Origin of the sequence: Pseudomonas sp. 34 E 7 (assembly GCF_900005715.1) — a bacterium.
Taxonomy (GTDB): Bacteria; Pseudomonadota; Gammaproteobacteria; order Pseudomonadales; family Pseudomonadaceae; genus Aquipseudomonas; species Aquipseudomonas orientalis_A.
In genome coordinates this window covers 120,696-177,570 of sequence record NZ_CVTX01000149.1, presented here as the reverse complement: position 1 = coordinate 177,570, position 56,875 = coordinate 120,696, and the positions used below count along the sequence as shown (strand labels likewise).

Genomic DNA, 56,875 nt, shown 5'->3' with positions numbered 1-56,875 from the left:
CGGGCGTGTCCGTGGGCGGCGCCGGCACCCGCTCGGGCAACGCGGGCTATAACATTCGCGGTATCGACGGCGACCGCATTCTGACCCAGGTCGATGGCGTGGAAGTGCCGGACAGCTTCTTCAACGGCCCTTACGCCAAGACCCGGCGCAACTACGTCGACCCGGAAATCGTCAAGCGCGTGGAGATCCTGCGCGGCCCGGCGTCGGCCCTGTACGGCAGCAGCGCCATCGGTGGCGCAGTGAGTTATTTCACCCTCGACGCGGATGACATCATCAAGCCCGGCCAGGACGTCGGCGCGCGCCTGAAAACCGGCTACAGCTCCGCCGACGAAAGTTGGCTGACCTCCGCCACCGTCGCCGGCCGCGTGCAGGATGTCGACGGCTTGCTGCACCTGAGCCAGCGTAACGGCCACGAAACCGAATCCTATGATGGCAACAACGCCACCGGCCTCGCCCGCACCGGCGCCAACCCGGAAGACGCGCGCACCACCAACGTGCTGGCCAAACTGGGCTGGAATTATGGCGACGACAACCGTCTGGGCCTGACCTACGAAAAATACAAGGATGATCGCGACGTCAACCTCAAGAATGCGGTAGGCGGCCCGTTCATTGGTGGCCGTGGTTTCAACCTGTACCGTGACCGTCGCGGCAACGACACCATTACCCGCGAACGCTTCGGCCTGGAAAACAGCTTTGCCCTTGAGTCGCCGGTCGCCGACCGCATCAAGACCAGCCTCAATTACCAGATCGCCAAGACCGACCAGACGACCGCCGAAATCTATCAGTCCGGCCGCCGTGTCTTGCGCACCCGCGACACGCTGTACGAAGAAAAGCAGTGGGTCTTCGATGCACAGCTGGACAAGGCCTTCAGCCTCGGCGACACCGATCACCAGGTGACCTACGGCACCACCCTCAAGCAGCAGAAAGTCACAGGCTCCCGTGAAGGCGGCGCCACCTGCCTGGCGGTCGGCAGCGGCTGCACCGCCATCGGCGCGCCGAGTCCTTCGGCCAGCGACAGCGTGAAGAAAGCCAGCGACTTCCCCGACCCGACCATCAACACCTATTCGCTGTTCGCCCAGGACCAGATCACCTGGGACAATTGGACCTTCCTGCCCGCCGTGCGCTACGACTACACCCGGCTCAAACCCAAGCTGACCGAAGAATTCCTCAGCACCGTGAACCCCACCGGAGCGGACACAGTCGACGGCAAGGACAAAACCTGGCACCGCGTCACGCCCAAGTTCGGCCTGACCTATGCCCTGACCGATCAGTACACCTGGTTCGGCCAGTACGCCGAGGGTTTCCGCACCCCGTCCGCCAAAGCGCTGTATGGCCGCTTCGAAAACCTCAACCTGGGCTACACCGTGCAGCCCAACCCCGACCTCAAGCCGGAAACCAGCAAGGGCATCGAGACCGGGCTGCGCGGCAAGTTCGACGAAGGCTCGTTCGAGATCGCCGTGTTCTACAACAAGTACCGCGACTTCATCGACGAAGACAACGCAGTGGTCGGCGGTACCGTCGAACAGTTCAAGGCCGTGAATATCAAACGCGCCACCGTCAAGGGCGCCGAAGCCAAGGGCCGCCTGAACCTGGATGCATTCGGCGCGCCGCAAGGCCTGTACACCCAAGGCGCGATCTCCTACGCCCATGGCCGCAACAACGACAACGGCGAGCCGCTCAACAGCGTCAACCCGCTCAAGGGCGTCTTCGGCCTGGGCTACGACCAGGACAACTACGGCGGCCTGGTGAGCTGGACCCTGGTCAAGAAACAGGATCGCGTCGACAGCAGCACCTTCCACGCCCCCGACGGTGACACCAGCGGCCCGTTCAAGACGCCGGGCTTCGGCATTCTTGATCTGACCGCCTACTACAAGGTCACCAACGACGTGACCGTCAACGGCGGCATCTACAACCTCACCGACAAGAAGTACTGGAACTGGGATGACGTGCGCAGCTACGACAGCGTCGGCGAAGCCGCAGTGACCGGCCCGGCCAACCTTGATCGGCTGACCCAGCCGGGACGCAACTTTGCGATCAACCTGATCTGGGACATCTGACGAAACCTGCCGCACCTCGCCGCAATGATCGTGCGGCGAGGTGAGGATTTTTTACTGTGCCGCGTCTCCCTGTTCGTCTAGTTGATAACCGCTCTCTTTAGAGCCACAAGGCGCTACCCCCCTCAAGGATTTTTTCATGACCGCATCTCCTACCGCAGAACGTCCAGCCCTGCGCTCCCAGCGCCTGAACCAGATCACCCATGAGCCGCACGCCAAGCTCGACGCACTGGTCAAGGCGCACGCCCCGTTTGAGACCCAGGCCAACTTCGCCCGCTTCGTGGTGGCGCAGTACCTGTTCCAATCGGAGCTGGTCGCGCTGTACAACGATGCCGAATTGAACCGGATCATCCCGGACCTGGCCGAGCGCTGCCGCGCCGAAGCGGCCAGGCTTGATCTGGGCGACCTCGACACCGACGTACCGGCGCCGGTTGCCGGTGCCGTGAACAACCCGGACAAGGCCCAAGCCCTGGGCTGGCTGTTCGTCTCCGAGGGCTCCAAACTGGGCGCCGCGTTCCTGATCAAACGGGCCGTGGGCCTGGGCCTGAGCGAGACCTTCGGCGCCCGCCACCTGGGCGAACCGGCGGGCGGTCGCGCCGAGGGCTGGAAACGCTTCACTCGCATCCTCGACGGCCTGCAGTTCAGCGCCGAAGAAGAAGCCGCGGTAGAAAAAGGCGCCATCGATGCGTTTGTACGCTTCACCGTATTGCTGGAACAGGCGTACGCTACGGCCCCTGAACTGGCCTGACCTACTGATTGAAGTGCAATCAACTGTGGGAGGGGGCTTGCCCCCGATGCGCTGTGTCAGCAAAGAATTGATTGACTGATACACCGCTATCGGGGGCAAGCCCCCTCCCACAGTTGGAACGCATTTCACATTGTTTTTCTGTGATAACCCTACCTATGACCGGCAAAACCCAATCCACCTCCAGGATCGCGCAGATACTCTACGGCCTGCTGGCCTACGTCAGCCTGGGGATCGGCCTGGTGGCGATTGTCATACCGGGTTTGCCCACCACCGAATTCATCCTGCTGGCCGCCTGGGCCGCGACCAAAAGCTCACCGCGCCTGAGCGCCTGGCTGGAAAACCACCGTCTGTTCGGGCCGATCCTGTTCAACTGGCGCAATGGCAAGATCATCGCGCGCCGGGCCAAAGTCAGCGCCACCGTGAGCATGCTGCTGTGCGCCGTCCTGATGCTGGTGATGCTCGACCATGGCTGGCCAATCTATCTGGCGATTGCCGGGATGAGCCTGGGCAATCTGTGGATCTGGTCGCGCCCCGAACGCTTGGCCTCCACGCCCCCGTAAACGCCACCGCTCTTCGATTTATCTCATGAATACCCCACCTGTGCCGATAGTGCAGGTAGCGTCAAATGGACTTGGCCATACGAGTGAGTAATCGGCTCTGCTTGTCCGCTTGCATTCTAATAAGTAAAAATGCGAGTAAACGCCATGTTCAACGCAGTCTCCATCCGATTGAAAATCGTGCTGTTGTCCGGTCTTTGCCTATTGGGCGTAATTGCGCTGATAGTCGGTATCAACCTCTACGAAACCAACCAGAACCACAAACTGATCAGCGCGTCGAGCTCGCGGACGCTCACTGCCAGCGTGCAGGACCTGCTGCAGACCAAGGCCGCCGAACAGGCCGCGTACGTGCAAAAAACCTTCAGCGAAAGCCTGATGGCCGTCACCGCCCTCGCCGACCAGGTCAAGGACCTGCACACCATGGGCACCCGGCACTCGATCGACGCAGCGACCTTGCGCGAAGCGCTCAACCAGAGCACCAAGACCACCTTCGAACGCAATACCAAGGTCCTGGGCGTGTGGCTATCCTTCGACCCCAACGCCCTGGACGGCAAGGACAGCGACTTCATCAACGACACCGCCCGCGGGTCCAACGACGCCGGACGCTTCTCCATTTACTGGACCCGCACCGGCGGTGCAGGCGCGAACTCGGTGATGGCGGAAGCGGACCTGGTCAAGACCTCTACCACCCTCAGCGGTACAGCCGGCGACATCTGCCAGCGGGAAAGACGAGGCACCTGCCTGCTGGACCCGTATGAAGACAACGTGGCGGGCAAACCCATGTTGATGACCAGCATTTCCCTGCCCTTACTGATAGACGGCAAGGTGCTCGGCATTGTCGGTATCGATATTGCGCTCAACGCCCTGCAAGCCTCGGCCGACGCCGCCCAGCACGAGCTGTTCGACGGCGCGGGGCACCTGGCTTGCTGGCAGCCTATAGCGGCCAGCCGGACAAGATCGGCAAGAACATCGGCGATGTGTTGAGCGTCGAGGGTAAGGAGGTCATGCAACTGTTGGCCAGTGGCCGCCGTGAGATTCTTCAACAGGATGATGTGATCCGGGCCGTCTACCCGGTCAAGCCGATTGCCGAGGCCGCAACGTGGGGTGTGGTCATCGACCTGCCCAAAAAGGTGCTGCTTGCCGACTCGATCAAGCTGCAGGACTTTCTCGATAAGGCCCAGGCCAGCGGCACCCTCAAGGCCCTGCTCGTCGGAGCCGCCGCCGCGCTGTTCGGTTTGCTGCTGATCTGGCTGACCGCCACCGGCGTGACCCGGCCCATCAATGGGGTGGCGGCCATGCTCAAGGACATCGCCAGTGGTGACGGCGACCTGACACAGCGCCTGACCTACACGAAGAAAGATGAACTGGGCGAACTGGTCAGTTGGTTCAACCGCTTCCTCGACAAGCTGCAACCGACCATCGCCCAGATCAAGCAAAGCATCACCGAAGCGCGGGTCACGGCCGATCAGTCTTAGGCGATCGCCCGTCAGACCAGTGAAGGCATGCAGGTGCAGTTCCGCGAAATCGATCAGGTGGCCACCGCGTCCAATGAAATGAGCGCCACCGCCCATGAGGTGGCCAACAGCGCATCCAGCGCCGCCAACGCGGCACGCGAGGCGGACCAGGCAGCCCGTGAAGGCACGTCGATCATTGAGCAAAGCACCCACGACATCACCACCCTCGCCGAAGAAGTCAGCAAGGCCGTGGCGGAAGTGGAAGCCCTGGCGGTGAACAGCGAGCAGATCGGCTCCGTGCTGGAAGTGATCCGCAGCATTGCCGAGCAGACCAATCTGCTGGCCTTGAACGCCGCGATTGAAGCCGCACGCGCAGGGGAAAGCGGGCGAGGCTTTGCAGTCGTGGCCGACGAGGTGCGCAACCTGGCCAAACGTACCCAGGATTCGGTGGAACAGATTCGCCTGGTGATCGAGCGCATTCAGACCGGCACCCGCGGCGTGGTGGCGACCATGCATTCCAGCCAGCATCAGGCCCAGAGCAATGCCGGGCAGATCCATCAAGCCGTGCAGGCACTGGGCAAGATCAGTGACGCCGTGACCGTGATCAGCGACATGAACCTGCAGATCGCCAGTGCCGCCGAAGAGCAGAGCGCGGTGGCCGAAGAGGTCAATCGCAACGTCTCGGCGATCCGCACCGTGACCGAAACCCTCACCGGCCAGGCCACCGAATCGGCGGCCATCAGCAGCCAGCTCAACGCCCTGGCCAGCCAGCAGATGAAGTTGATGGATCAGTTCAGGGTATAAGAAACAGGGCAGGTCCAATGTGGGAGGGGGCTTGCCCCCGATAGCGGTGTATCAGTCAATAAATGGGTGGCTGACACACCGCATCGGGGGCAAGCCCCCTCCCACATGTTGACCGCGCGCCGCTTAAAGACCGGTCCAGGCCTGGACGAACGCCGCAGCATCCTCCTTCGGTGCCGTGCGCGGCGGGTTTTGCGGCGTGCCCAGGTACAGGAAGCCGATCACTTCTTCATCTGCGCTCAGCCCCAGCCCTTTGGCCACATGGGCCGAATAGGACAACTCACCGGTGCGCCACACCGCGCCAATCCCCTGGGCATACGCCGCCAGCAGAATGCCGTGAGCGGCGCAGGCGGCTGCCAGCAATTGTTCGGACTTCGGCACTTTGAAATGCTCCTGCAGGCGCGCAATCACCACCACCACCAGCGGCGCTCGCAACGGGCCGTTCTGAGCCTTGTCGATAGCGGCTTGCGGGGCTTCGGCATCCTGCAACCGCGCGGCTTCGGCCAGCAACGTGCCCATGCGCTCACGGGCCGGGCCTTCCACGGTGAGGAAACGCCACGGGCGCAACTGGCCGTGGTCGGGCGCGCGCATGGCGGCGGCGAACAGCACATCGCGCTGCTCCTGGGTCGGTGCCGGTTCCAGCAAACGCGGCACGGAAACACGGTTGAGCAAAGCGTCGAGAGCCTGCATTGGCCACCTCCAGAAAAAAATGTACGGTCATTCTAGCGGAATGCATCGGGCCGCCACCAAACGATAATTGCTCTTATTCAAACTGCCCTGCCCTGTTAGACTTTGCCACCGGATTTTTCGCCTTCGTTCAGGAAACTCGATGTTCCGTTCGCTACTACGCCTGTGCGCAGCATTGATGGCCCTGGGCCTGACTGCCTGCGACGACGCCCCAAGGTTCACCCAGGCTGAGCCGGGTGAAGCACGGGCCGGCGGCGCGGCGACCGTGAACAAGCGCGACCAGAACGCGTTCTCCCTGCCCTCGGCCAACCTGGCGCCTACCCGCCGCCTGGACTTCAGCGTCGGCAACAGTTTCTTTCGCAGCCCTTGGGTGATCGCGCCCTCGACCACCACTGCGCGTGACGGCCTGGGCCCGCTGTTCAATACCAACGCCTGCCAGAACTGTCATATCAAGGACGGCCGGGGCCACCCACCGCTGGCCGATGCGCCCAATGCCGTGTCGATGCTGGTGCGCCTGTCCATCTCCCCGCCTGCTACAGAGCTGGCGCCTTACGCCAAACTCATCGAACAGCTTGGCGTGGTGCCCGAGCCGGTCTACGGCGGCCAACTGCAGGACATGGCCGTGCCGGGTGTGGCGCCGGAGGGCAAGGTGCGCGTCGATTACACACCGGTCAACGTCAGATTCAAGGACGGCACGGTGGTCGAGCTGCGCAAGCCCGAGCTGCAGATCACCCAGCTTGGCTACGGCCCGATGCACCCCGACACGCGCTTTTCTGCGCGCATCGCGCCGCCGATGATTGGCCTGGGTTTGCTCGAAGCCATCAGCGACGCCGACATCCTGCGCAACACCAACCCGAAAACCGCCGACCGTGAAGCCATCGTCGGCCGGGCGAATCAGGTGTGGGATGACGCCGAGCAAAAGACCGTTTTAGGGCGCTTTGGCTGGAAAGCCGGGCAACCCAACCTCAATCAACAAAATGTTCACGCATTTTCCGGTGATATGGGCCTCACCACGTCCCTGAGACCCTTCGATGACTGCACCGGCGCCCAGGTGGCCTGCAAACAGGCACCCAACGGCAACGGCCCCGAGGGCGAGCCGGAAGTCAGCGACAACATTCTGCGCCTGGTGCTGTTCTATACGCGTAACCTCGCCGTGCCGCTGCGCCGCGACGTCGATGCGCCGCAGGTGCTGGCCGGCAAGAACCTGTTCTTCCAGGCCGGCTGCCAGGGCTGTCACAAGCCGACGTTCACAACGGCGGCCAACGCCTCCGAACCCGAACTGGCCAATCAGCTGATCCGCCCCTACAGCGACTTGCTGCTGCACGACATGGGCGAAGGCCTCGCCGATAACCGTACCGAATTCAAGGCCGGTGGCCGCGACTGGCGTACCCCGCCGTTGTGGGGCATCGGCCTGACGCAAACCGTGAGTGGTCACACCCAGTTTCTGCATGACGGCCGCGCCCGCAACCTGCTTGAAGCCGTGCTCTGGCATGGCGGCGAGGCGCAAGCGGCGCAGCAGCATGTGTTGTCATTCAACGCCGAGCAGCGCGCCGCGTTGCTGGCGTTCCTGAATTCTCTATAAGCTTTGCCCCAATTACAGAAGGGAGCTCGACATGTTCCGTCCCAAGTTGTTGTTCACCAGCCTGGCCGCCCTTGCCCTCGGCGCCTGCTCGCCCCAGGACCCGCAAGCGGTAACCTCGGCAGCCATCGCCAAGCAAGTCATCCTGCCGACTTACAGCCGTTGGGTTGAAGCCGACCGCCAACTGGCGGTCAGCGCCCTGGCCTATTGCCAGGATCAAGAGAGCCTGGACACCGCCCGCGCCGACTTCCTCCACGCGCAAAAAGCCTGGGCCGAGTTGCAACCGCTGCTGATCGGCCCGCTGGCCGAAGGCAACCGCGCCTGGCAGATCCAGTTCTGGCCGGACAAGAAGAACCTGGTGGGTCGCCAGGTCGAGCAACTGGTCAGCGCCCAGCCGCAGATCGATGCGGCCGCCCTCGCCAAATCCAGCGTGGTGGTGCAAGGCCTGTCGGCCTATGAATATATCCTCTACGACGCCAAGCCCGACGTCGCCGACCCGGCCCAGAAAGCCCGCTATTGCCCGCTGCTGATGGCCATCGGCGAACGCCAGAAAGCCCTGGCCGAAGAAATCCTGGCCAGCTGGAACAGCACCGACGGCATGCTTGCGCAGATGACCAAGTTCCCCAACCAGCGCTACGCCGATTCCCACGAAGCCATCGCGGATCTGCTGCGCGTGCAAGTCACCGCCCTGGATACCCTGAAGAAAAAACTCGGCACGCCGATGGGCCGCCAGACCAAGGGCATCCCGCAACCGTTCCAGGCCGATGCATGGCGCAGCCAATCGTCCCTGCAGAGCCTGGAAGCCAGCCTCGCGGCGGCCCAGACCGTCTGGGTGGGCGTCGACAACAAAGGCCTGCGCGGGCTGTTGCCGGCCGATCAGAAAGCCCTCGCCGACAAGATCGACGCCGCCTATGCCGCGTCCCTCAAACTGTTCGCCAGCAACCAGCGCACCCTCAACGAACTGTTGAACGACGACGCCGGGCGCCAGCAGCTCAACGACCTCTACGACAGCCTCAACGTGGTCCATCGCCTGCACGAAGGCGAGCTGGCCAAGGCGCTGGGCATCCAACTGGGCTTCAACGCCAACGACGGTGACTGATGATGCTCAGGCGACAGGCTTTGGCGGTTGGCAGCGTACTGCTCAGCGCCCTCACCTTGGGCGGCTGGACGCTGTTCAAGCACAAGGACAAGCGCCCGCTGCTGCTGTCGGCGCGCGATGATGCGGACGGCAGGCACTACGCCGTCGGTTATCGCCTGGACGGCAAGCAGGTGTTCGCCACCCAGGTCGGCCAGCGCTGCCACGACATCATCAACCACCCGACGCTGCCGATTGCGTTGTTTGTCGCCCGCCGTCCGGGCACCGAGAGTTACCTGATCGACCTGCGTGACGGCGCGCTGTTGCAAACCATCACCTCGAACGCCAATCGCCACTTCTATGGCCACGCGGTGATCCACAAGAGCGGCGACTGGCTGTATGCCACCGAAAACGACACCTCCGACCCCGGCCGTGGCCTGTTGGGTGTGTACAAGTTCGAAGGCGAGCGGCTGGTGCACAGCGGCGAGATCTCCACCCACGGCATCGGCCCGCACCAGGTGTCCTGGATGCCCGATGGCGAAACCCTGGTGGTGGCCAACGGCGGCATCCGCACCGAAGCCGAAAGCCGCGTAGAGATGAACCTCAACGCCATGGAGCCGAGCCTGGTACTGATGCACCGCGACGGCGGCCTGGTCAGCAAGGAAACCCTGGGCCAGCAGATGAACAGCGTGCGCCATATGGGGATCGCCAGCGATGGCACCATCCTTACCGGGCAACAGTTCATGGGACCGTCCCAGGAGCGTTCCGAATTACTCGCGATCAAGCGCCCGGGGCAGCCGTTCATGGCGTTCCCGGTGGATGATGCGCAGTGGCAGGCCATGGGGCACTACACCGCCAGCGTCGCGGTGCACAGCGAGCTGCGCCTGGTAGCGCTGACGGCGCCACGCGGTAATCGCTTCTTTATCTGGGACATGGACAGCGGCGAGTTGCGCCTGGACGGGCCATTGCCGGACTGTGCCGGCGTGGGTGCGGTGGCGGACGGCTTTGTCGTGACCTCGGGCCAGGGGCGCTGCCGCTTCTACGATTGCCGTCAGAAACAGCCGGTGGCGACCCCGCTGACCCTGCCGGCAGGGTTGTGGGACAACCACCTGCATCTCATGACGTAACCCCCCATCTTGATCGCAACGCTCCTGCGCTGACGCCCGGGAGCCCATCCGCCGACAGCCGTTTGGCACTTCTCCTACGCAACCTGTGGAACTGTCTCTCACCCGGCGAACAGTGTTCTCACAATAACTTGCGAAACCACTCCTTATCCCCGTCCCCGTCCTGATCAAGACTGCGGCGCTCAGTGCAGCGCCGCCTGCTCTTGCGTGCTCGCGCTTCGTTCAACCTGCACAGGTTTCACAAGGACCCCCACTATGACCATGCCGGGCCGCCGGATGATTATCATGCTCAGCCTCGTTCTGTCCGTCGTCCTGATGCTCGCCGGCTACAAGGCGCATTGGATTTATCAACAGTTGCAGCTTTTGCATGGGCCAAAGCCACCGGTCAGCGTGGCGACGTCCAATGCCTTTGAAATACCCTGGCAGCGCCAGATGCCGGCGGCGGGCACGCTCAAGGCATTGCAAGGTATCGATCTGAGGGTTGAGGTGCCCGGTGTTGTGACACAGCTGCACTTTGAGTCAGGGCAAAGGGTCGAGGCCGGGCAGCCCCTGCTGCAGCTTGAGTACCAGACCGAGCAGGCCGAATTGGACGTGGCAAAGGCCGACCAGCGCCTGGCCCTTCAGAACTTTGAGCGCGGCCGCAAACTGGTGGAAATCAGCGCCATCTCCAAAGGCGAGTTCGACCGGCTCGGCGCTGAACTCAATCGCAACACCGCCGTCGTGGCACAGCGTACTGCGGCGCTGGAAAAAAAGCGCATCGTCGCGCCCTTCACCGGCACCATTGGCATTGGCCAGGTCAATGCGGGCGATTACCTGCAAAGTACCCAGGTTATCGCCAGTCTGCAGGACACACGCCAGCTTTACGTTGACTTTTATGTGCCCGAGCAAGCCGTTCAACTGATCAGGAAGGGGCAGTCGGTTCAGGTTGAAATCTCGGCACGCCCCGGCATCTTCAGCCTCGCCAAGGTGAGTGCCATCAACCCGCTCGTCGATGACAGCACGCGAAACGTGTTGGTGCGCGCGACGCTGCCCAACCCGCGCGATGAGCTGTTACCGGGAATGTTCGCCCATCTGCGGGTGCTGCTGGACGAACCGACTGCACACACTGTGATCCAGGAAAGTGCGATCGCCTTCAGTCCTTATGGCCAGTACATTTTCGTAATAACACCCAGTAACCACGGCGAGCCGCACGCCTCCGATGCCGGCGATACGCCGCAACTGATCGCCGAGCAGCGCCTGGTCGAAACAGGCGAACGGCGCAATGGCCTGGTGGTGGTTTCCAAGGGGCTGCACAAGGGCGAACAGGTGGTCACTGCCGGCCAGCTCAAACTCAAACACGGCACTCCTGTGCGTATCAGTATCGACCGAAGCCAGCCGGAGGGGACGCTGCCGATGCCTCATCAGGAGGGTGCGCAATGACCTTCACCGACCTGTTCATTCGTCGCCCGGTGCTGGCCGTGGTCGTCAGCCTGCTGATCGTGCTGCTTGGATGCCAGGCCTACGAAAAACTGCAACTGCGCCAGTTTCCACAGATGGAAAACGCACTGGTTACGGTCACCACGGTCGCACCGGGACTGAGTGCGCAAACCATCCAGAGTTACGTCACCCAGCCCCTGCAACAAAGCCTGGCCAGCGCACAAGGCATCGACTATATGACCTCGTCCAGCCGTCAGAATATTTCGTTCATCTCCATCTACAGTCGGGTCGGCGCCGACAGCGACCGCCTGTTCACCGAACTGCTGGCCAAGTCCAATGAAGTCAGGAACCAGTTGCCCAGCGGCATCGAAGATCCGGTATTGAGCAAAGTTGCAGTGGACAGTACCGCGCTGATGTACCTGAGCTTTTCCAGCAAAACCATGAACAACGCGCAGATCACCGACTATCTGCAGCGGGTGGTCCAGCCTCGGTTGGTGACACTGCCGGGCATGGCGCAAGCGCAGATTATCGGCAGCCAGAGCTTCGCCATGCGCCTGTGGCTCGACCCGATAAAACTCGCCGGGTTTGGTCTGGGTGCCAGTGACATAACCCAGGCAATCAAACGCTACAACGTACAACCTGTCGCGGGGGACCTTACCGGCGAATATGTCGTCACCAGCGCGACCACCCACACCGAACTCCAATCGGTCGAGGGGTTCAGTGCCATTCCAGTGAAAACCGAGGGCGACAACCAGGTGCGCCTGGGGGACGTGGCGCGCGTTGAGCTGGGCTCGCAAAACTACGACAGTTTCAGCACCTTCAATGGCACCCCGGCGGTCTATATCAGCATTCAAGCCACACCCGATGCCAACCCCCTGGAGTTGGGCAAGCGTGTTCGCGAACTGATGCCCCAATTGCAGGCGCAGGCGCCACCTGACCTGCACTCGGATATCGCCTACGATTCGACGCTGTATATCAACGCCTCGATCGAACAGGTGCTGTCCAGCCTGACGGAAGCCTTGCTGATTGTGGTGTTGGTGGTGTTTTTGTTCCTGGGTTCGTTGCGCTCAGTGATCATTCCCGTCATCACCATTCCACTGTCGCTGCTTGGCACTTTGTTCCTCATGCAACTGCTGGGCTATTCCATCAACGTGCTGACGCTGCTGGCCATGGTCCTGGCTATCGGCCTGGTGGTCGACGACGCCATCGTGATGATGGAAAACATCCACCGGCACATCGAAAAAGGCAAATCGCCACTTGAGGCCGCCATCAAGGGGGCAAGAGAGGTATGCGTTCCGGTGGTGTCCATGACCATCACGCTGGCTGCGGTTTTTACGCCTATCGGCTTCATGCAGGGTTTGACCGGGGCGCTGTTCAAGGAGTTTGCCCTGACCCTGGCCGGCGCTGTGGTGATTTCCGGGATCGTGGCGTTGACGCTGTCACCGATGATGTGCGCCATTTTACTGCGGCCTGAAGAACAGCCAACGGGCCTGTCGCTGGCTCTGGAGCGTTTTTTCAATGCCCTGAAAAAACGCTATCGACGGCGCCTGCGCCAGATCATGCGAGCGCGGTCGGTGGTATTGGTTTTCGCCGCGCTCGTGCTCTGCCTGATACCCGCCATGCTCACGTTCACCCTCTCGGAATTGGCGCCCGACGAGGACAAAGGCCTGATTTTCATCCTGTCCAGCGCGCCCCAGGCAACGAACCTGGCCTACCTGAATCGCTACACCCAGGACTTTATCGAACCGTTCAATACCGTGCCCGAATATCATTCATCCTTCCAGATCAACGGCCTGGACGGGTTACATTCAGGCGTCGGCGGCTTCCTGCTCAAACCCTGGGAGGAACGTGAGCGCACACAAATGCAAGTCCTGACAGACGTACGCGAAAAACTCGACAGCAACCCCGGCCTGCAAGTCTTCGCATTCAATTTGCCCTCCCTGCCGGGGACCGGTGAAGGGCTGCCCTTCGGCTTTGTCATCAATTCCCAGCAGGACCACAGTTCGATGATGAACGTGGCCGAGCGCATCAAGCAACGAGCGATCGACTCGGGGAAGTTTGCCTATGTGGATATCGACCTGGCCTTCGACCGCCCGGAAGTCATGGTCGACATTGACCGGACCAAGGCCGCCCAGATGGGCGTGTCCATGGAGGACCTGGACCTGACCCTCACCACTCTTCTGGCTGAGGCGCAAATCAACCGGTTCAGTATCGACGGGCATCTCTACAAAGTGATAGCCCAGGTCGAGCGCAACTACCGGGACAACCCCCAATGGCTGAGCCAGTACGCGGTAAAGAACGCCAAGGGCCAATTGCTGCCCTTGTCGACGCTGATCACCGTCTCCAGCCCACAGGTTCGTCCCCAGCGGTTGAATCAGTTCCAGCAACTCAATTCGGTCACCGTGTCGGCCTTTCCGATTGTCGGCATGAGCGACGCATTGCAGACCTTGCAAACCATTGCCCAGGACGAGGCGCCAGCGGATTACAGCTTCGATTACAGCAACGCTACGCGCCAGTTCGTGCAGGAGGGCAATGCGCTATGGGGCACGTTCGGCCTGGCACTGGCCATCATCGGCCTGGTGCTGGCGGCGCAGTTTGAAAGCCTGCGTGATTCACTGGTAATACTGCTGACCGTGCCGCTGTCGGTGTGCGGCGCATTGATCGCGCTGTTTCTGGGTTGGTCCACCCTGAATATCTACACGCAGATCGGCCTGGTCACGTTAATCGGCCTGATCAGCAAACACGGCATCCTGATCGTCGAGTTCGCCAATCAACTGCGCAAGCAACAAGGCCTGTCCGCGCGGGCTGCGGTCGAACAAGCTGCCGCGACCCGTCTGCGGCCGATTCTGATGACCACGCTGGCCACCGTAATGGGCGTCGTACCGCTGATTTTCTCCAGCGGCGCGGGCTCGGTCAGTCGGTTCGATATCGGCATGGTGATCGCCACCGGCATGTCGATCGGCACCCTGTTTACCCTATTCGTCCTGCCCACGGTGTATACGACGCTGACCAAAGCGGACAACACAGCCAGGGCACTGACCCGATAGCGCTGCCTAGTCCTGAAACAGGGCACCACATGATCGTTCCCACGCTCTGCGTGGGAATGCCGCCCTGGACGCTCCGCGTTTTGCTTTCAGCACAAAATCCGGCACTTTCGTAATGGTGACTCGGAGCGTCACGGGATGCATTCCCACGCGGAGCGAGGGAACGATCATCTGACCCGATAGCGCACAAAAAAAGGCCTCGCACTGCGAGGCCTTTTGCGGGTTTTAATCGTTTCAACTCTGCGGCCTCATCGCTTGAGACATCCCGAACATGAATAACAGCAACTCATGATCGGGTTTGGCCGCCACACTGACCTTGGCCACACGTGGCAGCAGGCATTGCCCGCCGCCTTGCGTCGCACTGAGTACCTGTGTGCGAGGCTGTTCCCATGCCGCCAGGGCCAGGGCCGTAACCGCCAACGCCCCGACCAGGAACAAACCTCGTGCTATTTCTAGCTTCATCTGGTTAAACCCTTGATAGCGCTGCCAAACGCCGTCTCGTAAAAGTAGCTGAGTTTTTTCCAGTCGGTATCGTTCCACGACGAATGGCGGCGCAATTGCAGCATGTCATGGGAGGCGGCCCGATAAGCGGTCAAACGCTGGCGGCATTTTTCAAAGTCCAGCAGCGCCACTTCAACCTTCACCCCATCGCCCTCGCCGGTTACCCGAACGAAGATGTGCTTGATATACAGGCAACCGTGCTGCCAGCGGCCTTTGTGCATGCGCGCCAGGGTACCAGCCAATTCCTCGAGCAAGCGCTCGTGGACCGCCTCGCCGTATTGCTCACGGCCACCGGCGGCGTACCAGTTTTCGATCTCGTCGAAACCGTCCAGCGACGCGGTGACCAGCAACGCTTTCCACTGATGCTGCGGGTCGCGTCGCGCCTCGCAGAACACCAACTCCGGCACGCGTACATCCAGCAGGCGCAGGCCCTTGAGGGCATCACGCTCGCGCAGTACGGTCGGACGTCCAAACGGATGCAACCAACTGCGGTAGATATGGCCAGTCTGGCGTTTGCAATAGAGCAATCGCCCATTGGGACTGATCACCCGCTGTACGCCACTTTCACCGCCACGCCGACGATTGGGTTCTTCCACCCACTCGCCCTGCTGACGCCAGAAAAAATCAAATCGTTCTTCGGGAGCTATATGACTGCCGACTACGCACTCAACTGCCATCCTGTTACCTCTTGCGCAATACATAGACTCGCCACATGGCGTAGAGCGGCATGAAGTCCAGGGATTCCTGAACCCGGAAACCGGCCTGCTCGAATTCTGCCTCGACAGTAGCAGCCGGTAACACAAACCGGTTTTGGTAACCTTCCTGCTCACCTTTCTTACGACGCCGTACCTCGGCGCGCCTGCGTTTCCAGGCCTTGAAATTGCCATCGACCCACAGCGAGATAATCACGCTGTCACGGCTAACCCGCTGAAACTCCCGAAGTATTGTCATCCTGTGCGCCGGGTCACCGATGTGGTGCATCAAGCGCATGCAGAAAATACTGTCGACCGAGTTATCTGGCAAATCGATATCAAAGGCAGATGTCTGCAAAGGGCGTACCCGTTTGACGACTTCCGCCGGTTGGGCCACCGTGGCGACCTTCAACATCGACGCCGAATTGTCGGCCCCGATGATCACACGATTGGGTTTCTCGGCCAGCAATGGCCAAAAGCGCCCGGCACCACACGGCAGGTCCAGCACCAGGCCCGGTTCACCGGCCATGGCCAGCGCACCGCGCGCCAGTTGCTCATCGCGCTTGTGGGACAACCGGCGAGCCAGATTGTCCTGGTGCTTGAGCAAATATTGCCGCGCGTGTTGATCGTCGTACTTTTCTGAGAATTCCAACTTGATCGGGGAAGGCATCTTACGTCTCCGGTAACTGATGCCTACACCCTAAGCAGCGAACTGTGATCAACAGGTCAACTCGTTGTGAAAAACTTGTCCTGTCCAATCCCATACATTTCAAGACTTTACAGAAACATTCAGTAGCATGGGGCCATCTTCGCCGAAAAGCAGGCGTCGTGCAGCAGCAAAATGACAGACTGTTCGGTCAGGTTTTGACTTGACCCAGTTCGACATGAAAACGGCAGCCGTTGGGCTCCATGGTGCTCAGGGTCACGCTCCAGCCCTGGCTCTCACAGATACGCTGCACCAGCGACAAGCCCAGCCCCAGACCCTCGCCGCGCTTCTCGCTGCCACGCACGAACGGCTCGAACATCGCTTCACGCTTGTCTTCCGGGATGCCCACACCCGTGTCCTCCACCACAAAGCCGCTCGGTTCCAGGGTCAGGCGGATAAACCCTTGCTCGGTGTAATGCAGTGCATTGCGCAACAGATTGCCCATCACCGCATGCAGGAACGTCGTGTTGTAGCGTGTCTCCAGCGGGTCGCCCGGGCAGTAGATCAACTCAAGGCCCTTTTGCTCGATGGGCCCGCGCCAGATGCCGAGCAGGTCCTCGGCAACCTGGGTCAGATTCACCTGGGCCGACATGGCGGCATCGTCATGCTTGGCGCGGGCCAGCATCAGGAAGGTCTGCACCAGTTCGCGCATCTCTTCACAGGCCCGGGCGATGCGCTGGACCTGGTTGCGCCCGCGTTGATCGATGGCCGGATTCTCCAGCAGCAATTCGCAGGAACTGGCCAACACCATCAAGGGTGTACGCAATTCATGGCTGACATCGCTGGTAAACAACTGTTCGCGAGACAGCGCCTGGCGCAAGCGGCCCAGGGTGGCGTCGAACGCCACGGCCAATTCGCCCACTTCATCGGCCGCGTAGTCCGGCGCCAACGGTGGCGCAAGCCCCAGCAACTGGTCGCGATGGCGCACCTGGCGGGCCAGGCGCACCACCGGCGCCATCACCTTGCGCGCCAGCACCCAACCCAGGAACACCGCCAGTGCCAGGCTGAGCACGAAACCCACCAGCACCACGGCAAACAGCACCCGCTCGCGTTCTTCGAAATCGCTTTGGTCCTGCAGCAGCACGTAACGTCGGCCGTCGATCACTTCGACCATGGCGTGGTAGGACAGCGACTCGCGAAATACTTCATGAAAGCCCGGGTCCAGATGCCGCAAATCCTTGGGCAACTCGAAATCGCCGGGGCCGCCGCTGAAATAGAACAACTGGTCAGGCTCGGGCCGATGTCGCCAGTCTTCCATGCTGTCCATCAACAGCAGACGTTGCAAGTCGCCGCCCAGGCCCGCTGAAATCAACTTCTCTTCCACCAGGTGCACGGTCGCGACAATGCCCATGGCGAAGGCCCCCGCGACCAACGCGCTCATCAAGGCAAAGGCGATGATGATCCGTTGGGCAAGGCTTTGCTTAAACTCCATCACGGCCCTCGGCCAGGCGATAACCTACACCGTGTACCGTTTGCAGCAACGGCTTGGCGAAGGGTTTGTCGATCACTTGACGCAATTGGTGGACGTGGCTGCGCAGGCTGTCGCTGTCCGGGCAATCATCGCCCCACAAGGCTTCTTCGAGGATTTCCCGACGCAATACGTGGGGGCTTTTCTGCATCAACACCGCCAGCAACTTCAGGCCGACCGGGTTGAGTTTGAGCAGGCGCCCTTCGCGGGTCACCTCCAGCGTATCCAGGTCATAATTGAGGTCGCCCACTTGCAGGGCACGACGCCCACCCCCCTGGGCACGGCGCAGCACCGCTTCGATGCGAGCGGCCAACTCCGACAAGGCGAACGGCTTGAGCAGGTAGTCATCGGCGCCGGACTTGAAGCCCTGCAGCCGGTCGTCCAACTGGTCACGGGCGGTCAACATGATCACCGGTGTGTCGCGGCGTGCATCTTCGCGCAGGCGTTTGCACAGGGTGTAGCCATCGATGCCCGGCAGCATGATGTCGAGCACGATCAAGTCGTAATGCTCGGTAGCCGCCAGGTGCAGGCCCGACAGGCCGTCCTGGGCACAATCCACTGTGTAGCCTTTGAGCCCCAGGTAATCGGCCAGATTGGCCAGAATATCGCGGTTGTCTTCAACCAATAAAATTCGCATGGGCAGTGCTCCGTACGCGGTAACAGCCGTGTTGGCTCGCGCAGCTTAAGGCCAAGTGCAGTTCAGGGATAGGCCTGCCGGGCCGGTCGATAAAGGTTTTCAACTGATTAGCCAGCTGAACGAGTTTTTCACTATCGCTTCACACACTGACGACAGCGTCAGCGTGAACATCGCGCCCATCGATAAAAGGAAGTTGCACATGGGATTCCCCAAAACAGCGCCTATGCGCTATCTGTTGTTGGTAACCGGTACCTGGCTGGTTATTTTCCTGCTCACCCGCAGCGTGCTGCTGGTGACTCACCTGGATGAAGTCGGCGGCAACCTGCTGCCGGTATTTGGCGTGGGTTTGCTCTACGACCTGGGGTTCCTGACTTATGCGGCATTGCCGCTGGGGCTGTACGTGTTGCTGTGCCCACCCGCGCTGTGGCGTCGCCGTGGGCATCGCTGGTTCCTGCAAGTGCTCTTCAGCGCAAGCCTGTTTGCGATGCTGTTCACTGCGGTGGCTGAATGGCTGTTCTGGGATGAGTTCGGCGTGCGCTTCAACTTCATCGCCGTTGATTACCTGGTGTACTCCGACGAGGTCTTGAACAACCTGCTGGAGTCCTACCCGATCGGTAAGCTGCTCAGTCTGCTGGCAATGCTCGCACTGATCCTGAGCGTGGTCCTGCGCAGGCCCTTCAACGCCGCGATGGCCGCGCCTTTACCGGCGCTGCGTGGCCGCCTGGTCAATGCCTTGGCCTTGCTGGTAGTCGCAGGCATCAGCCTGCAATTGATCAGCCAGGACCACCCGCGCACCCAGGGCGGCAACGCCTACAACAACGAACTGGCCAGCAATGGTCCCTATCAGTTCTTTGCCGCATTTCGTAACAACGAACTGGACTACACCCAGTTCTACAAAAGCCTGCCAACTGAGGTTGTCGCCAAGCAATTGCGCGCCGAACTCAGTGAACCCAACGCCCGCTTCATCGGCCAGGACCCACTCGACATCCGTCGCGCTATCACCCACCCCGGCACGCTGCGCAAACCCAATATCGTGCTGGTCACCATCGAAAGCTTCAGTGCCAAATACATGGGCAGCAACGGTGACGAGCGCAATCTCACGCCCAACCTCGATGCGCTGCGCCAACAGAGCCTGTACTTCAATAACTTCTACGCCACCGGCACCCGTACCGACCGTGGCCTGGAGGCCATTACCCTGGCGATTCCACCTACGCCCGGGCGCTCTATCGTCAAGCGCATCGGCCGCGAAAGCGGTTTCGCCAGCCTGGGGCAGCAGCTCGGCGCCGTTGGCTACGACAGCGTGTTTGTCTACGGCGGACGCGGTTACTTCGACAACATGAACGCGTTTTTCAGTGGCAACGGTTATCGCGTGGTGGACCAGAGCAGCGTGCCCGAGTCGCAAATTTCGTTTAAAAACGCCTGGGGCATGGCCGACGAAGATCTCTACCGACAAACCCTGAACTTGGCCGATGCCGATTACGCCCGCCAGCAGCCGTTCCTGTTGCAGTTGATGACCACCTCCAACCATCGCCCCTACACCTACCCGGACGGGCGTATCGATATCAAATCCGGCAACGGCCGCGACGGCGCTGTGAAGTACACCGATTACGCCATCGGTCAATTCCTCGACGCTGCGCGCCAGAAGCCCTGGTTCGATAACACCATCTTCGTGTTCGTCGCCGACCACACGGCCGGCAGCGCAGGCAAGGAAGACCTGCCCATCGCCAACTACCAGATCCCCCTGTTTATCTATGCGCCGAAGCTGATCGAGGCCCGGGAAACTGCGCAACTGGCCAGCCAGATCGACCTGGCGCCCACACTGCTGGGATTGATCAACCTGAGCTACGAATCGACCTTCTTCGGCCGCAATCTGTTGCAGGACAACCCGCTGCCACCGCGCGTAGTGCTCGGCAATTACCAACACCTGGGTCTGTTTGACGGCACCAACCTCGCCATCCTCAGCCCACGCAAGGGCCTGCGTCGCCATGACCAGGCGCTGGGCGAGAGCCAGGAACTGCGCGTCGGCAGCGACGACCCGTTGATCCAACGGGCGATCACCTACTACCAAGCGGCCAGTTATGGGTACAAGCAGCAACTGCTGAGCTGGAAAGCGCCCAAGGACACGACACCGACCATCAGCACACGCTGACGGCCCTACGCAGCCCTTGCCTGACGCCAGGCAAGGGCGTAACACTTGCGTCCTTTCCTGCAACGACGCCCGCTCATGTCCGACACTCTCCTGTTGATCGAAGATGATCGCCCATTGGCCGCATTGACGGCGGAGTTCCTGCGTGCGGAAGGTTTTAACGTTGCGGTGGAACACCGTGGTGACCGCGCGGCGCAACGCATTGTCGACGAGCAGCCCGCATTATTGATTCTGGACGTGATGTTGCCCGGCCTTGACGGCTTCTCCCTGTGCCGGCAGATCCGCGCCCAGTATTGCGGCTTGATCCTGATGATGACCTCACTGGATGAAAACACCGAGCAATTGACCGGGTTCAATGCCGGGGCGGACGACTATGTGGTCAAGCCGGTCGACCCGCTGCTGCTGCTGGCCAGAATCCGCTCGCTACTGCGCCGCCATCCGCAGGCGCCACGGGCGTTTTACCAGTGGCACAGCTTTCGGCTGGAGCTCAATAGCCATTTCGCCTGGCTCGACGAGCAGCCCTTGCAGTTCTCGGTCGCCGAGTTCGAACTGCTCGCGATTTTCGCCCGGCACAGCGGCGTTTTGCTCACACGGGAGAAACTGCTTCAAAGCCTGCGCGGCCTGGAGTACGACGGGCTCAATCGCTCTGTCGATATGCGCGTTTCGCGCTTGCGTAAAAAGCTCATGAGCCTGGCGTGCCCCGTGACCATCCAAACCATCACCGCGCAGGGCTATCTGTTTGTCGAAATTCCTCAGGGCGGTCGACATGTCGAGTAAGTTCAAACCCTGGATGGCGCTGGTGGCCGGAGCAGGCTGGGCCGGCTTGACCTTTTATCTGTTATGGCTGTGTGCCAATACCGCCGTGTATGTGGGTGAGTACAGCTTTTTGCGCTTGATGGCGGGGCCAGGCTACCTGGTGGCGGAACAACTCAAAACCTTGCCTGCCGATCAACGCGAGGCGCGCATGCAGACGCTGCGCGAACGCTTCCAATACCCGGTGGCCCTGATAAAGCTGAAGGATGTCGAGATGCCACCGGAAGCGTTGATCATGTTGAAGCATCAGCAACCCGCGCAAAACAGCGATGAAGACATGACTTACTTCCCCTTCGACGACGAAACAGCCATCCAATTCGGCCCGCTATGGGGCACCGCCGAGGTCAAGGACCTGCTGACATTTCCGGTATATTGGGTGACGGCCTGCGTCGCCGCCCTGCCTTTAGTGCTGCTGCTCTGGATCAGCCTGCGCACACGCCGCCAGCGCAGCCTCGACCTTGATACGCTCAATGACTGCCTGGGTGAACTGGCCCATACGCCCAATGCCCTGCTGCCGGCCATGGGCAAGGAATGGACGCCGTTGCTGCACACCCTGCAACAACATGCGCAACACATCACCGCCATGGGCGAGCGCCATCGCGAAGTCTCCCAGGCCGTGTCCCACGAACTGCGCACGCCACTGGCGCGCATGCGCTTCGCCTTGACCTTGCTCGGCAAGAGTGAAGACGCCGCCACACGCAACCGCCTGGAGAAACGCCTGCAAATTGATGTCGAGGAACTCGAGGCCCTGGTTCGCGCCAGCCTGGCCTTTGCGCGGATGGCCGGCGCGCCGAGCGACCTGCACTATGAGCCGATCCCCATCCGTGACTGGTTGCATCAGGAGTTTGCCCTGCTTGACGGGCACCATCGTCGGCTGAGCCTGGAAATCGAGCCATTGCACCTGGAGCTGATCGGTGACCGCGCCTTGTTGCATCTGATTGTGCGCAACCTGTTGAGCAATGCCGTCACCTACGCTCGCGATCAGGTGCGTGTCAGTGCGGCGTACCATGACCCGCATCATCTGGTACTGCATGTCGACGATGACGGCCCGGGCGTGGTCGCGGAGAACCGCGAAAAAATCTTCGAACCCTTTGTCCGGCTGGCCATGGGCGGCGATGAACCCGGCGGCTTCGGCCTCGGTCTTGCGCTGGCAAAACGCGCCACCCAGTGGCTGCGTGGCGAACTGTCAGTGACTCGCAGCCCGCTGGGCGGCGCACGCGTGAGCCTGGTCCTGCCGCTGCGCCCGCAATGACTGGGGCGTTACAGCCGGTGACAGTAGAGCTTTGCGATAGCTTGTAACCTCTGCGCCTGAACCAGGTCGGAGAGCCCTTTCATGTGTTTCACCAAGAAATCCGCGCTTGCCCTGATGCTGTCGCTATGCCTCGTGACGGGCGCGGTTTTACCCCGTTGCTCTCCTGCCATGACTGCGGTGACGCCACCGGCGGCGTTCAACGGCAGCTACCGGGTAGATGGCAGACCACTTGACGAAGCCCCTGACGATCCAGTGTTCATCGCCGCACCGGGCGTCAGCGCGATGATCAGCCCTGATAATCCGCCTTGGTTGAATAACATCTGGGACAACCTGCAACGCCGCTCGTTGAGGTCCCATGATTATTATGCCAATACCCTCAAGCTGCCGGGCATGGTCGTCATGTCCGGGCATTGGGAGCGGCCCAGCCCGGCGCTTCAAAAAAAGCCCACGCACCTGTCTGAATATCAGCCACTGTCTGAAGCTGCCGCGCAGGGCACCATGGCCTATGTGCTGCGCGCGCCGTTGATGTTCGCGCGGGGGATGATACTCAAGAAGCTGCTGCGACGGCGTGCCATGGGCTGAATGATAAAACCGGCGCCATAAAAAACCCCGCCTGCATCACTGCAGGCGGGGTTTTTCAGTAGCCGGGTAAGGCTGGCTTACATCATGCCGCCCATGCCACCCATGCCGCCCATGTCTGGCATACCGCCGCCACCTGCGCCTTCAGCCTTTGGCTTGTCGGCGATGGCCGCTTCGGTGGTCAGGATCAGACCGCCGATGGAAGCAGCTGCCTGCAGCGCGGAACGAGTCACCTTGGTTGGATCCAGGATGCCCATTTCGATCATGTCGCCGTAGACGCCAGTCGCAGCGTTGTAACCGTAGTTACCCTTGCCGTTCTTGACTTCGTTGACCACAACGCTTGGTTCGTCGCCGGAGTTGGCAGCGATCTGGCGCAGCGGTGCTTCAACAGCACGGCGCAGTACAGCGATACCGACGTTCTGGTCAGCGTTGTCGCCGGTCAGATTGGTCAGGGCTTCCAGAGCACGGATCAGCGCAACGCCACCGCCAGGTACCACGCCTTCTTCAACGGCTGCACGGGTTGCGTGCAGGGCGTCTTCAACGCGGGCCTTCTTCTCTTTCATTTCAACTTCGGAACCGGCGCCAACCTTGATCACTGCAACGCCGCCGGACAGCTTGGCCAGACGCTCTTGCAGTTTTTCACGGTCGTAGTCCGAGGACGTCTCGGCCACCTGGGCACGGATCTGGGCGATACGCGATTCGATGTCGCCTTCAACGCCAGCACCGTCAACGATGATGGTGTTTTCCTTGGAGATGGTCACGCGCTTGGCGCTACCCAGGTTTTCCAGGGTGGCGCTTTCCAGGCTCAGGCCGATCTCTTCGGAGATAACGGTACCGCCGGTCAATACGGCGATGTCCTGCAGCATGGCCTTGCGACGGTCGCCGAAGCCTGGAGCCTTGACGGCTGCGACTTTGACGATGCCACGCATGTTGTTCACAACCAGGGTCGCCAGGGCTTCGCCTTCAACGTCTTCGGAAACGATCAGCAGTGGGCGGCCGGCTTTGGCGACGGCTTCCAGCACTGGCAGCATTTCGCGGATGTTGGAGATCTTTTTGTCGACCAGCAGGATCAGCGGGCTGTCCAGCTCGGCAACCATGGTGTCCGGCTTGTTGACGAAGTACGGGGACAGGTAGCCACGGTCGAACTGCATGCCTTCTACAACCGACAGTTCGTTTTCCAGGCCCGAGCCTTCTTCAACGGTGATCACGCCTTCTTTACCGACTTTTTCCATGGCTTCGGCAATGATGTCGCCGATGGAGCTGTCGGAGTTGGCGGAGATGGTGCCTACCTGAGCGATAGCCTTGGTGTCAGCGCATGGCTTGGACAGGTTTTTCAGCTCGGCAACAATGGCGATGGTCGCCTTGTCGATGCCGCGCTTGAGGTCCATCGGGTTCATGCCGGCAGCGACGGCTTTGTAGCCTTCGTTGACGATGGCCTGGGCCAGCACGGTCGCGGTGGTGGTGCCGTCGCCGGCGTCATCGTTGGCACGGGAGGCAACGTCTTTGACCAGCTGCGCGCCCATGTTTTCGAAACGGTCTTCGAGCTCGATTTCCTTGGCTACGGAAACGCCGTCCTTGGTGATGGTCGGAGCGCCGAAGCTCTTCTCGATGATCACGTTACGGCCTTTCGGGCCCAGGGTCGCTTTTACTGCATCAGCCAGGACGTTGACACCGGTGAGCATTTTCTTGCGGGCGGAATCGCCGAATTTAACTTCTTTAGCAGCCATGATCGATATTCCTTAAATACTTTGTAGTAACGGGAAAATGAGCGGGGAATCAGCCTTCCAGTACAGCGAGAATTTCGTTCTCAGCCATTACCAGCAGGTCTTCGCCGTCGACTTTCACAGTGTTGCTGCCGGAGTAAGGGCCGAAAACAACCTTGTCACCCACTTTCACGGCCAGCGCACGTACTTCACCGTTTTCCAGGGTCTTGCCTGGGCCAGCAGCGACGATCACGCCGTGGTTGGCTTTTTCAGCAGCCGAACCTGGCAGGACGATCCCACCGGCGGTTTTCTTTTCTTCTTCGCTGCGACGGATGACGACGCGGTCGTGCAGAGGACGAAGCTTGCTCATTGTCGATCTCTCCTAATTGTATGTTTCATCGGCCGGTATCAATTCCGGCGGGTTAAATTCCGGCGGTGCCGGTCGCGGCTCGCAGGGCGAACCGCGGAAGTCTGTCTAGTGTCACCACCAGAAACCTTGCGGTGACCGTTACATAAGGGCGGCCAGGCTTATTACAAGGGGCAGCGAATGAATTTTTTTGTGTTTTGCTCAGGGAAGAAGGCAACACCGCACCCGAAGATGCCGTGCCGGTGAAGCGGTTATTTACTGTCGCGGTGTTCGAATTCGCCTTCGATCACATCACCTTCTCGCCCCAGAGGCTGGCGCGGGGCCGGGCCGCCACGGGGTTGCAGGTCGTCGGCAAATGCGCGCTGGCGCACGGCCGCTTCTTCGGCACGCTGGCGCATCTTGCCGGCCAGCAGTTTGCGCGTAACCGGCAGCAGCATCACCAGACCGACCACGTCGCTGATAAAGCCCGGCAGGATCAACAGGCCACCGGCCAGGGCCATCATCAGGCCTTCGAGCATGGTCTGGGCGGGCAGCTCACCGCGGTTCAGGCTTTCACGGGCGCGCAGGGCGGTCGCCAGGCCGGCGACGCGCAGCACCAGGACGCCGAGCATCGAGCCGAGAATGATCAGTAACAGTGCCGGGAAAAATCCGATCGCACCGCTGACTTGAACGAATACGAACAGCTCCAGCACCGGGAACAATAGAAAAAGCAACAAAAAAGGGCGCATCAAATGGTTCCTCAACGCAAGAATGCCTTGCTAGTTCACCCTAGATGACGTCGCCTTTTCGTGAATTCAAGCGCTAATGTCTGATTTTTTCGGCCAGGTCTGCGCGTGAGCCAATGAAACCAGGGCTTCGCGTACTTGTGTCGGCGTGTTGCAAGACTCGGCAAACGGCAGCCAGTGCAGGGACTGGCCAATGCGCAGGTGCATGCCTTCGCTGTCGATACCGGCCAATTGCGCAGGCTCGGTCGTCGGCAAACCGGCGAGGTCGACATAATGGGCGATGGCCTTGGCGTGATCGCTGTTCATGTGTTCGATCATGCTGCGCTCAGCCTTGCCCGCGAACGGATTGGCCAGGGTCAGTTGATCGACCCAGTGGATCGCGCCAAACCCACCGATATAACGGTGGCGCACCGGCTTGAGCACCCAGAAATCGAAATCGTGGGCCTGGTGGTAATTGGCCGAGTCAGGGAAGTAGCGGTAGTAGCGCTCCGCGGCGGCTTCGATGGCGGCGGCGTCTTCCAGCTTGTGGGCTTCAGCCAGGTAGGTCAGGCGCCCGACGGCCTGCACATCGTCGGCTTCGCGCTCCCCGACCAGCAACGAACACTTGGGGTCCTTCTGCAAATTGTGCGTGTGCTGGGCGATGCGACTGATCAGGATCAGCGGCTGGCCGTGTTCGTCGAGGCAGTACGGCACGACCGAACCGAAGGGAAAACCGGGCATGGCTTTGGACAGTGTGGCCAAGGCCCCACGGTATTCCTTGAGCAACAGCTCTCGGGCGTTCCTGGCAACGTGCGCGCTCAATGTATGACTCCTGGGTTGTCCCGCCGCCCATGGCATATGGGAATGGATCTCAACACAAGGTAATCAATATCCGCGCAGGTTGCCAGCGTGCTCGATGCCGCTTTACCAGGCCACGCCAAAGCCTGCGGTGTAGCGGGTCTTGCTCAAGCTGCTGTCGGAGTCGCCGCTGATGACATCGCGCTCAGCCTTGAGATTGAGCGACGCCCATTCGGTGACTTTGTAGCGCAGGCCCATCTCGGCATCCAGGGAATACTCGGCCGGACCGTCCAGCGGCTTGCCCACCTCGCCGTTGGTGAAGAACTCGACGGTCTTGCCCACCAGGTAGCGGTTGTAGTTCCACTTCATGGCCAGGGAGTAGAAGTTGTCCTTGCCGCCATCGGCATATTCGTAATCGGTGCGGTTGACCAGCGAGCCCAGGGAGAACGCGCCCAGTTCATCGTCCCAGAACTGATAACCAGGGCCCGTACCGACGGTGCGTTGGCGTGCCAGGTCTTCGACCTTGTCGCGCTTGTAGGTCAGGCGGCCCTGCCAGAACCAGTGCTCGGTGAAGAAGCGGTCGAGGTCGTATTCCAGGGCCCAGTTGTCGGTGGTGGTGACGTCGTCCTGGAACTCGCGGTTATATTCGCCCTTGCCCGTGTGGCGCCACTGGCCGTGACGGGCCGAGGTCTTGAAGTCGATGTCGTAGTCGTTGGTGTCTTTGTCGGCGCGCTTGTAGTCCAGCGCCAGGTCGACGTTGCCCTTCCAGACCAGGTCTTCGATCACAGGCTTGGGCTTGAGGATCTGCTGAATGCTGGCCAACTCCACGGTCTTGGGCGCTTCGCCATTGGCCAGCACGACTTTGCCATCCTCTGCAGGCTTGAGGGACTTGGCCTTTTCACCGTCATAGGCGTCCTGCTTGACCAGCAACTCCTGATCACTCTCCAGGGTTTTCACCTGCTTCCAGTCCACCGGGATCGCCCCGCCGTAGCTGGTCTGGATCAGCAGCTTGCCGCCGTCGAAGACTTTGATCTTGCCGGTCAGGCGGTCACCGTTCTTCAACCAGACGGTATCGGCGAGCAAGGGCGTGGAAGCACTGAGGACAGCAAGGCACAGCAGGGTTCTGGACAACATAAGCGGATACGGGGCTCGGGGTTGGCGAAAAGAAGACGCTATCGTGTTAGATAGCCTGAACTGACTCAACTATTTATATTGAGTTCAATTCTCAACGGCAAGTTTACAGACGTTTCTTACAAAACACCGACGTTCCAAACGGATAGCCTCACAGTGAATGAACCCGCCGACACCCCGCAAAGCCCCGCCGAAAGGCGCCGCACCGCGCTTTACCTGACGTTGGCGCAAGTACCGCCAGGTTGCGTGGTCAGTTATGGCGAGTTGGCGCACCTGGCAGGCCTGGGCCGCGCCGCGCGCTGGGTCGGGCGCACCTTGAGCCAGCTTCCCGCCGATACCCGATTGCCCTGGCACCGTGTGCTGGGTGCCGGTGGTCGGATAAGTCTGCCGCCGGGCAGTGCATCCGGTGACGAGCAACGTGCGCGTTTACGCAGCGAAGGCGTCACTATCCTGAACAATCGTGTTGATATTCAGCGCCATGGCTGGCGTCCGGTAGAGCACAGCGGTTAGAGTGCGCGCTTTGTTTCCGCAAATCTGAGGCAGACTCCAGCCCATGCCCCGTAAAACCTGGCGCGCCGCGCTCGCCGCCTATGCCAGCCCCTCGACGTTAGTGCTGTTGTTGCTCGGTTTCGCTGCCGGCCTGCCTTATATGTTGGTGTTCTCGACGCTGTCGGTGTGGCTGCGCGAAGCCGGCGTTGCCCGCGAGACCATCGGTTATGCAAGCCTGATCGGGCTGGCCTACGCCTTCAAATGGGTCTGGTCGCCGCTGCTCGACCAATGGCGCCTGCCATTGCTCGGAAAACTCGGGCGCCGTCGTTCCTGGCTGGTGCTCGCCCAGTCGCTGGTGATCCTCGGATTGATCGGCATGGGCTTTTGTGACCCGCAAAAACACTTGTCCTGGCTGATCGCCATTGCCGTCGTCGTGGCCTTCGCGTCGGCCACCCAGGACATCGCCGTCGATGCCTATCGCCTGGAAATCGCCGACGACAGCCGCCAGGCGGCCCTGGCCGCCAGTTATATGTCCGGTTATCGCATCGCCGCCCTGCTCGCCACGGCCGGTGCGCTGTTCTTCGCCGAGGGCTTCGGTTCCACCGGTTTCAACTATAAACATTCGGCCTGGACCGGCACCTATGTGCTGTTCGGCGTGCTGATGGTCCCGGCGCTGCTCACCACGCTGTTCATGCGCGAACCCAACGTACCGCTGCGCACCCAGTTGCAGGCCGGGCGCTACAGCTTCGCGCATCAGCTGGTGTCGGTGTTCGTGCTGATCGTGCTGCTGGTGTCGGTGCCGGCGATGTTTACCCAGCTGTACAACACTGACTTCGCCAGCGTGCTGTTCCAGGGCGTGAGCCTGTGGGAATTGCTGATGGAAGACCGCGCGTTCCTGCGCGCCATCCTCTATATCCTGCTGACTGCAATGTGTCTCTCCGCCATGGGCCGACGTGGCCTGGCGCCGGTGCTGACGCCGGTCAACGACTTCATCCTGCGCTACCGCTGGCAAGCGTTGCTGCTGCTCGGCTTGATCGCCACCTACCGCATGTCCGATACGGTCATGGGCGTGATGGCCAACGTGTTCTATATCGACCAGGGTTTTACCAAGGACCAGATCGCCGGGGTCAGCAAGATCTTCGGCCTGATCATGACCCTGGTCGGCGCCGGTATGGGTGGCCTGTTGATCGTGCGGTTCGGGATCCTGCCGATCCTGTTCATCGGCGGCGTGGCCTCGGCCGGCACCAATCTGTTGTTCGTGATGCTCGCCGACATGGGCCCCGACCTGCAGATGCTGATCGTCACCATTTCCCTGGATAACTTCAGCTCGGGCCTGGCCACATCGGCGTTCGTCGCTTACCTGTCGAGCCTGACCAACCTCAAGTTCTCCGCCACCCAATACGCCCTGCTCAGCTCGATCATGCTGTTGCTGCCGCGCCTGATCGGCGGGTATTCGGGGGTGATGGTGGAGAAGTTCGGCTATCACAACTTCTTCATGATCACCTGCCTGATGGGAGTGCCGACGCTGTTCCTGATTGCGCTGCACTGGTTCCAGGAAAACCGGCGCGCCCGGTTGAATCCCCCTGCAGAAGACTGAAATGTGGGAGGGGGCTTGCCCCCGATTGCGGTGGAACAGCCGAGTATCTTGTAGCTGACACATTGCTATCGGGGGCAAGCCCCCTCCCACATTTGGAACTTCTATAGCCGGTCAGATCCCCGGCAATGTCACGCCTGTACTCCAGCGGCAACCGCCCGTACAATCCCAAGTCATTTCAAGTCCAAGCAACCGACAACGGCCTACCATGCGTACCAGTCAATATTTGCTCGCCACACAGAAAGAAACGCCTTCCGACGCGGTTGTGATCAGCCATCAGCTGATGCTGCGCGCCGGCATGATCCGCAAACTGGCCTCGGGCCTGTACACCTGGCTGCCCATGGGCTTGAAGGTGATGCGCAAGGTCGAAGCCATCGTTCGTGAAGAAATGAACGCCGCCGGCTCTCTGGAAGTGTTGATGCCGAGCACCCAACCGGCTGAACTGTGGCAGGAATCCGGACGTTGGGAAGAGTACGGCCCCGAGCTGCTGCGCTTCAAGGACCGTCATGGCCGCGATTTCTGCGCCGGCCCGACCCACGAAGAAGTCATCACCGACCTGATGCGCAACGAGTTGAGCAGCTATAAACAATTGCCGCTGAACCTGTATCAGATCCAGACCAAATTCCGTGATGAAATCCGCCCACGCTTCGGCTTGATGCGCGGCCGTGAATTCATCATGAAGGACGCCTATTCGTTCCACGCCGACCAGGCGTCGTTGCAGGCGACCTACGACCGCATGCACCAGGCCTACTGCAATATCTTCACGCGCCTGGGCCTGAAATTCCGCCCGGTTGAAGCGGACAACGGCTCCATCGGCGGTGCCGGCTCCCACGAGTTCCACGTGCTGGCCGAATCCGGCGAAGACGACATTGCGTTCAGCAATGTTTCGGACTACGCGGCGAACGTCGAAAAAGCCGAAGCCGTACCGCGCGAAACCTCGCGCCCGGCTCCGACTGAAGAACTGCGCCTGGTCGATACCCCGGACACCAAGACCATCGCGGCCCTGGTGGAGAAATTCAATCTGCCGATTGAAAAGACCATCAAGACCCTCATCGTGCACGCCGAAGAAGCAGGCAAGCTGATCGCCCTGGTGATCCGTGGCGACCACGAGCTCAACGAAATCAAGGCGGCCCAGCAACCTGGCGTGGCCAGCCCGCTGGTCATGGCCAGCGATGCCGAACTGCGCGACGCCATTGGCGCCGGCGCCGGTTCCCTCGGCCCGCTGAACCTGCCGCTGCCGATCATCATCGACCGTTCGGTCGAGCTGATGAGCGACTTCGGTATCGGCGCGAACATCGACGACAAGCACTACTTCGGCGTGAACTGGGAGCGCGACCTGCCGGTGCCGACCGTGGCCGACCTGCGTAACGTCGTGGCCGGCGACCCAAGCCCGGATGGCAAGGGCACCCTGGAGATCAAGCGCGGCATCGAAGTCGGGCACATCTTCCAGCTGGGCAACAAGTACAGCAAGGCGATGAAGTGCGAAGTGCTGGGCGAGAACGGCAAGCCGATCACCCTGGACATGGGCTGCTACGGCATTGGCGTTTCCCGTGTGGTCGCCGCCGCCATCGAGCAGAACAACGACGAGAAAGGCATCATCTGGAGCGACGCCCTGGCGCCGTTCCAGGTGGCGCTGGTGCCGTTGCGCTATGAAACCGAGCAAGTACGCGAAGCCACCGACAAACTGTATGCCGAACTGACGGCCGCCGGTTTTGAAGTGCTGCTCGATGACCGGGACAAGAAAACCAGCCCGGGCATCAAGTTCGCCGACATGGAGCTGATTGGCATCCCGCACCGGATCGTGGTCAGTGACCGCGGCCTGGCCGATGGCAATCTGGAATACAAGAGCCGGACCGAAGCCGAGGCCCAACCGTTGCCGGTGGCTGACGTGCTGTCTTTCCTTCAGGCGCGTATTCGTCGCTGAAAACCAGATCAAGAGAAGTCATGTTCAAGCGAAACACCAGAGCCCTGGGGGGCGCCGCCTTGTGCGGCGCCCTGCTGGTCAGCGGCTGCGCCAACCAGATGTCGCAACGCAGTGAGCACGAGGAGCGGGTCGAGCGAAAGTTGCTCGACCACAGCCTGCAGATCGATGTCGGCGAGCCCAAAGTGCTGGAGCTGCCGCAACGCCGGGTTCGGATTCACGAGCAGAAGACGTTCGAGGTCACCGAATTCGAAGTCACACGGCGCTACGACCGCTACACGCCCTACCAGCCGTGGCGCAAACTCTATGAGATGCCACTGGGTGCCGTTGCCTTGGTGGCCGGCGCGGGCGCCAATGTGGCGAATATCTTCGCCCTCGGCAACCTGCCTGCGAGCATGACGCGCGATTGGCTGAGCTACGGCGTGGACGGCATCAACCCGTTCATGAACGTGCAATCCCACGGTCGTGCGCAACAGAACCTCGCGGCTATCGATGAAGTGCAGCGTGACAAGCGCCTGGAATATTCAAGCCTGCCCTGGAGCGAACGCCCGGTACAGGTCACCGCCGGCAAACAAACCCATGAACTGACCACCGACCGCGACGGCGTGCTGCGCCTGAACCTGTTGGACAGTCCGTTTGCCGAGCAGGACCTGAACCGCATCACCACCTTGAAAATCAGCGTGGAAGACGGCCAGGACGATGTGCACACGGATTCGACCCTGGCGGTCAGCAACACCCTGCGCGGCAAATTGCTGGAAGCCCATGGCCTGATCTATGACGATTTGGAAGACGACGAAGTCAACCAGTGGGTGCACCGGGTCAAGCGCCTCTCGGAGCTGGGCCTGGAAGAAGAAGCCAGCGAACTGGAGCAAAGCCTGATTGAACTGACGCGCAACGATCCGGAATTGCAGCAGGAGTTTTTGCAGGCACTGGCCAAGGATGCGGGGCGACTCGTCGCAGATCCTGGCGCACGCTGATCCCAGGCTGTTTTTGTAGGAGCGAGCTTGCTCGCGAAAAACTCACAGGCACCGCGTTCTTCCAGGAAACACGCGTTATCGTTGACGTTTTTCGCGAGCAAGCTCGCTCCTACAGGGGCACCCTGGGTTCTACCAGGAAAACTCGAGCTGTTCGTTACCGCTGCTCAAATCCAGCAACCTCACCCCAATCCCCAGCAACCGCACCGGTTTCCCCCCACGGTTAAATGCCTGGGTCATCAGCTGTTCATAACTCTCCAGATCCCGCCCTGCCCCGGCCTGCTCCAGAGTGGTCTGGGTAAAGTCATGAAACTTGACCTTCACGAACGGCTTGCCTGCCCGGTAGCTGCTGTCGATACGCGCCATGCGCCCCGCCAGGGTTTCCAGCAACTCGGGCAGCTTGGCCAGGCAGCTTGAAAGATCCGGCAAGTCCACATCGTAGGTATTTTCCACACTGATGGATTGCCGCCGGCTGTCGTTCTGCACCACGCGGTCATCGATCCCACGGGCAAGGCTCCAGAGACGCTCACCGAAACTGCCGAATTCGCGCACCAGTGCCAGCTTGTTCCACTCGCGCAGTTGCAGGCAATCTTCAATGCCCAGGCGCGCCAGCTTGTCGGCAGTGACCTTGCCCACACCGTGCAATTTACTCACCCGCAACTGCGAGACGAACTCTTCGACCTGGTCCGGGGTAATCACAAACAGGCCGTTGGGTTTCTTCCAGTCGCTGGCGATCTTAGCCAGAAACTTGTTGGGCGCAACGCCGGCGGACACGGTGATGTGCAACTGATTGGACACACGCCGGCGAATGTCCTGGGCGATGCGCGTGGCGCTGCCGCCAAAGTGCGGGCTGTCGGAGACGTCGAGGTAGGCTTCATCCAGCGACAACGGCTCGATCAGGTCGGTGTAGTCGCGAAAGATCGTCTGGATTTCCTTCGACGCTTCTTTATAGGCATCCATACGCGGCTTGACGATCGTCAGGTCCGGGCACAGCTTCAATGCGTGACGCGATGACATCGCCGAGCGCACCCCGTAAGCCCGCGCTTCGTAATTGCACGTAGCAATCACCCCGCGCCGGTCCGCCGAGCCACCGACAGCCAGGGGCTTTTGCGCCAGGCTCGGGTCGTCGCGCATCTCGATGGCGGCGTAGAAGCAATCACAGTCGACGTGGATGATTTTGCGCTGCGTCATATAAACGGGGTGTGAATCAACGGGTGGCCAGTATCGCATTCACCCCTGTATATAGCACCAGTAGTTTGAATCTTCCGTCCGAGCGGTAGGAAATATCTCAGATGAATTGGTTTTCTCAATCGAATTCAACCTTCCAATAGAGCTGGAAGCCCTGGCCTGACTGGCTCGGCGCCCTTTCGACACCTGCCTTGGAGAGCTAACCAATTGAACCACAAGCGCTTTTGTTCGATTTTAGGGTTGACACACTCGCGTTCCTCTGTAGAATGCCGACACACAGACGCGGGATGGAGCAGTCTGGTAGCTCGTCGGGCTCATAACCCGAAGGTCGTCGGTTCAAATCCGGCTCCCGCAACCAAACATCAAAAAAGGCTACTCGAAAGAGTGGCCTTTTTTGTGCGCGTGTATTTTTGATCGTTCCCACGCTCCGCGTGGTAACGCCGCCCTGGACGCTCCGCGTCCTGCTTTTTGCGCAATGTTGACGCAGAGCGTCACGGGATGCATTCCCACGCGGAGCGTGGGAACGATCATCGAAGCGCTGCAACGCATTGATTTATGAATAATTCGGACTTATTTGAGCCATTGCCGCATTAACGGTTGACACCTCGGCGCTGGACTGTAGAATGCCGCCCACAGACGCGGGATGGAGCAGTCTGGTAGCTCGTCGGGCTCATAACCCGAAGGTCGTCGGTTCAAATCCGGCTCCCGCAACCAAACATCAAAAAAGGCTACTCGAAAGAGTGGCCTTTTTTGTATCCGGTGAAAAAGTTCTTCTGAAACAATGGCATGGCATCTTTCATGAAACCGTAGACGGTTTGCAGAGTCCATCTCATTGCACGCTATGCGCTATGCTCAAGCACTACCCTCTACGACCAATGGCCGCAGTCGCCGCACTCGGTGATCCGCGTTAATATTTGTAATTATTTTGTCCATAGGGATTGGTAACTTGGCTGGATACCCCCATCCTGTCGCGCACAATCCACGAGGTGATTGATGCGCGCCAACTCGTCTGAACCACAAGACACCGTCACAGCGGAACAACCGATCCCTCCCACCCGTTTGCGTTGGTTGGATCTGTTGAGCAAATACCGTCAGCCCATCGGCCTGGCCGTGACCTTGCTGCTGTTTGCCATTGCCCTGATCGCCTGCCGACATCTGTTGTTGGAGCTCGATCTCTACGCCCTCCACGACTCGATCCTGGAAGTGCCCAAGCCTGCCTTGCTCGGCGCATTTGCGGCGGCGGTGGCCGGCTTCATCATTCTGTTGGGCTATGAGTTCTCCGGCGCACGTTATGCCGGCGTGAAACTGCCCGCCAAGACCCTGGCACTCGGTGGCTTCACCGCCTTTGCCATCGGCAACGCCATTGGCTTGTCGATGCTCTCGGGCGGCTCGGTGCGCTACCGTCTGTATGCACGCCACGGCATTGGTGCTTCGGAAGTCGCGCACATGACCGTGTTCGCCAGCCTGGCGCTGGGCTGCGCGCTCCCGCCCCTGGCCGCTTTGGCCACACTGAGCAACCTGCCGGCGGCCTCGACCTACCTGCATTTGTCGCAAAGCCTGCTCGGCGGTGTTGCCGGTGCCGTGCTGCTGTTGTCGGCCATGTTGTGTATCGGCATTTATCGCCGCCGCCTGCCGGAACAACCCTACCCGGATAACCTGTTGGTCAAGGCCGGGCGCCGCACCCTGCGCCTGCCGGGCCGTCGCTTGACGTTCCTGCAGTTGATCATCACCGCACTGGATGTCGCCGCCGCCGCCACCGTCCTGTATATGTTGCTGCCGGAAGCGCCGCCCTTCGGCCCGTTCCTGCTGGTGTACCTGCTGGCCCTGGCCGCCGGCGTGCTCAGCCATGTACCGGGTGGCGTGGGGGTGTTCGAAGCGATCCTGCTGGCGGCTTTCGCCGACAAACTCGGCGCTGCGCCACTGGCCGCCGCCCTGCTGCTGTACCGGATGATCTATGTGGTGTTGCCGCTGTTGATCGCCTGTATCTTCCTGCTGGTCAACGAGGCCCAGCGCCTGTTCCAGACCCAGCAAAGCCTGCGCGTCGCCTCCGGCCTTGCGGCACCGGTGCTGGCCGTACTGGTTTTTTTGTCCGGCGTGGTCCTGCTGTTTTCCGGCGCCACGCCGGAGATCGATTCACGCCTGGAAAACATCGGCTTCCTGATTCCCCACCGCCTGATTGACGCGTCGCACTTCGGCGCCAGCCTGATCGGCGTGCTGTGCCTGTTGCTGGCCCAAGGCTTGCGTCGACGTTTGTCGGCGGCCTGGATGCTGACCATGGTGCTGCTGCTGGTAGGCGCCCTGCTCTCGCTGCTCAAGGGCTTCGACTGGGAAGAAGCCAGTCTGATGACCATGACCGCCGTGCTGCTGGCGATCTTCCGACGCTCGTTCTACCGCGCCAGTCGCTTGACCGAACTGCCCTTCTCGCCGCTGTACCTGGTGGCCAGCGTATGCGTGCTGGGCGCGTCGATCTGGCTGCTGCTGTTCGCCTACCAGGACGTGCCCTACAGTCACCAACTGTGGTGGCAGTTCACCCTCGACGCCAACGCCCCGCGCGGCCTGCGTTCGTTGCTGGGCGCCGCCGTCCTGCTGGTGATCGTGTCGCTGACCTGGCTGCTGCGTACCGCGCGCCCGGTCATCCATCTGCCGACCCCGGACGAACTCGAACGCGCCTCCAAAATCCTGATGGCCTCGTCCCAACCCGACGGCGGCCTGGCACTGACCGGCGACAAGGCCTTGCTGTTCCACCCCAATGACGAAGCCTTCCTGATGTATGCCCGGCGCGGGCGCAGCCTGGTGGCCTTGTATGATCCGATCGGCCCGACCCAGCCGCGCGCCGAGATGATCTGGCAGTTCCGCGACCTGTGCGACATTCACCACGCACGGCCGGTGTTCTATCAAGTGCGCGCGGAGAACCTGCCGTACTACATGGATATCGGACTCACCGCGATCAAGCTGGGCGAAGAAGCCCGCGTCGACCTGAAACGCTTTGACCTGGAAGCCAAGGGCAAAGAGATGAAGGATTTGCGCTACACCTGGAACCGTGGCACCCGTGACGGTCTGTCCCTGGAGATCTGCGAGCCGGGCACCGCGCCGATGGATGAATTAAAAGTTATCTCGGACGCCTGGCTTACCGGTAAGAATGTGCGCGAAAAGGGCTTCTCCCTGGGCCGCTTCAGCGACGACTACCTCAAGCACTTCCGTATCGCGATCATTCGCTTCGAAGGGCGCCCGGTGGCCTTCGCCAACCTGCTCGAGACGTACAACCATGACCTGGCCAGTCTCGACCTGATGCGCGCCCACCCGGACGCACCGAAGCTGACCATGGAATTCATGATGGTCGGCCTGATTCAACATTATAAGAACCACGGCTACGCACGCTTCAGCCTCGGCATGGTGCCGTTGTCGGGCCTGCAACCCCGGCGTGGCGCACCACTGACCCAACGCTTGGGTTCGATGGTGTTCCGCCGTGGCGAGCAACTGTATAACTTCCAAGGTTTGCGCCGCTTCAAAGACAAGTTCCAGCCTGACTGGGAACCCCGTTACATGGCCGTGCCCGCAGGACTTGATCCGCTGGTGGCACTGGCCGATACCGCCGCCCTGATCGCGGGCGGCTTGACTGGATTGGTGAAACGCTGATGATTCGACGCTCCTGGCGGTATGTATTGGCTGTTGTAGTGCTGCTCGCGCTGGTCCTGGGCGGCGGCTACTGGTACTGGAACCGCCCCGCCCCACAGCCGACCCTGGAGCAGATGCCCCAGGCCGATGGCTCGGTGATGACCCGCGTAAGCCCTGCCGGCACGGTAAAGGCCCGCGTGGCAGTGGCCGTGATGGCCGACGAAACCCTGACCGACAGCCAACTGATCGCCCTCAGCCAGGGTGGCTCGGCGCAGCTCGTCCAGGTGATCCTGCCCAAGGATGACTGCAAGCTGCAGGAGCAAGCGCTGCAAAGCGCCCTGGCCCAGCTTAAAGGCCCGGCGACCCTGGTCAGCGGCATCGGCCCTGGCGCGGCGCTCGCCTGGCGCTGGCTGGCCACACAGAGCGACGACAAGGCCAACGCCATTTCCGTCGGCTTCGCCCTGAAACAGGAAGGCTGCAACGACCCGCTGCCGAAAACCGCCGCCCATGGCAACTGGCTGGTGGCCTGGAATGACAACCCCGACGATGAAAGCGCCAGCTTCGTACGTGACACACCGCGCGCCACCACCAGCATCAGCGACTACGACATTCATTACCCGCAAGTGCTGAACAACGAGCTGCGCAAGCAGCTGGTAGGTTCGGACAACGGCGGCCTGGCGATTCCAGTGGTGGAAGTGCCGGCCGGTCAGGCCAAGGACACCGTGACCCTGTTCCTCTCCGGTGACGGCGGCTGGCGTGACCTGGACCGTGACGTGGCCGGCGAAATGGCGAAGATCGGCTACCCGGTGGTCGGCATCGACACCCTGCGCTACTACTGGCAGCACAAAACCCCGGAACAAAGCGCCAAGGACCTGACCGAACTGATGCAGCACTACCGGCAGAAATGGGGCACCAAGCGCTTCGTGCTGACCGGTTACTCGTTCGGCGCCGACGTCCTGCCGGCCATCTACAACCGTATGCCGCCAAACGAACAGCAACGCGTCGACGCGATCATCCTGCTGGCCTTCGCCCGCACCGGCAGCTTTGAGATTGAAGTGGAAGGCTGGCTGGGCAACGCCGGCAAGGAAGCCGCGACCGGCCCGGAAATGGCCAAGCTGCCCCCCGAGAAAGTGGTGTGCATCTATGGTGCAGAAGAAGTCGACGAGAGTGGCTGCACGGACAAGACTGCCGTGGGCGAAGCCATGAAGCTGCCCGGTGGGCATCACTTCGATGAGAACTACCCGGCGCTGGCCAAGCGGTTGGTGGATATCATTGTGAAACACCAGGCCAAGGCCGAGTAATCCCAGGCTGCACACAAAACTAAATGTGGGAGGGGCGGTGCGACGATTCGACTTGCCCCCGATAGCGGTGGATCAGTCACTACATCATTGACTGACAGTCTGCCATCGGGGGCAAGCCCCCTCCCACAGTTGTATTGCATTGTCAGCTGGATCTAGCGCGGTTCGATATGCGCAATCATCAACTGCACTGTCTCATTCCCACGAAACTCGTTCACATCCAGCTTGTAGGCCAACTCCACCCAGCGCACGGTCGGGTTCGGCCAGACTTCACGGTCTACCCCAAACGCAATGCCATCAAGCTTCACCGACCCGCACTCGCTCTTGAGCACCACTTTCAAGTGCCGCTCGCCGACCACCCGCTGTTCCACCAGCTGAAACACACCGTGAAACAACGGCTCGGGAAAGTGTTGCCCCCACGGGCCGGCATGGCGCAGCGCGCGCGCCAGTTCCAAATGAAACTCTTCCACCGCCAGGGTGCCATCGGAGAGCAGGCGTCCGGTGAGGTCTTCTTCGCGCAGTTGCCGACGCACTTCGGCATCGAAAGCCTCGGCGAACAAGGGGAAATTCGCTTCGGGCAGGGTCAGGCCCGCCGCCATCGCGTGACCGCCGTATTTGGCGATCAGGTTGGGGTGCTGGCTGGCAACCACCGCCAGCGCGTCACGGATATGAAAGCCTTGTACCGACCGCCCGGAGCCTTTGAGCATGCCATCACCGGCATCGGCAAACGCGATGGTGGGACGGAAATAACGCTCTTTCATGCGCGACGCCAGAATCCCGATCACCCCCTGGTGCCACTCCGGGTCGAACAGGCACAAGCCGTACGGCATTGACTCCACCGGCAAATCCTTGAGTTGGGCCAGGGCTTCGCGCTGCATGCCCTGCTCGATGGATTTGCGGTCCTGGTTCATGCCATCCAACTGCGCGGCCATTTCCCGTGCCGCAGCCACATCGGTGGTCAGCAGGCATTCGATGCCCAGGCTCATATCATCCAGGCGCCCGGCCGCATTGAGCCGTGGGCCGAGAATGAAACCCAGGTCGGTGGAGGTGATGCGGGCATGGTCGCGCTTGGCCACTTCGAGGATCGCCTTGATCCCCGGCCGTGCGCGACCGGCGCGGATACGCTCCAACCCTTGATGCACCAGGATGCGGTTGTTGGCGTCCAGCGGCACCACGTCGGCGACGCTGCCCAGGGCGACCAGGTCGAGCAGTTCACCAATGTTCGGCTGCGGGCTGTTGTCATACCAGCCGAGGCTGCGCAAACGAGCGCGCAGGGCCATCAGTACGTAGAAGATCACGCCCACACCGGCCAGTGCCTTGCTGGGGAACGTACAGCCTGGCTGGTTCGGATTGACGATCGCGTCCGCCGCAGGCAGTTCGTCGCCCGGCAAGTGGTGATCGGTCACCAGCACCTTCAGCCCCGCCGCCTTCGCCGCCGCCACGCCTTCGACACTGGAGATACCGTTGTCCACCGTGATCAGCAACTGCGGCTCGCGCTGCAGCGCCACCGCAACGATCTCCGGCGTCAGGCCGTAGCCGTATTCGAAACGGTTGGGCACCAGGTAATCGACATGGGCCGCACCGAGCAAACGCAGGCCCAGTGTACCTACGGTGCTGGCGGTGGCGCCGTCGGCGTCGAAGTCACCGACGATCAGGATGCGCTGGCGTTGTTCCAGCGCCGTCACCAGCAGATCGACGGCGGCATCGATGCCCTTGAGCTGCTGATAGGGAATCAACCGCGCCAGGCTCTTGTCCAGCTCGGCTTCCGATTGCACCCCGCGCGCGGCGTAGAGACGGGTCAGCAGCGGTGGCAATTCACCGAGGAATGGCAGGACGGCGGGCAAGGGACGGGGATCGATACGCATACGGGGGTGATGACTTCTCTACTGATTCAACGGATAAACAACAATTCAAAATTCAACAAAGATCAAATGTGGGAGGGGCGGTGCGACGATTCGGCTTGCCCCCGATAGCGATCTATCAGCCAGCTTATCTGTAGCTGATCCACCGCTATCGGGGGCAAGCCCCCTCCCACATTTTCTTCAATCACGCCCGCCCACCAGCCACTGCAACTGCACTTCATGCTGGCCACGGTCATCGGTGACGAAGATCGTACCTTCGCTGATCATCACATCCCACTTGATCACGCGCGGCATGTCCTTGGCCAGCACCTCCAGAATCTCCTGCGGCACGGCAGCGATGTGCACGTTCTTGAGGTTATTCGCCACCGGCACCACCTTGCCTTCCCACACCCGCAGGCTGCCGTATGCCAGCAGGCTGGTGCGTTCGGTGCGACGCGAGCACCAGGTCAGGCGGTCTGCATCCGGCTGGCCGACTTCGATCCAGTGCAACACCCGATCATCCAGGCTCTTTTCCCACAGGGCCGGCTCGTCGACATCCGACAAGCCACGGCCGAACGCCAACTGCTCGTTGTACCAGAGGGCGTAGGCCAGCAGGCGCACAGTCATGCGTTCTTCGGTTTCCGAAGGGTGGCGGGCGATGGTCTGTTTGACGCTCTCGTACACCGAACGGTCAAGGTCGGTGAGGTTGAGTTCGAATTTGTAGGTCGTGGACGGCTGGGCCATGAACGGGCTCTGGAGACAGGGAAAGACGGCCAGTCTAACCGATGGCGAGGCCAATCAACGAATACTGCGCTGCATCCAGGCTGCCCGCCTATGTTAAAAAGCAGTACGTCACCGTCCCGCGCGCTCAAGGATCCCCATGTCGCTTAATGCCAAACCGCTTGCCGGCCTGAAAGTCATCGAACTCGGCACCCTGATTGCCGGCCCGTTTGCCTCACGTATCTGCGCCGAGTTCGGCGCCGAAGTGATCAAGGTCGAATCCCCGGACGGCGGCGACCCGCTGCGCAAATGGCGCAAATTGTATGAAGGCACCTCGCTGTGGTGGTTCGTGCAGGCGCGTAACAAGCAGTCGCTGACCCTCAACCTCAAGCACCCGGATGGCCTGGCGATCCTCAAGCAATTGCTGGCCGACGCCGACATCCTGATCGAAAACTTCCGCCCCGGCGTGCTGGAAAAACTCGGCCTGGGCTGGGAAACCCTGCACGCACTGAACCCAAGGCTGGTGATGGTGCGCCTTTCCGGCTTCGGCCAGACCGGGCCAATGAAAGACCAGCCGGGGTTTGGCGCGGTGGGCGAGTCCATGGGCGGCCTGCGCTACATCACCGGCTTCGAAGACCGCCCGCCCGTGCGCACCGGGATTTCCATCGGTGACTCGATTGCCGCGCTGTGGGCGGTGATCGGCGCGCTGATGGCCCTGCGTCATCGTGAAGTCAACGGCGGTCTGGGCCAGGTGGTCGACGTGGCGCTGTACGAAGCCATCTTCGCCATGATGGAAAGCATGATTCCCGAGTTCGATGTGTTCGGCTTCATTCGCGAACGCACCGGCAATATCATGCCCGGTATTACGCCCTCCTCGATCCACACCAGCGCCGACGGCAAACATGTGCAGATTGGCGCCAACGGCGATGCGATCTTCAAGCGCTTCATGGCCGCCATTGGCCGTGACGACCTGGCGAACGACCCGGCGCTTGCCAGCAATGACGGGCGTGACAGCCGCCGAGATGAGCTGTACGGGGTGATCGATCGCTGGGTCAACGCCCTGCCGCTGGAGCAGGTCATGGCGCAGTTGAACCAGGCCCAAGTGCCCGCCAGCCGCATCTACAGTGCCGAGGACATGCTGGGCGACCCGCAATTCCTCGCCCGGGAAATGTTCCTCAGCGCGCAACTGCCGGGTGGCAAGGATTTCAAGATGCCCGGCATCGTGCCCAAGCTGTCGGATACGCCAGGCAGCTGTGAATGGGTGGGTCCGCAATTGGGCGAGCACAACGGTGTGCTGCTCAACGCCCTGGGCTATGACGCGGCGGCCATCGCCCGCTTGCGTGCGGATGGCGCGATCTGAGCGCGCCGCAGTGCCAAATTCCAGGCAAAAAGAAACCCCGAGGAGTGGGGAGACAACTCGGGGTTAAACGTGATCTACAAAGACCAGTACAACAAGCCACAAACACCGGAGCACAATGTTTGCTCTTGCTGTTACAAACTCTGACCGGCCGTGTTGTAGGAAGTTTCGAAGGATAAATAATTCTTCATGCGCAGACCGGGGTTCGCGTCATGGCGGCGTTTCGCAAGGCTGCGATGACCGAGGGCTCGAGTCGACCTTCAGCGATTTTCAAATCGCGCAGCAGGCAATCCACCACATCCACCAGCGCGCGTTTGTCGGTCAACTGAGCGCGGTTGACTTCGCGCTCGACCATGATGGCGCCACCGGGGTTCTTCACGGTCACCAGGCATTCGCCCTGCACACCAGAGGTGGTCAGCGTAACCAGATAAGGGCTCAGTGCTTCTTCGAGCAACAGGCTGATACTTTCCATCTCGATCACCACTCAATAGTTCGGGAACAATCGTTTCAACGGGTGCTGCATCTCTCCTAAGTGACTGGTCGTAACGTAGGAAAGTTCGCTTTTTCGTCTTTCAAGGGTTGTGCGGGGATGACGTATCCAGCATGCGCTTGCAACATGACAGGTAAAAAACGGCGGCACATAACTGCTTACGCAATGGGTTGCGGTTTTGGGCTACGCCGAGCGCGCAGGCCAGGCGTGAATCCTATACTCGGTGAGCGCTGATCACCCTGCCGTGCAGGCAGAGTGCATGTCATAAGGCCCTTATTGCGAAGGATGAAAATGATGTTGGAACAAAATGAACAGCAAGCATCGATGGAGAGGATGCATGCCGATGTAAGGCGCATCTATGCCGAAATATCACGCATGCAGGCTGAGCAAGATAAGCTCAAATCGGAATCACTGAAGATAAATTGCGAAACTTTCTGGTACCCCATGGGCGTAGCGATGGCCGTGGTCGCAACGATCGCCTCAATCACTGGAGTGGCTATTAAACTGCTCCTGTAAACAGCACGTTGCCGGGCCTGCCAGAAACAAAAAACGCCGCTGACCCAGGGAAGGGAAAGCGGCGTTGTTGTCTACGCGGTGCGCCTTACAGCGGCTTGCCCCGATTGCCATGCTGGCTGACAAACGCCTGCACAGTCTTCAGGTCGTTAGCCAGCACCGTGCAACGCTCTTCGCGCTCGAACAGATCAGCCAGGTGCTCCGGCAACTCCAGGGCCTTGCCAACACCGGCCTTTTCCACCGCCTCGGGGAATTTGACCGGGTGTGCGGTGCCAAGGATCACCATGGGGATATCCAGGCTGCGACGGCACTCGCGGGCGGCCTTCACACCGATGGCCGTGTGCGGGTCAAGCAACTCGCCGGTCTGGGCGTAGACCTCGGCGATGGTTTCGCAGGTCTGCGCATCGTCCACGGCCAGGGAGTCGAACAGCTTGCGGGTTTCGGTCCAGCGCTCCTGCTCGACGCTGAAGCCGCCACCTTGCTTGAAACTGCTCATCAGTTCGGCCAACGCCGCGCCATTGCGGCCATGCATGTCGAACAGCAGGCGTTCGAAGTTCGACGAGACCATGATGTCCATCGACGGCGACAGCGTGGCGTGCAGGGTTTCCTTGACGTACTGATTGCCGCTCATGAAGCGGTGCAGGATGTCGTTGCGATTGGTCGCGACGATCAACTGATTAATCGGCAGGCCCATGTTGCGCGCCAGGTAGCCGGCGAAGATGTCGCCGAAGTTGCCGGTCGGCACCGAGAACGACACTGAACGCGCCGGGCCGCCCAACTGCAGGGAGGCGTGGAAGTAGTAGACGATCTGGGCCATGATCCGCGCCCAGTTGATCGAGTTCACCGCCACCAGGCGCGTGCCCTTGAGGAAACTCTGGTCGGCGAAGCTGTTCTTGACCATTTCCTGGCAGTCATCGAAGTTGCCTTCGATGGCGATGTTGTGGATGTTCTCACCGAAAATGGTGGTCATCTGGCGACGCTGCACCTCCGACACGCGCTTGTGCGGGTGCAGGATGAAGATGTCGACGTTTTCGCAGTGCTTGCAGCCTTCAATGGCCGCCGAACCGGTATCGCCGGAGGTAGCGCCGATGATCACTACGCGCTCGCCGCGTTTTTCCAGCACGTAGTCGAGCAGGCGACCCAGCAATTGCAGGGCAAAGTCCTTGAACGCCAGGGTCGGGCCATGGAACAGCTCAAGCACCCACTCGTTGCCGTTCAACTGGCGCAGGGGTGCAATGGCGCTGTGGGAAAACACGCCGTACGTCTCTTCCAGGATCTTCTTGAAATCCGCGTCCGGAATGCTGCCGGTGACGAACGGGCGCATCACCCGGAACGCCAGCTCGTGGTAAGGCAGGCCGGCCCAGGAAGCGATTTCTTCCTGGGTGAAGCGTGGCAGGTTTTCCGGCACGTACAGGCCGCCGTCAGTGGCAAGGCCCGCCAGCAGAACGTCTTCGAAATTCAGGGCCGGTGCCTGGCCGCGGGTGCTGATATAGCGCATAGGGGCAAACCTTCGGTTTGGGCTTCAAGCTTCAAGTTACAAGCGGCAAGTTAGAGCGAATCGGCTTTTACTTGCAGCTTGCAGCTAACCGCTTGCAGCTGAATTAATTCAAATGTTCGACGCGGATACGGACCACCGGCCCTACTACGCCCTGGAGCGCTTCAAGAGCCCGAATGGCATCGTTGATATGCTGCTCGAGCACGCGATGGGTCAGCAGGATCATCGGCACCTGGCCGTTCTGCTCCTCGACTTCCTTCTGCATGATCGACTCGATGTTGATCCCGCGCTCCGACAGGATGCTCGCCACCTGGGCCAGCACGCCAGGATGATCCTGGGCCTGGATGCGCAGGTAGTAGGCACTTTCGCAGGCTTCGATCGGCAGGATCGGGTGGGCCGACAGCGAATCCGGCTGGAAGGCCAGGTGCGGCACGCGGTTTTCCGGGTCGCTGGTCATGGCGCGAACCACGTCCACCAGGTCGGCGATTACCGACGAAGCGGTCGGCTCCATCCCGGCACCGGCGCCGTAGAACAGGGTGGAACCGGCGGCGTCACCGTTGACCATCACCGCGTTCATCACGCCATTGACGTTGGCGATCAGGCGGTCGGCGGGGATCAGTGTCGGGTGCACACGCAATTCGATACCGGCCGGGGTGCTGCGCGCCACACCGAGGTGCTTGATGCGGTAGCCCAGGGCTTCGGCGTAGTTCACGTCGGCGGTGGTCAGTTTGGTGATGCCTTCGGTGTAGGCCTTGTCGAACTGCAGCGGGATGCCAAAGGCGATGGACGCCAGGATGGTCAGCTTGTGCGCCGCATCGATACCTTCCACGTCAAAGGTCGGGTCGGCTTCGGCATAACCCAGGGCCTGGGCTTCAGCCAGCACGTCTTCGAAGGTGCGGCCCTTTTCGCGCATTTCGGTCAGGATGAAGTTACCGGTGCCGTTGATGATGCCGGCCACCCAATTGATGCGGTTGGCGGACAGGCCTTCACGAATCGCCTTGATCACCGGGATGCCGCCGGCCACGGCGGCTTCGAACGCTACGATCACGCCCTTCTCACGGGCCTTGGCGAAGATTTCGTTACCGTGCACGGCGATCAGCGCCTTGTTGGCGGTGACCACGTGCTTGCCGTTCTCGATGGCCTTGAGCACCAGCTCGCGGGCCACGGTGTAGCCGCCTACCAGCTCGATGACAATATCGATGTCAGGGTTGGTGGCCACGGCGAACACATCGTTGGTAATCGCAATACCGGTCGTTTCGAACTGAGGCTTTGGCGAACGCGTGGCGATCTGCGCCACTTCAATCTCGCGCCCTGCACGGCGGGAAATTTCTTCGGCGTTACGCTGAAGTACGTTGAAGGTGCCGCCACCGACGGTCCCTAACCCACAGATGCCTACTTTGACCGGTTTCACTGAAAACTCCCCATGAAACGGCCGACGCGAGGTCGGCCGTGGAACACCGCCGCACAACTGCGGCTCTCAATTAATGACCCGCCGACGGTTCGGCGGATCATGCTCGTCAAAGGCTCGACGATTAATGCTTACTTGGCACCCAGTGCCAGTTTGGCAACTTGTGGTGCCGGCTGGTAGCCCGGAATCACTTGGCCGTCGGCCAAAACGATGGCCGGTGTGCCGTTCACACCGATGGACTGGCCCAGGGCGAACTGCTTGGAAACCGGATTGGCGCATTTGGCCGCCTTGATTTCCTTGCCATCGACCATCTTGTCCATGGCCGCCTTCTTGTCGGCCGAGCACCAGACCGCCTGCAACTGCTCATCACCCGGCGAACCGAGGCCCTGGCGTGGGAACGCGACGTAGCGCACTTCCACACCGAGCTTGTTCAGCGCCGGCACTTCGGCGTGCAGCTTGTGGCAGTACGGGCAGGTGGTGTCGGTGAACACGGTGATGTGGGTCTTGGTCTCGCCGATGGCCGGGTACACCACGGTCTCAGCCACCGGAATACCGTTGATCAGCTTGGACACGCCGAGGCGCTCGGCTTTCTCGGTCAGGTTGACCGGTTTGCCGTCCTTGAGCTGGAACAGGTAGCCCTGAACGATGTACTGGCCGTCGGCACTGGCGTACAGCACGCGGCTGCCCTTGAGCTTGACTTCATACAGACCGGCCATGGGGCTGGCGCTGATGCTTTCGATGGGGGTATCGAGTTGCAGGTTGACCAGGCTCTTGCGAATGGCCTGCTCAGCCGCATCGTCGGCGACGGCAAAGGTGGAAACCAACGCAATGGCTGCGGCGGCAATAATCTGGGTCAAGCGCATGGTAACTCCTGAAGGCAGATGCAGGGACGGGTGCCGCCACGCCGATTGGAAACCGGGGTGTGGACCGTCGCCTTTGCGAACCGACAAAGCCTACCACAGTTGGGCCGCAGGGCAGCCCGCAGCCGGAAAAATCGGGATTTTTCAGCCGCGTGGATGGTGCCTGGCGTGCATCTCCTGCAAGCGCGCCCGTGCCACATGGGTGTAGATCTGGGTGGTGGATAAGTCGCTGTGGCCGAGCAACATCTGTACCACGCGCAGATCCGCGCCATGGTTGAGCAAGTGGGTGGCGAACGCATGACGCAAGGTATGCGGCGACAGGGACTTGCCGATCCCGGCCACTTTGGCCTGGTGCTTGATCCGGTGCCAGAAGGTCTGGCGGGTCATCTGCTCGCCGCGCAGGCTGGGGAACAGCACATCGCTGGGGCGGCCACCGAGCAGCTCGTGACGCGCATCGCGCAGGTAACGCTCGACCCACACAATCGCCTCCTCGCCCATCGGCACCAGGCGCTCCTTGCTGCCCTTGCCCATTACCCGCAACACGCCCTGGCGCAGGTTGACCTGCTCCAGGGTCAGGCTGATCAGCTCGGTAACCCGCAGCCCGCAGGCGTAGAGCACTTCCAGCATGGCGCGGTCGCGCTGGCCGATGGCCTCACTGAGATCCGGCGCGGCCAACAGAGCCTCCACGTCAGCTTCCGACAAGGATTTAGGAAGAGGCCTACCTAATTGCGGCATATCCACTTGTAGAGTTGGATCGACTGCGATGAGCTTTTCACGCAACAGGTAGCGATAAAAGCCACGTACACCGGAGAGAAATCTCGCGGTGGATCGCGGCTTGTAATGTTGCTCGAGGCGCCAGGCCAAGTGATCGAGGATCAGCTCGCGCCCGGCATTGATCAGCTCCAGGTTTTTCTCCTGCAGCCACCCGTTGAACAGGGCCAGGTCGCTGCGGTAAGCCTGGCGCGTGTTGTCGGAGAGGCCTTTTTCCAACCAAAGGGCGTCAAGGAAGCGGTCGATCAGGGGGTGGTCAATGGCGGGCATGGTTACTCAAGCGACGCGGCACGGGGCTCGGCGCCCTTTTATTTAGTGAACTGTGGCAAGGGCCACTAGTCTTTCATAGCCCGCTACTTCTAGGAACAGGAAGCTTTAATGAACGAACAACAGATCTTGTTGGCTTTCGGCGGTATCGGTGTGGCCGCGCTCGGCTGCCAATGGCTGGCCTGGCGCCTGAAATTGCCGGCGATTCTGTTTCTGTTATTGAGCGGAATCCTGGCAGGGCCGGTACTTGGCTGGCTCGACCCGCAGGAAATGTTCGGCCCGTTGCTGATGCCACTGGTGTCGCTGGCCGTCGCATTGATCCTGTTTGAGGGCAGCCTGACGCTGCATCTGTCGGAATGGAAGGAAATCGGCAGCGTGGTTCACCGACTGGTGACCCTTGGCGCACTGACGACCTGGGCGGTGATTACCCTGGCAACCCACTGGCTGTTGGGTTTCGACTGGATGCTGGCGCTGCTGTTCGGCACCCTGACGCTGGTCACAGGCCCGACGGTCATCGTGCCGATGTTGCGCGTGGTACGCCCCAAGGCGTCCATCGCCAACATCCTGCGCTGGGAAGGGATCGTCATCGACCCCATCGGTGCGCTGCTGGCCGTGGTGGTCTACAGCTTTATCATCGCCAGCGCCTCGGGCGATGGCTTGAGTCACAGCCTGCTGACCTTTGGCGGCGTCATCCTGTGCGGCAGCCTGTTCGGGATTGCCGGCGGCTGGGTGCTGGGCCTGGTGATGCGCCGCCAGTGGTTGCCGGAATACCTGCACAACCTGGCCACCCTGGCGGCGGTACTGGGGGTGTTCATCGCCTCCAATCAGGTCATGCATGAGTCCGGCCTGCTGGCGGTGACACTGATGGGCATGTGGATGGCGAACATGAAGGGCGTGGACGTGCGGCACATCCTGCACTTCAAGGAGAACCTCAGCGTCCTGTTGATTTCCGGCTTGTTTATCCTGCTGGCGGCGCGCCTGGACCTGAACGCATTGATCGCCCTGGGGCCGTTTGTGCTGATTCTGCTGCTGATCATTCAGTTCATTGCGCGCCCGCTGAACGTTGCTGTGTCGACCGTCGGCTCGAAACTGAGCTGGCGCGAACGCGCACTGCTGGCCTGGATCGCCCCGCGCGGGATTGTGGCCGCAGCGGTGTCGGCGATTTTTGCGATTCGCCTGGATGAGGCCGGCCACGAAGGTGCGTTGTTGCTGGTGCCGCTGACGTTTGCGGTGATTATCGGCACGGTGGTGCTGCAAAGCGCGACTGCGCGCCCTCTGGCGCGCTTGCTGAAAGTGGCCGAGCCCGCGCCAAGCGGCTTTCTGATCGTCGGCGCGAACGCCCCGGCCCGCATCCTCGGCAAAGCCCTGCAACAGTTGGGCAGCCGAGTGCTGCTGACCGATTCAAGCTGGGAAAACATTCGCGCCAGCCGCATGGAAGGGCTGCCGACCTACTTCGGCAACCCGGCATCACAGCATGCCGAGTCCCATCTGGACCTGGTCGGTCTCGGGCATTTGCTCGCGCTGTCCCCTTCCGGCGAATTGAACACCCTGGCCACCATGCGCTTTCGTCATGACTTCGGGCATCGCCTGTTCGCCTTGGCCAACAGCCAGGAAAGCCGTCGCACCGACAAGCACCGGGCCAGCGGCGAGCACCGTGGGCACTTGCTGGGCAGCCAGCCGCTGAGCTACACCAAGCTCGCCAGCCTGCTGGGGCAAGGCGCCGAGCTGTATACCACGCAGCTGACCGATGGGTTTGGCTGGAGCGATTACCAGGCACTGCATGGGGAACGGGCGACGCTGCTGTTTGCCCGCGATAACAGCGGCTGGGTGCATGTGGTCACGCCTGAGAGCGATATGAAACCGTTGGCGGGATGGACATTACTGGCAGTCATTCAGCCTGGTCAGGCCTGAGGGCGCACGGCACAAATCGCAGGCACAAAAAAGCAGCCCGTAGGCTGCTTTTTTCTGCATCGGGAAGCTGGACTTAAGCCAGTTTTTCCTTGATGCGAGCTGCTTTACCGGACAGGTCACGCAGGTAGTACAGCTTGGCTTTGCGTACGTCACCGCGACGTTTCACAGCCATGCTGTCGATTTGCGGGCTGTAGGTCTGGAAAGTACGCTCTACGCCAACACCGTTGGAGATTTTACGAACAGTGAAAGCACTGTTCACACCACGGTTACGCTTGGCGATTACCACGCCTTCGAACGCTTGCAGACGCGAACGGTCGCCTTCCTTCACTTTCACCTGAACGACAATGGTGTCGCCCGGGGCAAAGGTAGGGATCTCTTTGGTCATCTGCTCTGCTTCGAGTGCAAGGATGATTTTGTTAGTCATGCTGTGCTCCTAAGGTAAGTCAATGGACCTACCATCGATACGTTGTTAACTATCGTCCCGCGCGAGGATGTATTCCTCGAGCAGCTTCTTCTCTTCTCCAGAAAGCGAGCGGCTTTCCAGAAGATCGGCGCGTCGTTCATAGGTCCGACCAAGGGACTGCTGTAAACGCCAACGCCGGATGTGTGCGTGATTGCCACTTAGCAATACGTCGGGAACACGCTGATCCGCATACACCTCCGGACGGGTGTAGTGCGGGCAATCCAGCAAACCATCCGTGAAGGAATCTTCCTCCGCGGAGTCCGCATGCCCTAAAGCTCCAGGCAGCAGTCGTGTAACCGCATCTATCAGGACCATCGCCGGCAGCTCGCCGCCAGACAGGACATAGTCCCCAATCGACCACTCTTCATCGACATGAGCTTCAATAAAACGCTCGTCAATGCCTTCATAGCGACCGGCAATCAGGATCAGTGCCTCCTCATTCGCCAGTTCGCCTACCGCAGCCTGTTTCAGCTGACGGCCTTGAGGGGACAGGTAAATAACCTTCGCCTTCTCCCCGGCGGCTGCCTTGGCCTGGGCCAACGCGTCTTCCAGGGGCTTGATCTTCATCACCATGCCCGGGCCACCGCCAAATGGGCGATCGTCCACAGTGTGATGTCGATCCGTCGTGTAGTCTCGCGGGTTCCAACAGGTAAGCTGCAACAGCCCCTGTTTCACCGCCCGACTGGTGATGCCGTACTCGCTGATGGCGGAGAACATCTCGGGAAACAAACTGATCACTTCAATGCGCAAATTAGCCACGCTTAGAAGTCCGCGTCCCATTCCACCTTCATCTCGCCCGCTGCGAGGTCGACGGCCAACACGCACTGCCCGGTATAGGGCAACAGGCGTTCGCGATCATCCAGGCTGCCAGCGCAAGGCTTGACCACCATTACATCATTGGCGCCGGTTTCCAGAAGATGATCGATTTTCCCGAGCAGTTGCCCGAGTTGATCAATAACCTTCAGACCTTCCAGCTGGTACCAGTAGTACTCGCCGTCGGTCAATTCAGGGAACAGGTTGCGCGGCACGCAGATCTCATAACCAGCCAGAAGACGAGCTTCTTCACGATCATCAAGACCCTTGAGCTTTGCGACCAGGAACTTGTCGCTCCCGCGTCCACTGACCAGCTCGACCTGTTTCACGCTGCCTTCGCGCTTAAGCGTCCAGGTTTTGTACTGCAACAGGTTTTCAGTCGGATCAGTAAAGGAATACACCTTCACTTCGCCGCGAACGCCATGAACAGAGTAAATCTTGCCGATAACGATCAAATCATCAGCAACAGTTGGCGTCGCGTTCATATTGCTCAGGCTGCGGCCTTAGCCGAGTCTTTCAACAGCTTGGCAACGCGCTCGGATGGCTGTGCACCAACGCTCAGCCAGTAGGCTACGCGCTCTTGGTTCACGGACAGACGAACTTCCTGACCGCGAGCGATCGGGTTGAAGAAGCCAACTTGTTCCTTGTGAGAGCCGTCACGTGGGTTGCGGCTGTCAGTTACGGTCAAGTGGTAAAACGGGCGCTTTTTGGAGCCGCCAAGGGCAAGACGGATTGTTAGCATGTGAACATCGTTCCTGTAGTCGGTGCTGCAAATCTAAATGCACAGCGGGCATAGGTGCCCGAAAGGCCGCATATTCTAAGGAATATCCGGACTTTTGCAAATGTCTTTTTCCGGCGCCTACCCGCGTGCCATTCAGATCTGCTATAGAGCCGTCGGTTAAAACGGCAGGTCAGCGCCCGCCAATGGCGGGTTTGCTGGAGATCCCGCATCCCTGCGGGTCGGAGCGCAAGCTGGGCTCGCGCTCGAATTCTTTACATCTTGGGCATGCCGCCGCCGGGCAACATACCGCCCATGCCGCGCATCATCTTGGCCATGCCGCCCTTGGCGGAGAATTTCTTCATCATCTTCTGCATCTGCTTGTGCTGCTTGATCAAGCGACCGATGTCCTGCACCTGGGTGCCGGAACCCATGGCGATCCGGCGTTTGCGCGAACCGCTGATCAGCTCAGGGTCGCGGCGCTCGGCCGGGGTCATGGAGTTGATGATGGCTTCCATCTGCTTGAACTGCTTCTCTGCCGCGCCCTGGGCGTTGCCCATTTGCGCCAGGTTCACGCCGCCGATGTTCGGCAGCTTGTCCATCAGCCCGCCAAGGCCACCCATGTTCTTCATTTGTTGCAGCTGATCGCGGAAGTCTTCGAGGTCGAAGCCCTTGCCCTTCTTCAGCTTTTTGGCCAGTTTGTCGGCCTTGTCCTTGTCGAGCGTGGCTTCGGCCTGCTCGATCAGGCTGAGCACGTCGCCCATGCCGAGGATGCGCGAGGCGATACGCTCGGGGTGGAACGGCTCGAGCGCGTCGCTCTTCTCGCCCATGCCGATGAACTTGATCGGCTTGCCGGTGATGGCACGTACCGACAGCGCGGCACCGCCACGGGCGTCGCCGTCGACCTTGGTGAGGATCACGCCGGTCAGCGGCAGCGCGTCACCGAAGGCCTTGGCGGTGTTGGCCGCATCCTGGCCGGTCATGGCGTCGACCACGAACAGCGTCTCGACCGGGTTGATCGCGGCATGCAGCGCCTTGATCTCGCCCATCATCTCTTCATCGATGTGCAGGCGACCGGCGGTATCGACGATGACCACGTCGATGAACTTGAGTTTGGCTTCTTTAATGGCCGCGTTGGCAATGTCGACCGGCTTCTGGCTCAGGTCCGACGGGAAGAAGGTCACGCCCACTTCGCCCGCGAGCATTTCCAACTGCTTGATGGCCGCCGGACGGTATACGTCGGCCGACACCACCATCACGGACTTCTTCTTGCGCTCTTTGAGGAAGCGCGCCAGCTTGCCGGCGGTGGTGGTCTTGCCCGCACCCTGCAGACCGGCCATCAGCACAACGGCCGGCGGCACGGCGCTGAGGTTCAGGTCTTCATTGGCTGCGCCCATCAGGCTTTCGAGTTCGGCCTGGACGATCTTCACGAAGGCCTGGCCCGGGGTCAGGCTGCGCGACACTTCGGTGCCGACCGCGCGTTCCCTGACCGAGTTGACGAAATCCTTCACCACCGGCAAGGCCACGTCGGCTTCCAGCAACGCCATGCGCACTTCACGCAGGGTGTCTTTAATATTGTCCTCGGTCAGCTTGGCCTTGCCGGTTACATGGCGCAGCGTCTGCGAGAGACGGTCAGTCAGGTTTTCAAACATGCGCGATCCTTTCAGGCCCTATTCAACGAAATGCATTGGTAGACCGAGGTAATGGCGGCCCAGGCTGTGGTAAATCGCTATTAAACATAGCGCTCGGCAAGCCTGCGGCGTGGGCAGGTCGCGGATTATAGCGAAGACTGCGCCCGTGCACACCCGCTGTCTGGCGGGGGAGTCTTTCGTGCGGCGCGGGTGTGTGCCAAACTCAGCGCCTTTCGGGCTTGTCTATCAGGATTTATGCTCCCCTTGTCACCCAGTTTGCTACCCAGCCTCGCCGCCGCCCTCTTGTATGCCGCTGCGACCCTCTATCAGGGCTCTCGTCTGGCCCAAGGCGCCAAAGCGGACAAACGTCTGCTGACAGGCCTTGGCGTCCTCGCCCTGCTGGCTCATGCCGCCAGTCTGTTTACGCACCTGATGACCCCGGTCGGCCTGGGCCTGGATTTTTTCAGCGCCGCCAGCCTGATCGCCGCCGCCGTGATCGCACTGACGCTGCTGGCGTGCTACCGGATTCCGGTCGAGAACCTGCTCGTGCTGCTGTTCCCCCTGGGCGTGCTCACGGTGCTGCTGGCGCAATTCGCCCCCACCGGCACCGTACAGGTGATCGATGAAGAGCCGGGCATCCTCGCGCACATCCTGTTGTCGATCCTCGCCTACGGCATGTTCACCATCGCGGTGTTCCAATCGCTGCTGGTACTGCTGCAAGACCACCAGCTCAAGCACAAGCACCCCTCCGGGTTGATCAAGAACTTCCCGCCGCTGCAAACCATGGAAAGCCTGTTGTTCGGGTTCCTGTGGGCCGGCTGGACATTGTTGTCGCTGTCGCTGATCTCCGGCTGGCTGTTCGTCGAGAACCTGTTCGCCCAGCACCTGGTGCACAAGACCTTGCTCGCCTGCCTGGCCTGGATCGTGTTCAGCGTGTTGCTGTGGGGTCGCAACCGCCTCGGCTGGCGCGGGCACAAAGCCATCCGCTGGACCCTGGCCGGTTTCTGCCTGCTGATGCTGGCCTATTTCGGCAGCAAGCTGGTTCGCGAATACATCCTGCATATCTGACGAGCGGCGATCATGGACAACTTGCCCCTTGGGCCGATGCTCGCCGTAATTGCCCTGCTGCTTTTATGGGCGGCGCTGTTTACCGCCATCGAAGCCGCGCAACAACACCTGCTGGCCCTGCGCCCCGGCACACGCCAGGGTGACAAGGCGGCCGCACGCCTGAGTTTCCCGCGCCACAGCCTGATCCTGTGCAACAGCCTGAGCCGCGCAGCCGTGGTCATCCTCTGCACACTGCTGGCGATCCATGCCTGGGCGCAGAACGGGCCATGGCTCGGCGGGTTGATCGCCTGCGCATTGCTGCTGATCCTCGCCGACTACCTGCCCCGCGCCCTGGCTACCCGCTATCCGCACGCCATACTGGGTTTCGGCAATGCGCTGCTGGGCGTGCCGCTGAAAATCCTGTATCCCGTGGCCTGGCTGCTCAATGGCATCAGCCTGATGCTGCTGCGCCCGTTCGCGCGCAAGGCCGGCGTGGTGAGAAACAGCGACGAGCCTTCGTCCGACCACCACGACGAACCGCACCCTGATGCCGATGAAGAGCCTATGCTCGGCATGCCTGGCATCCATGCCCTGGACAACATCACCGTCAATGACATCCTGGTGCCGCGCAGCGAAGTGGACGGCATCAACCTGGATGACACGATCGAGGACATCATCGAGCAACTGCGCACTTCCCAACGCACGCGGTTGCCGGTGTTCCACAGCGACATCAACCAGGTCGAAGCGGTGCTCAACACACGGCAGATCCAGCACCTGCTGTCCGACGCCAGCCTGACCAAGGAAGCGCTGCTGGCCGCCTGCCACGAACCCTACTTCGTGCCGGAAAGCACGCCGTTGCAGCTGCAACTGCTGAATTTCCACAAGCAACAGCGCCGCCTGGGCATGGTGGTGGATGAGTACGGCGAAGTGCTGGGCATCGTCACCCTGGAAGACATCCTGGAAGAAATCGTCGGCGAATTCGAAAGTGATCAGACTGTGGATAACCCCCACATCGAAGCCCAGCCGGACGGCCGCTACATCATCGACGGCGCGGCTTCGATCCGCGAACTGAACAAAAGCCTGGGCTGGCACCTGCCCAGCGACGGCCCCAAGACCCTCAACGGCCTGGTCACCGAGGCGCTGGAGACCATTCCGGACTGCGCGGTATGCCTGAAGATTGGCCGCTATCGCCTGGAAATCCTCGAGACCGAGGACAACCGGGTAAGCAAGGTTTTGATCTGGCATACCAGCCATGTGCCTGTAGCCGCATAATCCCGACAAACTAAAATCCAATGTGGGAGGGGGCTTGCCCCCGATAGCCATAGGCATCCACACAACTCTGTAGCACCCAACCGTAACCCCGATGCGAAGCGAGTCGCTCTTGATCTTGATCTGCTTTTGATCTTGATCTCAGGCGCCCCGTTAAACCACGCTGGCCGAACGCAGGCTTGAATC

Annotated in this window: 50 protein-coding genes and 2 tRNA genes (1 of these 52 running past the window's edge); 28 read left to right on the top strand and 24 right to left on the bottom strand. The window is 60.9% G+C overall.

All coding sequences use genetic code 11. From position 1 onward, the window contains the following. The 6 genes from BFP96_RS17300 to BFP96_RS31820 form a co-directional block, all read left to right on the top strand. Positions 1-2,057, top strand: the 3' portion of a protein-coding gene (locus BFP96_RS17300) for a TonB-dependent receptor (RefSeq protein WP_065936647.1). It extends 508 nt beyond the left edge of the window; 2,057 of the gene's 2,565 nt are visible here — the last part of the coding sequence; the start codon falls outside the window, past its left edge; the stop codon is at positions 2,055-2,057. A 136-nt stretch (positions 2,058-2,193) separates the two neighbouring features. Continuing rightward, positions 2,194-2,802, top strand: coding sequence for a biliverdin-producing heme oxygenase (locus BFP96_RS17295; protein WP_065936646.1), 609 nt, complete (start codon positions 2,194-2,196; stop codon positions 2,800-2,802). A gap of 155 nt (positions 2,803-2,957) precedes the next feature. Beyond that, positions 2,958-3,362 (top strand): YbaN family protein, encoded by a 405-nt coding sequence (locus tag BFP96_RS17290; RefSeq protein ID WP_065895110.1) that lies wholly within the window; start codon positions 2,958-2,960, stop codon positions 3,360-3,362. Between the two features lie 144 nt (positions 3,363-3,506). Then, the gene (locus tag BFP96_RS31830) at positions 3,507-4,343 is read left to right on the top strand and encodes a cache domain-containing protein (protein ID WP_370671688.1); all 837 of its coding nucleotides are present in this window, start codon (positions 3,507-3,509) and stop codon (positions 4,341-4,343) included. Next, positions 4,283-4,834 (top strand): HAMP domain-containing protein, encoded by a 552-nt coding sequence (locus BFP96_RS31825; protein WP_371914770.1) that lies wholly within the window; start codon positions 4,283-4,285, stop codon positions 4,832-4,834. The genes BFP96_RS31830 and BFP96_RS31825 overlap by 61 nt, the downstream gene beginning before the upstream one ends. A gap of 27 nt (positions 4,835-4,861) precedes the next feature. Continuing rightward, the gene (locus BFP96_RS31820) at positions 4,862-5,617 is read left to right on the top strand and encodes a methyl-accepting chemotaxis protein (RefSeq protein WP_370671231.1); all 756 of its coding nucleotides are present in this window, start codon (positions 4,862-4,864) and stop codon (positions 5,615-5,617) included. A 123-nt stretch (positions 5,618-5,740) separates the two neighbouring features. On the opposite strand, the gene BFP96_RS17280 is transcribed toward BFP96_RS31820, so the two are convergent. Continuing rightward, on the bottom strand, positions 5,741-6,304 hold the full coding sequence (locus tag BFP96_RS17280) for an NAD(P)H nitroreductase (protein WP_065896376.1): 564 nt from the start codon (positions 6,302-6,304) through the stop codon (positions 5,741-5,743). 139 nt (positions 6,305-6,443) lie between these two features. Between BFP96_RS17280 and BFP96_RS17275 the strand changes: the two genes are divergently transcribed. The 5 genes from BFP96_RS17275 to BFP96_RS17255 all read left to right on the top strand — a co-directional run bounded on the left by BFP96_RS17275 (position 6,444) and on the right by BFP96_RS17255 (position 14,542). Beyond that, positions 6,444-7,883, top strand: coding sequence for a di-heme oxidoreductase family protein (locus BFP96_RS17275; RefSeq protein WP_065895111.1), 1,440 nt, complete (start codon positions 6,444-6,446; stop codon positions 7,881-7,883). Positions 7,884-7,914: 31 nt separating this feature from the next. After that, the gene (locus tag BFP96_RS17270) at positions 7,915-8,979 is read left to right on the top strand and encodes an imelysin family protein (protein ID WP_065887554.1); all 1,065 of its coding nucleotides are present in this window, start codon (positions 7,915-7,917) and stop codon (positions 8,977-8,979) included. Between the two features lie 2 nt (positions 8,980-8,981). Next, positions 8,982-10,082, top strand: coding sequence for a DUF1513 domain-containing protein (locus tag BFP96_RS17265; RefSeq protein WP_065936652.1), 1,101 nt, complete (start codon positions 8,982-8,984; stop codon positions 10,080-10,082). 258 nt (positions 10,083-10,340) lie between these two features. Beyond that, positions 10,341-11,498: an efflux RND transporter periplasmic adaptor subunit gene (locus BFP96_RS17260; protein WP_065896448.1), complete on the top strand. Its 1,158-nt coding sequence runs from the start codon at positions 10,341-10,343 to the stop codon at positions 11,496-11,498. Then, positions 11,495-14,542 carry a multidrug efflux RND transporter permease subunit gene (locus BFP96_RS17255; protein ID WP_065936645.1) on the top strand — a complete coding sequence of 1,016 codons (3,048 nt, stop codon included), beginning with the start codon at positions 11,495-11,497 and terminating at the stop codon, positions 14,540-14,542. Before BFP96_RS17260 ends, BFP96_RS17255 begins: the two co-directional genes overlap by 4 nt. A gap of 231 nt (positions 14,543-14,773) precedes the next feature. Here BFP96_RS17255 and BFP96_RS17250 read toward each other — a convergent pair whose 3' ends face one another. The 5 genes from BFP96_RS17250 to colR all read right to left on the bottom strand — a co-directional run bounded on the left by BFP96_RS17250 (position 14,774) and on the right by colR (position 18,543). Beyond that, positions 14,774-15,001 carry a hypothetical protein gene (locus BFP96_RS17250; protein WP_065887552.1) on the bottom strand — a complete coding sequence of 76 codons (228 nt, stop codon included), beginning with the start codon at positions 14,999-15,001 and terminating at the stop codon, positions 14,774-14,776. After that, positions 14,998-15,717: a lipopolysaccharide kinase InaA family protein gene (locus tag BFP96_RS17245; protein WP_065895115.1), complete on the bottom strand. Its 720-nt coding sequence runs from the start codon at positions 15,715-15,717 to the stop codon at positions 14,998-15,000. The genes BFP96_RS17250 and BFP96_RS17245 overlap by 4 nt, the downstream gene beginning before the upstream one ends. 4 nt (positions 15,718-15,721) lie before the next feature. Then, positions 15,722-16,402: a class I SAM-dependent methyltransferase gene (locus BFP96_RS17240; RefSeq protein WP_065887550.1), complete on the bottom strand. Its 681-nt coding sequence runs from the start codon at positions 16,400-16,402 to the stop codon at positions 15,722-15,724. 187 nt (positions 16,403-16,589) lie between these two features. Further along, positions 16,590-17,870, bottom strand: a complete 1,281-nt coding sequence (locus BFP96_RS17235) for a sensor histidine kinase (RefSeq protein WP_065887549.1) — start codon at positions 17,868-17,870, stop codon at positions 16,590-16,592. Then, complete coding sequence (gene colR, locus BFP96_RS17230; protein ID WP_003208587.1) at positions 17,860-18,543, bottom strand: two-component system response regulator ColR; 684 nt, start codon at positions 18,541-18,543, stop codon at positions 17,860-17,862. Before colR ends, BFP96_RS17235 begins: the two co-directional genes overlap by 11 nt. Before the next feature lie 199 nt (positions 18,544-18,742). Between colR and BFP96_RS17225 the strand changes: the two genes are divergently transcribed. The 4 genes from BFP96_RS17225 to BFP96_RS17210 all read left to right on the top strand — a co-directional run bounded on the left by BFP96_RS17225 (position 18,743) and on the right by BFP96_RS17210 (position 23,336). After that, the gene (locus tag BFP96_RS17225) at positions 18,743-20,692 is read left to right on the top strand and encodes an LTA synthase family protein (RefSeq protein ID WP_065936644.1); all 1,950 of its coding nucleotides are present in this window, start codon (positions 18,743-18,745) and stop codon (positions 20,690-20,692) included. 75 nt (positions 20,693-20,767) lie between these two features. Further along, a complete protein-coding gene (locus BFP96_RS17220) occupies positions 20,768-21,466 on the top strand; it encodes a response regulator transcription factor (protein WP_065936643.1) in 699 nt (232 codons plus the stop codon). Continuing rightward, complete coding sequence (locus BFP96_RS17215) at positions 21,456-22,754, top strand: sensor histidine kinase (RefSeq protein ID WP_065936642.1); 1,299 nt, start codon at positions 21,456-21,458, stop codon at positions 22,752-22,754. The genes BFP96_RS17220 and BFP96_RS17215 overlap by 11 nt, the downstream gene beginning before the upstream one ends. 81 nt (positions 22,755-22,835) lie before the next feature. Next, a complete protein-coding gene (locus tag BFP96_RS17210; RefSeq protein WP_130138691.1) occupies positions 22,836-23,336 on the top strand; it encodes a hypothetical protein in 501 nt (166 codons plus the stop codon). Between the two features lie 77 nt (positions 23,337-23,413). On the opposite strand, the gene groL is transcribed toward BFP96_RS17210, so the two are convergent. The 5 genes from groL to BFP96_RS17185 all read right to left on the bottom strand — a co-directional run bounded on the left by groL (position 23,414) and on the right by BFP96_RS17185 (position 28,039). Beyond that, complete coding sequence (gene groL / locus BFP96_RS17205) at positions 23,414-25,060, bottom strand: chaperonin GroEL (protein ID WP_065887544.1); 1,647 nt, start codon at positions 25,058-25,060, stop codon at positions 23,414-23,416. Between the two features lie 49 nt (positions 25,061-25,109). Further along, on the bottom strand, positions 25,110-25,406 hold the full coding sequence (gene groES / locus BFP96_RS17200) for a co-chaperone GroES (protein WP_017846112.1): 297 nt from the start codon (positions 25,404-25,406) through the stop codon (positions 25,110-25,112). A gap of 248 nt (positions 25,407-25,654) precedes the next feature. After that, positions 25,655-26,131: an FxsA family protein gene (locus BFP96_RS17195; protein WP_065887542.1), complete on the bottom strand. Its 477-nt coding sequence runs from the start codon at positions 26,129-26,131 to the stop codon at positions 25,655-25,657. A 66-nt stretch (positions 26,132-26,197) separates the two neighbouring features. Continuing rightward, positions 26,198-26,929, bottom strand: a complete 732-nt coding sequence (locus tag BFP96_RS17190; RefSeq protein ID WP_065896368.1) for a HugZ family pyridoxamine 5'-phosphate oxidase — start codon at positions 26,927-26,929, stop codon at positions 26,198-26,200. A gap of 102 nt (positions 26,930-27,031) precedes the next feature. Further along, complete coding sequence (locus tag BFP96_RS17185) at positions 27,032-28,039, bottom strand: DUF481 domain-containing protein (protein WP_065895122.1); 1,008 nt, start codon at positions 28,037-28,039, stop codon at positions 27,032-27,034. A gap of 153 nt (positions 28,040-28,192) precedes the next feature. Between BFP96_RS17185 and BFP96_RS17180 the strand changes: the two genes are divergently transcribed. The 4 genes from BFP96_RS17180 (at position 28,193) to BFP96_RS17165 (ending at position 33,017) form a co-directional block, all read left to right on the top strand. Continuing rightward, the gene (locus BFP96_RS17180) at positions 28,193-28,546 is read left to right on the top strand and encodes an MGMT family protein (protein ID WP_065936640.1); all 354 of its coding nucleotides are present in this window, start codon (positions 28,193-28,195) and stop codon (positions 28,544-28,546) included. Between the two features lie 43 nt (positions 28,547-28,589). Next, positions 28,590-30,122, top strand: a complete 1,533-nt coding sequence (locus tag BFP96_RS17175; protein WP_065895124.1) for an AmpG family muropeptide MFS transporter — start codon at positions 28,590-28,592, stop codon at positions 30,120-30,122. Positions 30,123-30,327: 205 nt separating this feature from the next. Beyond that, a complete protein-coding gene (locus tag BFP96_RS17170; protein WP_065936639.1) occupies positions 30,328-32,043 on the top strand; it encodes a proline--tRNA ligase in 1,716 nt (571 codons plus the stop codon). Between the two features lie 20 nt (positions 32,044-32,063). Then, positions 32,064-33,017, top strand: coding sequence for a hypothetical protein (locus tag BFP96_RS17165; protein ID WP_065887536.1), 954 nt, complete (start codon positions 32,064-32,066; stop codon positions 33,015-33,017). 129 nt (positions 33,018-33,146) lie between these two features. Here the strand turns inward: BFP96_RS17165 and dinB are convergent, their stop codons facing one another. Further along, the gene (dinB, locus tag BFP96_RS17160; protein ID WP_065895127.1) at positions 33,147-34,205 is read right to left on the bottom strand and encodes a DNA polymerase IV; all 1,059 of its coding nucleotides are present in this window, start codon (positions 34,203-34,205) and stop codon (positions 33,147-33,149) included. Positions 34,206-34,483: 278 nt separating this feature from the next. Here dinB and BFP96_RS17155 point away from each other — a divergent pair. From BFP96_RS17155 to BFP96_RS17140, 4 genes are all read left to right on the top strand, one after another. Further along, positions 34,484-34,560 (top strand) — tRNA-Met (locus tag BFP96_RS17155). Positions 34,561-34,839: 279 nt separating this feature from the next. Next, a tRNA-Met gene (locus BFP96_RS17150) sits at positions 34,840-34,916 on the top strand. Between the two features lie 279 nt (positions 34,917-35,195). Continuing rightward, positions 35,196-37,838 carry a bifunctional lysylphosphatidylglycerol flippase/synthetase MprF gene (mprF, locus tag BFP96_RS17145; protein ID WP_065887534.1) on the top strand — a complete coding sequence of 881 codons (2,643 nt, stop codon included), beginning with the start codon at positions 35,196-35,198 and terminating at the stop codon, positions 37,836-37,838. Next, positions 37,838-39,118: a virulence factor family protein gene (locus BFP96_RS17140; RefSeq protein ID WP_065936638.1), complete on the top strand. Its 1,281-nt coding sequence runs from the start codon at positions 37,838-37,840 to the stop codon at positions 39,116-39,118. The genes mprF and BFP96_RS17140 overlap by 1 nt, the downstream gene beginning before the upstream one ends. A gap of 152 nt (positions 39,119-39,270) precedes the next feature. Here the strand turns inward: BFP96_RS17140 and recJ are convergent, their stop codons facing one another. After that, the gene (gene recJ, locus BFP96_RS17135) at positions 39,271-40,980 is read right to left on the bottom strand and encodes a single-stranded-DNA-specific exonuclease RecJ (RefSeq protein ID WP_065895129.1); all 1,710 of its coding nucleotides are present in this window, start codon (positions 40,978-40,980) and stop codon (positions 39,271-39,273) included. A 177-nt stretch (positions 40,981-41,157) separates the two neighbouring features. Next, complete coding sequence (locus tag BFP96_RS17130; protein ID WP_057723910.1) at positions 41,158-41,700, bottom strand: YaeQ family protein; 543 nt, start codon at positions 41,698-41,700, stop codon at positions 41,158-41,160. A gap of 136 nt (positions 41,701-41,836) precedes the next feature. Between BFP96_RS17130 and BFP96_RS17125 the strand changes: the two genes are divergently transcribed. Beyond that, complete coding sequence (locus BFP96_RS17125; protein ID WP_065895130.1) at positions 41,837-43,036, top strand: CaiB/BaiF CoA transferase family protein; 1,200 nt, start codon at positions 41,837-41,839, stop codon at positions 43,034-43,036. Between the two features lie 184 nt (positions 43,037-43,220). On the opposite strand, the gene BFP96_RS17120 is transcribed toward BFP96_RS17125, so the two are convergent. Further along, complete coding sequence (locus tag BFP96_RS17120) at positions 43,221-43,505, bottom strand: DUF3509 domain-containing protein (RefSeq protein ID WP_065896367.1); 285 nt, start codon at positions 43,503-43,505, stop codon at positions 43,221-43,223. 312 nt (positions 43,506-43,817) lie between these two features. On the opposite strand from BFP96_RS17120, the gene BFP96_RS17115 reads away from it, so the two are divergent. Further along, the gene (locus BFP96_RS17115) at positions 43,818-44,039 is read left to right on the top strand and encodes a hypothetical protein (RefSeq protein ID WP_065895132.1); all 222 of its coding nucleotides are present in this window, start codon (positions 43,818-43,820) and stop codon (positions 44,037-44,039) included. An 85-nt stretch (positions 44,040-44,124) separates the two neighbouring features. On the opposite strand, the gene thrC is transcribed toward BFP96_RS17115, so the two are convergent. From thrC to xerD, 4 genes are all read right to left on the bottom strand, one after another. Beyond that, positions 44,125-45,534, bottom strand: a complete 1,410-nt coding sequence (gene thrC, locus BFP96_RS17110; RefSeq protein WP_065895133.1) for a threonine synthase — start codon at positions 45,532-45,534, stop codon at positions 44,125-44,127. A gap of 103 nt (positions 45,535-45,637) precedes the next feature. After that, positions 45,638-46,942 (bottom strand): homoserine dehydrogenase, encoded by a 1,305-nt coding sequence (locus BFP96_RS17105; protein WP_065887526.1) that lies wholly within the window; start codon positions 46,940-46,942, stop codon positions 45,638-45,640. A 128-nt stretch (positions 46,943-47,070) separates the two neighbouring features. Beyond that, positions 47,071-47,802 carry a thioredoxin fold domain-containing protein gene (locus tag BFP96_RS17100; protein WP_057723916.1) on the bottom strand — a complete coding sequence of 244 codons (732 nt, stop codon included), beginning with the start codon at positions 47,800-47,802 and terminating at the stop codon, positions 47,071-47,073. A 141-nt stretch (positions 47,803-47,943) separates the two neighbouring features. Next, positions 47,944-48,840 carry a site-specific tyrosine recombinase XerD gene (xerD, locus tag BFP96_RS17095; protein WP_065895134.1) on the bottom strand — a complete coding sequence of 299 codons (897 nt, stop codon included), beginning with the start codon at positions 48,838-48,840 and terminating at the stop codon, positions 47,944-47,946. Between the two features lie 108 nt (positions 48,841-48,948). On the opposite strand from xerD, the gene BFP96_RS17090 reads away from it, so the two are divergent. Beyond that, a complete protein-coding gene (locus BFP96_RS17090; RefSeq protein WP_065887524.1) occupies positions 48,949-50,748 on the top strand; it encodes a cation:proton antiporter in 1,800 nt (599 codons plus the stop codon). Positions 50,749-50,821: 73 nt separating this feature from the next. On the opposite strand, the gene rplS is transcribed toward BFP96_RS17090, so the two are convergent. The 5 genes from rplS to ffh form a co-directional block, all read right to left on the bottom strand. Further along, on the bottom strand, positions 50,822-51,172 hold the full coding sequence (rplS, locus tag BFP96_RS17085; RefSeq protein ID WP_003175895.1) for a 50S ribosomal protein L19: 351 nt from the start codon (positions 51,170-51,172) through the stop codon (positions 50,822-50,824). A 45-nt stretch (positions 51,173-51,217) separates the two neighbouring features. After that, on the bottom strand, positions 51,218-51,991 hold the full coding sequence (trmD, locus tag BFP96_RS17080) for a tRNA (guanosine(37)-N1)-methyltransferase TrmD (protein ID WP_170876018.1): 774 nt from the start codon (positions 51,989-51,991) through the stop codon (positions 51,218-51,220). Next, positions 51,973-52,509 carry a ribosome maturation factor RimM gene (gene rimM, locus BFP96_RS17075; protein ID WP_057723919.1) on the bottom strand — a complete coding sequence of 179 codons (537 nt, stop codon included), beginning with the start codon at positions 52,507-52,509 and terminating at the stop codon, positions 51,973-51,975. Before rimM ends, trmD begins: the two co-directional genes overlap by 19 nt. Before the next feature lie 5 nt (positions 52,510-52,514). Then, positions 52,515-52,766, bottom strand: a complete 252-nt coding sequence (gene rpsP / locus BFP96_RS17070) for a 30S ribosomal protein S16 (RefSeq protein WP_003238923.1) — start codon at positions 52,764-52,766, stop codon at positions 52,515-52,517. 251 nt (positions 52,767-53,017) lie between these two features. Beyond that, a complete protein-coding gene (gene ffh / locus BFP96_RS17065; RefSeq protein ID WP_065887523.1) occupies positions 53,018-54,394 on the bottom strand; it encodes a signal recognition particle protein in 1,377 nt (458 codons plus the stop codon). Between the two features lie 234 nt (positions 54,395-54,628). Here ffh and BFP96_RS17060 point away from each other — a divergent pair, with 234 nt between their 5' ends. Both BFP96_RS17060 and BFP96_RS17055 read left to right on the top strand, forming a co-directional pair. Beyond that, the gene (locus tag BFP96_RS17060; protein WP_065895135.1) at positions 54,629-55,441 is read left to right on the top strand and encodes a cytochrome C assembly family protein; all 813 of its coding nucleotides are present in this window, start codon (positions 54,629-54,631) and stop codon (positions 55,439-55,441) included. A 12-nt stretch (positions 55,442-55,453) separates the two neighbouring features. Next, positions 55,454-56,692, top strand: a complete 1,239-nt coding sequence (locus BFP96_RS17055; RefSeq protein WP_065936637.1) for a transporter associated domain-containing protein — start codon at positions 55,454-55,456, stop codon at positions 56,690-56,692. Positions 56,693-56,875 lie beyond the last annotated feature (183 nt).

What these genes read in the sequence shown, in the direction of transcription:
- BFP96_RS17295 (WP_065936646.1), top strand. Translation starts at nt 2,194, where the DNA reads ATGACCGCATCTCCTACCGCAGAACGTCCAGCCCTGCGCTCCCAGCGC.
- BFP96_RS17290 (WP_065895110.1), top strand. Translation starts at nt 2,958, where the DNA reads ATGACCGGCAAAACCCAATCCACCTCCAGGATCGCGCAGATACTCTAC.
- BFP96_RS31830 (WP_370671688.1), top strand. Translation starts at nt 3,507, where the DNA reads ATGTTCAACGCAGTCTCCATCCGATTGAAAATCGTGCTGTTGTCCGGT.
- BFP96_RS31820 (WP_370671231.1), top strand. Translation starts at nt 4,862, where the DNA reads ATGCAGGTGCAGTTCCGCGAAATCGATCAGGTGGCCACCGCGTCCAAT.
- BFP96_RS17280 (WP_065896376.1), bottom strand. Translation starts at nt 6,304, where the DNA reads ATGCAGGCTCTCGACGCTTTGCTCAACCGTGTTTCCGTGCCGCGTTTG.
- BFP96_RS17275 (WP_065895111.1), top strand. Translation starts at nt 6,444, where the DNA reads ATGTTCCGTTCGCTACTACGCCTGTGCGCAGCATTGATGGCCCTGGGC.
- BFP96_RS17270 (WP_065887554.1), top strand. Translation starts at nt 7,915, where the DNA reads ATGTTCCGTCCCAAGTTGTTGTTCACCAGCCTGGCCGCCCTTGCCCTC.
- BFP96_RS17265 (WP_065936652.1), top strand. Translation starts at nt 8,982, where the DNA reads ATGCTCAGGCGACAGGCTTTGGCGGTTGGCAGCGTACTGCTCAGCGCC.
- BFP96_RS17260 (WP_065896448.1), top strand. Translation starts at nt 10,341, where the DNA reads ATGCCGGGCCGCCGGATGATTATCATGCTCAGCCTCGTTCTGTCCGTC.
- BFP96_RS17255 (WP_065936645.1), top strand. Translation starts at nt 11,495, where the DNA reads ATGACCTTCACCGACCTGTTCATTCGTCGCCCGGTGCTGGCCGTGGTC.
- BFP96_RS17250 (WP_065887552.1), bottom strand. Translation starts at nt 15,001, where the DNA reads ATGAAGCTAGAAATAGCACGAGGTTTGTTCCTGGTCGGGGCGTTGGCG.
- BFP96_RS17245 (WP_065895115.1), bottom strand. Translation starts at nt 15,717, where the DNA reads ATGGCAGTTGAGTGCGTAGTCGGCAGTCATATAGCTCCCGAAGAACGA.
- BFP96_RS17240 (WP_065887550.1), bottom strand. Translation starts at nt 16,402, where the DNA reads ATGCCTTCCCCGATCAAGTTGGAATTCTCAGAAAAGTACGACGATCAA.
- BFP96_RS17235 (WP_065887549.1), bottom strand. Translation starts at nt 17,870, where the DNA reads ATGGAGTTTAAGCAAAGCCTTGCCCAACGGATCATCATCGCCTTTGCC.
- colR (WP_003208587.1), bottom strand. Translation starts at nt 18,543, where the DNA reads ATGCGAATTTTATTGGTTGAAGACAACCGCGATATTCTGGCCAATCTG.
- BFP96_RS17225 (WP_065936644.1), top strand. Translation starts at nt 18,743, where the DNA reads ATGGGATTCCCCAAAACAGCGCCTATGCGCTATCTGTTGTTGGTAACC.
- BFP96_RS17220 (WP_065936643.1), top strand. Translation starts at nt 20,768, where the DNA reads ATGTCCGACACTCTCCTGTTGATCGAAGATGATCGCCCATTGGCCGCA.
- BFP96_RS17215 (WP_065936642.1), top strand. Translation starts at nt 21,456, where the DNA reads ATGTCGAGTAAGTTCAAACCCTGGATGGCGCTGGTGGCCGGAGCAGGC.
- BFP96_RS17210 (WP_130138691.1), top strand. Translation starts at nt 22,836, where the DNA reads ATGTGTTTCACCAAGAAATCCGCGCTTGCCCTGATGCTGTCGCTATGC.
- groL (WP_065887544.1), bottom strand. Translation starts at nt 25,060, where the DNA reads ATGGCTGCTAAAGAAGTTAAATTCGGCGATTCCGCCCGCAAGAAAATG.
- groES (WP_017846112.1), bottom strand. Translation starts at nt 25,406, where the DNA reads ATGAGCAAGCTTCGTCCTCTGCACGACCGCGTCGTCATCCGTCGCAGC.
- BFP96_RS17195 (WP_065887542.1), bottom strand. Translation starts at nt 26,131, where the DNA reads ATGCGCCCTTTTTTGTTGCTTTTTCTATTGTTCCCGGTGCTGGAGCTG.
- BFP96_RS17185 (WP_065895122.1), bottom strand. Translation starts at nt 28,039, where the DNA reads ATGTTGTCCAGAACCCTGCTGTGCCTTGCTGTCCTCAGTGCTTCCACG.
- BFP96_RS17175 (WP_065895124.1), top strand. Translation starts at nt 28,590, where the DNA reads ATGCCCCGTAAAACCTGGCGCGCCGCGCTCGCCGCCTATGCCAGCCCC.
- BFP96_RS17170 (WP_065936639.1), top strand. Translation starts at nt 30,328, where the DNA reads ATGCGTACCAGTCAATATTTGCTCGCCACACAGAAAGAAACGCCTTCC.
- BFP96_RS17165 (WP_065887536.1), top strand. Translation starts at nt 32,064, where the DNA reads ATGTTCAAGCGAAACACCAGAGCCCTGGGGGGCGCCGCCTTGTGCGGC.
- dinB (WP_065895127.1), bottom strand. Translation starts at nt 34,205, where the DNA reads ATGACGCAGCGCAAAATCATCCACGTCGACTGTGATTGCTTCTACGCC.
- mprF (WP_065887534.1), top strand. Translation starts at nt 35,196, where the DNA reads ATGCGCGCCAACTCGTCTGAACCACAAGACACCGTCACAGCGGAACAA.
- BFP96_RS17140 (WP_065936638.1), top strand. Translation starts at nt 37,838, where the DNA reads ATGATTCGACGCTCCTGGCGGTATGTATTGGCTGTTGTAGTGCTGCTC.
- recJ (WP_065895129.1), bottom strand. Translation starts at nt 40,980, where the DNA reads ATGCGTATCGATCCCCGTCCCTTGCCCGCCGTCCTGCCATTCCTCGGT.
- BFP96_RS17130 (WP_057723910.1), bottom strand. Translation starts at nt 41,700, where the DNA reads ATGGCCCAGCCGTCCACGACCTACAAATTCGAACTCAACCTCACCGAC.
- BFP96_RS17125 (WP_065895130.1), top strand. Translation starts at nt 41,837, where the DNA reads ATGTCGCTTAATGCCAAACCGCTTGCCGGCCTGAAAGTCATCGAACTC.
- BFP96_RS17120 (WP_065896367.1), bottom strand. Translation starts at nt 43,505, where the DNA reads ATGGAAAGTATCAGCCTGTTGCTCGAAGAAGCACTGAGCCCTTATCTG.
- BFP96_RS17115 (WP_065895132.1), top strand. Translation starts at nt 43,818, where the DNA reads ATGTTGGAACAAAATGAACAGCAAGCATCGATGGAGAGGATGCATGCC.
- thrC (WP_065895133.1), bottom strand. Translation starts at nt 45,534, where the DNA reads ATGCGCTATATCAGCACCCGCGGCCAGGCACCGGCCCTGAATTTCGAA.
- BFP96_RS17100 (WP_057723916.1), bottom strand. Translation starts at nt 47,802, where the DNA reads ATGCGCTTGACCCAGATTATTGCCGCCGCAGCCATTGCGTTGGTTTCC.
- xerD (WP_065895134.1), bottom strand. Translation starts at nt 48,840, where the DNA reads ATGCCCGCCATTGACCACCCCCTGATCGACCGCTTCCTTGACGCCCTT.
- BFP96_RS17090 (WP_065887524.1), top strand. Translation starts at nt 48,949, where the DNA reads ATGAACGAACAACAGATCTTGTTGGCTTTCGGCGGTATCGGTGTGGCC.
- rplS (WP_003175895.1), bottom strand. Translation starts at nt 51,172, where the DNA reads ATGACTAACAAAATCATCCTTGCACTCGAAGCAGAGCAGATGACCAAA.
- trmD (WP_170876018.1), bottom strand. Translation starts at nt 51,991, where the DNA reads ATGGGACGCGGACTTCTAAGCGTGGCTAATTTGCGCATTGAAGTGATC.
- rimM (WP_057723919.1), bottom strand. Translation starts at nt 52,509, where the DNA reads ATGAACGCGACGCCAACTGTTGCTGATGATTTGATCGTTATCGGCAAG.
- rpsP (WP_003238923.1), bottom strand. Translation starts at nt 52,766, where the DNA reads ATGCTAACAATCCGTCTTGCCCTTGGCGGCTCCAAAAAGCGCCCGTTT.
- ffh (WP_065887523.1), bottom strand. Translation starts at nt 54,394, where the DNA reads ATGTTTGAAAACCTGACTGACCGTCTCTCGCAGACGCTGCGCCATGTA.
- BFP96_RS17060 (WP_065895135.1), top strand. Translation starts at nt 54,629, where the DNA reads ATGCTCCCCTTGTCACCCAGTTTGCTACCCAGCCTCGCCGCCGCCCTC.
- BFP96_RS17055 (WP_065936637.1), top strand. Translation starts at nt 55,454, where the DNA reads ATGGACAACTTGCCCCTTGGGCCGATGCTCGCCGTAATTGCCCTGCTG.